This window comes from Streptomyces sp. NPDC086023, assembly GCF_044540325.1.
GTDB lineage: Bacteria > Actinomycetota > Actinomycetes > Streptomycetales > Streptomycetaceae > Streptomyces.
Map to the genome: position 1 here is coordinate 515,442 of NZ_JBITRX010000003.1, position 55,492 is coordinate 570,933.

Here is a 55,492-nt window from a genome sequence, read left to right on the forward strand (position 1 = left end):
GCCGGGGCGGCCCGCCCGCCGGGGGGGGGGGGCCGGGGGGCCCCCCGGGGGGGGGGGGGGCCCCCCCCCCCCCGGGGGGGGGCCCCCCCGCCCTTCGCCGTCGCGTGCCCGAACCGGATCCGGTCAGGACTGCGCCTCCGGCGGGTGGATCGAGGCCCCGGTGTTGTTCCACGACGGGACGATGCTCCCGGCGACCGTGACGGACGCGGTGTCCGGCCGGGCCGGGGACTGCCCCGACGCCTGGGCCGTCCAGAGCCCCACTCCGGTGGCGAGGGCCGCCGCGGCGCAGAGGGAAACCGCCGCCGGCACGGTCTTCGAGCGGCGGATGGACGTGAATCGGTGGTTCATGGAGGACCTTCCGTCCCAGGTGCGGGGGATACGCGGGGAACTCTGCCAGGCGCTCGGTCGGCCCCGCTCTACAAACGATCGACGACCGCTCCACGGCCGCGGTCCGTGCACGTCGAACCGCCGTCCATCGGCCGTCCATTGCGCTCCGCCTAGCGTTCTCGGTGTCCGGAGCGATCGCCCCGGACGACACAACACACCCTCCCGAAAGGGGAATTCACATGAACCGCAACCACGCCGTCGGTCTCCGTCCGCGCCTCGACAAGGTCGTCAAGAAGGGCTGACGCCCGGCTGACCGGAGCGGCCGCCGCAGCCACCCGGCTGCGGCGGCCGCCCCGCCCCCTCCAAGGAAGGTGGCCCATGCCCCCCGGCACCACAGCGCCGATGTCCCTGATCCCCGCGATCGACGAGCGGCTCCGTACCACCAGCCTCTGCCTGGCCGTCGCCTCCGGCTCGCGCGACGACCCGGCCGACCGGGGCGGCGCGGCCCACCTGCTCGAACACCTCGTGATGTCCGTGCCCATGGCGGGCGGAGCCTCGTTCAGCGAGCGCGTCGAGCGGCTCGGGGGGCGCACCAACGCCGAGACGGGCCTGGAGCAGACGCTCTACTACGCCCAGGTCCACGCCGACGACGCCGACGAGGTCGCGGGCCTGCTGCTGCGCGCCTTCACCGCACCGGACTTCACCGCCGCCGCGCTCGACGACGAGCGCGAGGTGGTCTTCCAGGAGCTCGCCGCGGCCGCGGCCGACCCGGCCGACGTCGTCCAGGACGCCGTCCTCGGCGCCCTGTTCCCCGGCCACCCCCTCGGCCGGCCCGTCGGCGGCGACCCCGGGCAACTGCGCGCGGTCACCCTGGCCGACGTACGGGCCGCCCACACCGCCCTCGTGAGCGCACCCAGCACCCTGGTCGTCGTCGGCCCGCGCCTGCCCCGGGTGCTGGCCGGCCTGCCGCGCGGCACCCGACCCGCACCGAAGGCCCCGGCCCTGCCCGCGCCGGAGCCCGGGCCCGGCGCGGTCGCCGCCTGGCCACTGGACGCGGACTACTGCTGGGTGTGCCTGGGCGCCCGCTCGCCAGAGGCGGGTTCGGCCCTGCGGCCCGTCTACACCGTCCTGGCACAGCTGCTCGGCTCCAGCCCCTCGTCCCTGCTCTACCGGGCCCTGCGCGGCGAGCGCCAGCTGTCGTACTCCTTCCAGGCCTGGGACCGCGGCTACCGCGAGGCCGGGGCATGGCGCGTGCTCGTGGGCACCACCCCGCAGCAGGCGGACGAAGTCGTCGGCACCGTACGGGGCCTGCTGGCCGGCCTGGCAGCCGACGGCCCCGCTCCGGAGGACCTCGCGGCCGCGCGCCGCCAGGCGGAGGTGAGCCTGCTGCTCGACACCGAGGAGCCGCTGGAGCACGCCCGCCTGACGGCGGACCGCACCGCCGCGGGCACCCGGCCGTGGTCCCTGGACGCCGAGACCGCGGCGCTGCGGTCCGTGACGGCCGGGCAGATCCGCACCGCCGCGGCGCACGTGGCGGAGCGCCTGCTGGTGACCGTACGACCGGAGGGAACCCGATGACCCGCGACCGTGCCGCCTCCCCGGGCCCCTGCTCCCCGGACCGCCCTGCACCGTCCCCCGACGCCCCGTCCGCCGCCTACCTGGCCGAGGCGGAGGCCGCCGGCCTCCTCCTCCGCCGCGCCGGCCACCGGATCGTGGCGGGGGCCAGTACCGACCCCCTGACCGGGGCCCGCGGCGTACTGGTCGAGTACGCCGACCCCGGTGCCTTCACCGACGGCACGCTGGAATCCGTCCTCGCGGACCTGGAGGCACCCGTCGGACCGGCCGCGCCGAGCACCCCGGTTCCGCGGCCGGCGACCACCGGTCCCGGGGCGCCCGTCCCACCGGTCGCGCCGGACGCCTCCACCGCGGAATCCGGCTCCGCGGTCTCCCGCGTGCAGGTCCGCACCCCCGCCGACACCGTGCTGCCGCCCCCCTGGCGGCGGTCGGTGACGTACATCCGCCGCACCGGCCCTTTGCCGGATGCGCCCCGCCCCGCCGGCCTGCGCATCGTCCTGGCCGACGACGCGCTCCTGCCCGCCGTCCGGGACTGGATGGCCCGTGCCGTCCGCCAGGGCGCCTCCGAACAGGGGCTGCCCGCACCCGACGGGGCGGTGTCGGACGCCGTCGACGCGGTCCTCGGCGAACCGGGCCTCGCCGTGCTCGTCGCGCTGCTCGACGACCGGCCCGTGGGGCACGCCGTCCTGCTCGGCGGCGCCCGCGACGCCGTCACCGGCCGCGCCCGCGCGGAACTGTGGGACGTGCTGGTCGAACCGGCGACGCCCGGCGCGGCGGACTGCCGCGACGCCCTGGTGGCCGCCGCGGCCGACCGGGCGGCCGGACTCCGCCTGCCGCTGCTCGGGCACGTCGTGCACCGCGCAGAGGAGACCGCCTCCCGCGCCCTGACCTCCCTCCTCGCCCGCGGCTGGCACACCGACCACGCCTACTGGACGGCCCCGGCGGACCACCGCCCCGCCGCGGTGGACCACCGGACCACCCCGGCGGTCACGGCGGCCCACCACACCGCCACGGCCGCCCGCCCCTCCCTCCCCACCCCGCCCCCGACCAGCAACGGAACCCCGCGATGACCACCACGAGCCCCGGCGACCGCCTGGACCTGGCCCTCCTCCACGCGCTCCTCGGAGTCCCGGACCACGAGGACGGACGCGAACTGGTCGCCACGGCCCGCGAGGTCGCGGCGACCCTGCCCCAACTGGTCATCTCCGTCGCCGCCCGCGAGGGCACCCCCCTGGGCACCGGCAGCACGGACGAGCTCTCCCGCGCCCGCGCCCGGTCGGCCCGCTACGCACGCTTCCGCGCGGCGGCGGCAGAGGCCGCCCCGCGCGGCCGGGTCGTCAAGGGCCCGTCGCTCGCGGCGCGTTACCCGGCCGGCGTGGTGCGCCCGGTCGGCGACCTCGACGTGGTCCTGCCCGCGCAGGAGGACCTGTGGGCCGCCGCCCGGACCCTGACCGCCGGGCACGGGGCCACCCCGCACGAACTGACCCTCGTCACCGACGGGACGGGCCGCCTCCACGTCCTGCTCACCCTCGCCTGGCCGTCGCCCGACCCCCTGCTGGAGCAGGAACTGCGCGTCGAGCTCAGCACCGCCGCGTTCTACGGCGACCTGGGCGCCCTCCCGCTGCGCGCCCTCCTGCCCGGCCCGCAGCCCCTCGCCGACCTGCTGTCCGTCGTGGAGGAGCGGATCCAGCGGGAGTTCCACGCGAAGGACGCCGTGGACGTCCTCACCCTTCTCGACGCCGGCGAGCTCGACGACACCGAGGCCGTGGCCGACGCCCTGGCCGCGTTCCGCCTCGCTCCCGAGGCCCAGGAGCTGTTCGCGCTGGTGGCCGCGCACGCCCCGCACCCCGCGCTGGACGCCCTGGCGGGCCTGCTCGGCCCGCTGGCCCTGCTGGAGCGGGCCCGCCGCGAGGCCGTCCCGGCCCGCCCGGAGCCGGGCGGCGTCCGGTCCCGCCTCGACGCCGGGTTCCCGGTCTGGGGCATGCTCCTGGACACCGGGGCCGACCGCGCCCCCGCCGACCGGCTGGTCCTGGACGCGGCGCCCTCCGACACGGCCCCCGACGGGACCGCGGACGCCGTCCTCGCCCACACCCCCGTCGGCTCCTTCCTCCTCGTCGCCGGCGAACTCGTCGACCCCGCCCTGCACGCGGCCGCCCTCGCCCGCCTCACCCCGGGGACCGACGCGTGAGCGCCGCGATCGACGTCCGCGGCCTGACCCGTTCGTACCGCCCCCGGCGCGGCGGTCCGCGCGAGGAGGTCACCGCCCTGCGCGGGGTCGACCTCACCGTGGAGGAGGGCGAGGTGCGCGGCCTGCTCGGCCCCAACGGCGCCGGCAAGACGACCCTGTGCAAGATCCTCAGCACCGTCCTCACCCCCACGGGCGGCACCGCCCGCGTCCTCGGCCACGACGTGGCCGCGGAGACGCGCGCCGTCAAGCCCCTGGTCGGCATCGTCTTCGGCGGCGACCGGGGTCTGTACGGGCGGCTCGGCGCCCGCCAGAACCTCCAGCTGTGGGGCGCCCTCTACGGGCTGTACGGCTCGGCACTGCGGCACCGCATCGCCGAACTCCTCGACCGCGTCGGGCTCGCCGACCGCGCCGACGAGCGCGTCGACGGCTTCTCCCGCGGCATGAAGCAGCGGCTGCACCTGGCCCGGGGCCTGATCGGCGACCCGCGGGTGCTGCTCCTCGACGAGCCCACCACCGGCATGGACCCCGCCGCGGCCCTGGACTTCCGCACCCTGGTCGGGGAACTGCGCGCCGAACGCCGCAGCATCCTCATCACCACCCACGACATGGCCGAGGCCGAGGCCGTCTGCGACCGGGTCACCCTCATGGACCACGGCGAGGTCATCGCCACCGACCGGCCCGGCGCACTCGCCGCGCGGCTCAACGCCCACGAGCGCATCGAGGCCCGCGACGTGCCGGGCGAGGCCCTCGACGCGATCCGCCTCCTGCCCGACGTGGTCGACCTCGATCTCGCGGAGGACGGCGCGCTGCGCGTGGACGTCCTGGGCAGCGCCGCCGTCAGCGCGGTCCTGGAGGTCCTGGTCCGGGCCGGGGTCACCGAACTGGGCACCGTGCGCCCCGGGCTGGCCGAGGTGTACCTCCGGCTGATCGGCGGCGGCCGGGGCATGCGGGTGACGCGATGAGCCCGCTGTCCCTGTGGACCGTCTTCCGCCTCCAGCTGCTGATGACCCTGCGCACGCCCGACATCGCGCACGTCTTCGTCACCACACCCCTGTACACCCTGGTCTTCCTCGCCATCCAGGTCCAGGCCGGCCGCTCGGACCTCGCCGGGTACGCCGTCCTCGCGCCGGCCCTGATGGCGCTGTGGTCACTGGCCCTCCAGTGCGCCGGCGAACTCGTCAGCCAGGAGCGCGACCAGGGCACCCTGGAGGCGATGGCGGCCTCGCCCGCCCGCTACCCGCTGGTGGTCAACGTCCGCATCGCCGCCGTGACCCTGCTCAGCGCCCTGTCGTTCGCCGAGGCCTGGCTGGTCGCGTACGGGGTCTTCGGCCTGACCGTACGCATCGAGCACCCGGCCCTGTTCGCGGTCGGGGTGCTCGTCTCCGCCGCGGCCATGGCCGGCACCGCGAGCTGCGTGTCCGCCCTGTTCGTGCTGGCCCCTTCGGCGCGCGTGCTGCAGAACGCCCTCAGCTTCCCGTTCTACCTGCTCGGCGGCGTCCTGGTGCCGGTGTCGTTCCTGCCGGAGTGGCTGCGCCCGCTGTCGGACGTGGTGTTCCTGTCCTGGAGCGCCCGGCTGCTGCGCGCCGCGCTCGACCCGGCCGACCCGGTCGAGCCGCTCGCCGCCCTCGCCGCCGTCGCGGTCCTGGGCCTCGCCGGCGGGCTGACCGGCACGTACCTGATCGGCCGGATGCTCCGCCGGGTGCGGACCACCGGCACCCTCGCCCAGAGTTGAGGAGGCAGACCACCATGCAACCCCAGGCGACCACGGCCCCGACCATGGCCCCGACCACGGCCCCGGCCGCAGCCCTGGCGCGGACCGCCCGCATCGTCGGCCACAGCGCGGCCAACGCCTACGCGGACTTCCGCGCTTCCTACACCTGGACCAGCTGGACCTTCGGCTGGCTCACCCGGATGCTCAGCCAGGTCTGCTTCTTCGGCCTGGTGGGCCACCTGCTCGGCTCCCCGGCCCACACCCGCTACCTGGTGATCGGCAACGCCGTCATGGCCTGTGTCATCGAGGCCATGACCGTGGTCGTGTCCACCGGCTGGGAACGCGGCCACGGCACCCTGCCCCTGCTCGCGGCCGCACCCGGCGAGATGGGCTGGGTGATGGTAGGCCGCAGCCTCCAGTGGCCGGTCAGCGGCTCGGCCACGGCCGCCGTCTCGCTGCTCGCCGTCGGCCCCGCCTTCGGCGTGCACTGGCCGGCCGGCCGGGTGCCGGCCCTGCTGGGGCTGGTGGTGCTGACCGCCGCCACGACGTACTGCCTCGGGCTGTTCGTGGGCGCCTTCGTCCTCGTCGCACCGGAGGCACGGAACATCGTGTTCAACGCCTCCTTCCTGCTGCTGATGGCCGTGTGCGGGGCCGAGGTGCCCGTGGACTTCTGGCCGGGCTGGGTCGGGGCGGCGGCCGCCGCCCTGCCCCCCACCCACGGCCTGGCCGCGATCCGCGCCCTCGCGGACGGTGACCCCGCCGCGGCCGTGGCCGCGCCCGCGCTGTGGGCGCTGCTCACCGGCGCAGGCTGGCTCGCCGCCGCGCTCACCGCCTTCCGGGTGCTCACCGCCCGTGCCCGGGCCACCCACGCCTTCGGCTCCGCCGTCTGACGCCACGGCTCCCGCTCCACCGAACGAGGGACCACCCCATGACCCACGACCGCACCGCCGACCGCGCCGACGGCCCGTACAGCGTCCTGCTGCTCAAGCCGGACGGCTGCCTCCTGCCCGGCCTGCGCGCCCACCTGGACCGGCTCATCCAGCGCCACCGGCTGCGCGTGGTGACCCGCTACCCGGTCGTCCTCGACGCCGCCGACGTCGAGGACGTATGGCCCAAACTCGCCGTCGGGGCCTACCCGGTGGCCCACCAGCTGACCCTGCACTACATGACCGGCGGCACCAGCGAGGTCACCGTCGTCGCGGCGGCCGACTCCGCCGGCGGCGCGGGAGGTGGCGGCGCGGCGGACGTGGTGGCCCGCTGCACGGCCATCCGCACCGAGGTGCGGCGCGAGTTCGGGGACACCGTCTTCGCCAACCGGCTGCACACCCCGACCGAGCCCGAGGAGATCGCCCCCTGCGTCTCCAAGTTCCTGCGCAGCGTGCCCCACGGCCTGCCGCACGTCCGCCACCACGACCCGGGCACGGCCCCCGGCGCCTTCGGCCGGCTGGCCGCCCTGCCCTCCGGCGAGATCCGCGCCGCCGCCCTCGACGTCTGGCGCCGGCAGCGCCGCGACGGCTGGCAGTCCTTCCGGCTGGACACCCCGCCGGGCGAGTACGCCACGTACCTGCTGCCCGGGGACTCCCACTCCATCGACTACGGCATGTCCGTCATCGCAGAGCTGCTGCCGCACCTGACCCTCGACCAGATCATCACCGCCTACATCGAGATGGACGTGCGCGGCGAGAGCCGCCTGTACGGGGGCCCCGCCGAGGAGAGCACGCACCTGGCCGACCGCATCACCGCCGCCGGACTGTTCGCCCGGGCCCGCGCCACGCGGCCGGCCGCCGGCCACGGCCTGCCCACCGGCCGGTCCCGGCCGTCCCCGTCGTCCGAACAGCCCCAGCGGAACCCCCAGACCATCCAGACCCACCAGACCCACCAGACTCCCCGTCCGGCATGAGGAGGCCGACCGCCATGACCCGCCAGCAACTGGTGCTCGACGCGCTCGACGCCGACGACCCGGCACCCCACCTGGACGCCCTCGCCCGCGGCGGCTCCGCGATCGACTGCCCCGACCTCGGCAGCGGCCGCCTCGTCCTGCCCCGGTACGCCGAGGTGCGGCACGTCCTTCGCGACCCCGCCTTCGGCTGCGCGCCCTCCGCCGGCCACTTCCTCGACGACCTGCCCGCCGCACTGCGCCCCGCCCTGGCCCCCGTTGCCTCATGGGCGCTGTACGCCGACGGGGCCGACCACCGCCGGCTGCGCTCCCTGCTTTCCAAGGCCTTCACCCCGCGCCGCGTCGCGGCCCTGGAGGACCGCACCGCCGCCACCGCCCGCGGGCTGCTCGACCGGCTCGCCGCCGAGGGCGGCGGCGACGCGGTCACCGGGCTGGCCTTCCCGCTGCCCGTCCTCACCATCTGCGCCCTGCTCGGTCTGCCGGCCGCCGACCAGGACCTCCTGAAGAGCCTGTCCGACGACCTGATCCGGATCGTCGAACCCGACCCCGGTCCCGAGGACGTCGCCCGCATCGCCGGCGCCTGGCACGCGCTGTGGGACTACTTCACCGCCGTGGTCGCCGAACGCCGCGCCCGCCCCGCCGACGACGTCGTCTCCGGCCTGGTCCGGGCCGAGGAGGAGGGCTCCCGCCTGACCACCGACGAGATCGTCTCCAACTGCGTCTCCCTGCTCCTGGGCGGACACGAGACCACCACCAACCTGATCACCGCGCTGCTCCTCGCCGCCACCGCCCACCCCGCGCCGGCGGCGGCCGCGGCCTGCGACCCCCGCGCCGCCGCGGGCTTCGTCGAGGAGGTGCTGCGGACCGACGGACCGTCGAAGATCACCGCCCGGACGGCCCTGGCCGACACCGAGGTCGCCGGAGTGCCCGTCGAGCGCGGCCGCCGCGTGGTGCTCCTGCTGGCCTCGGCCAACCGGGACCCGCGCGCCTTCGACCGACCCGAGCGCTTCGACCCCGCGCGCGCCGCGCAGCCGCACCTGGCCTTCGGCCACGGCCCGCACGCCTGCTTCGGCGCCGCCCTGGCCCGCCTGCAGGGCCGGATCGTGCTGGAGCAGTACGCCGCCCACCCCGCCGCCCTCGCCGTCCACCCCGACCGGGTGCGGTGGAAGCCCTCCCGCGTCCTGCGGTCCGCCCGCAGCCTGCCGCTGAGCACGGGCCACCGGAGCGCCGCATGATCCTCACCGGACCCCGCATCGAGGAGGAGCACGCGGCCGGCCGCATCGTCATCACGCCCTTCCGCGCCGACGCGGTCAACCCCAACAGCTACAACTACCGCCTCGGCAGCACCGTCAAGAGCTTCGACCGGACCACCCGCAGCTGGCTCGCCTTCGAACTCCCCGAGGAGGGCTACGTGCTGGCCCCCGGCCGCATGTACCTCGGCCACACCGAGGAGGTCATCGGCAGCGACACGTACGCCATGTCGCTGATCGGACGCAGCTCGATGGGCCGCCTCGGGCTGTTCCTGCAGGTCTCCGCCGATCTCGGGCACACCACCTCCTGCCACCGCTGGACGCTGGAGATGGTCGCCACCCGCCCGCTGCGGATCTACCCCGGCATGACCGTCGGCCAGGTGTCCTTCTGGCAGAACCAGGGCCGGGTGCGGCCCACCCCCGCCCTCTACGCCCGCTTCAACGAACCCCACGAGTCCGCGATCGGAGACCGGCTGTGATCCTCACCGGCGACGAGGTGGCGCGGCAGGTCGACCGGGGACGCATCGTCATCTCCCCGTTCGACCCGGCCCGCTGCACCACCAACTCCTACGACCTGGCGCTCGGCCGGCGGGTGCTCGTCTACACCGACGACGTGCTCGACCCGCGCCGGCCCGCCGCCCACGAGGTGCGCGAGATACCCGAAGAGGGCCTCGAACTCGCGCCGGGCGAGTTCGTGCTCGCCGAGACCGCCGAGACCATCGGCAGCGACCACTACGTCCCGCTGATCCACGCCAAGTCCGGCACCGCGCGCATGGGCCTGTTCGTGCACGTCACCGCGGACCTCATCGACATCGGCTTCGTCGGCCACTCCACGCTCCAGCTGTACGCGACCCTGCCGGTGCGCATCCGGCCGGGCATGCTGATCGCCCAGGTCACCTTCTGGCAGCCGGTGGGCGCCATCCGCCTCTACGACGGCAAGTACCAGCTGGCCGACGGCCCCCAGCCGTCCCGCACGTACCTCGACCACCAGGTGGCGGGCCGTGCCTGAGCCGACCACCGCCGCGCCGCCGGCGGTCGCGGGACGTGACGCCGCCCCCGCGCCCTCCTGCCCGCACGCCCCGGCACCGACCGACTCGGCCGACGCGTTCCGCACCGTGCAGGACCGCGCCGAGTGCACCTTCGCCCGCCGTTCCCGGCTCGTCGGCATGCCCGCCCACGACGGACCGGACGCGTACGCCGCCGGCCTGGCCGCCGGACCCGCCCTGCGGGCCTTCACCGACCGCGCGGCCGCCGACCGCCTCGACGGGTTCGTCGTCGAACTGACCGACCCCGCGCACGGGGCCACCCCCGCCGCCGTCGCCGCCACCACCCGCGCCGTGCTGGCGGGCGTGCTCACCGCCGACGGCGACTCCGGCCTGGCCGGGCTGGAGGGCGCGGAGGCGGAGCACTGGTGGTTCCGGGCCTTCGGGACCCGCTGGTTCGCGCTGGTCTTCGCCGCCTCGTACGGGCCCGAGTCACCCCGCCACACCTTCGGCTCCGCGTCCACCTTCGTACTGCTCCAACCGGTGGAGGCCTTCGACCGGCACGCCAGCCCCCGCGGCACCGCCATCGCGGAGAGCGTCCGCGAGGACATCCGCGACCGGTACGCCGCCGGCGGCCGCCCCTACGACGCCGAACTCGCCGCGCAGGACGTGGAGGCGCTGAAGTTCGTGTGGCCGCACGGTTCCGCCGACGCCCCCGTGCGCTGGTGGGAGCGGTCGGCACCGCCCGCTTCCGACGCGGCGGGCGGCACGGCCCCCTCCGCCGCCCGGGCGCCCGTGGCCGCGGAACGCACGGACGCGGCGGCCCCATGCCCCGCCACCCACGCCCACCTCACGGACCTCGCCGCGGCCGCCGCCGCCACGCACGCCGGACCGCAGGCCCGGACCCGGGACCTTCCCGGCCCCGGCGCGTACGAGCGTCCGGCCGCCCGTACGCGGGGCCTCCCTGACCCGGCCGTGGGCACCGGACCCGCCGACGCCGCCGCTGCGCACGCCGAACCCCCCGCGGGTGCCGGGGACCTCGGCGCCGACCTGCTCGCCACCGCGACCGCGGCCCTGGGCGGCACCGCGCCGCCCGTCGACCGGGAGACCGCGCGCGGGCTGCTGGCCGGCCTCGCCGGACTGGCCCTCGACGGCCCGCACCGCCGCGTGCCGCTGCACACCGCCCTCCCCGGGACCGCCCTGCCGGCAGCCCTGCGTCCCGCCTCGGCCCACGGCGCACCGGAGGAGGACGTGTTCCGGCTGGCGCTCGCCGCGGCCTGTCCCGGCGCGCCCTGGCCGGACGGGCCCGCGGACCCCGCAGCGCTGGCCGCGGCCGTCCGGGTCCTCGGCGGCCGGGTCGGCTGCCGGGTTCCGACCCTGGCCGCCGTGGCCGCCCGCCACCTGCTTCACCGGCTGCCCACCGCCGACGCGGCAGCCCGCCGCCCCCTCCTGCGCCGCCTGGCCTGGCTCACCGACTCCCGGGCGGCCGGCGCGTCTGACCTGCTGCTGGGCCTCACCGGCGCCGACGACCCGCTCGTACGCCTCCCCGAGGCTGCCCCGGCCCCCGCCCGGGCACCCGGCGCCGGCGCCCCGGACGACGACGAGGAACCGCTGCCCCTGGCCGACTGGCACCGGGAGCCGCCCGCGCCCGGCGAGGAGCGCCGCCTCGGCGGCCGGGTCACGGCCGTGCGCCGCCACCGCGGGACGACCTTCGCCGACCTGACCTGGGCCGGCCGGACCGTCCAGCTGTCCCTCCCGGCCGGTGGACCGGCCCGCATCCGCCCCGGCGACCTGCTGGCCGTACGCGGCCGCGGCGGCCGCTCCCGGACCGGCGCGGCCGTCCTGTCCGTCGACGAGGTCCTGCGGCACCGCCCCACCCGCTCGGCCCGTCCGCTGCGCCCCACCGGCCCCGACCCGGTCGGCGAGCTGCCCGTGGCGGCCCTGCTGCGGCCCCGGCTGACCCGCCTCGGGTTCGCCGAGACGGCCTCGCCCCTCCTCACCGAGGGCTACTTCGGCGGCCGGGCCCGCCCGTTCGCCACCCGCCAGGCCGACCGGGACCGGCCGCTCTACCTGCGGGTCACCACCGAGCTCGACCTCCTGCGCCGCCTCGCCGAGGGCCGCACCCGCGTCTACGAGATCGGGCCCAGCTTCCGCAACGAACCGCTGCGCGGCGCCGCCGCCAAGGAGTTCACGATGCTGGAGGCGTACGCCGCGGACCTGCGCCTGGACGCGATGGCCGAGCTGGTCGCCGACCTGGTCGCGGACGTCCTCGGCGACCCGCGCCGGCCCCGCTGGACCACGTTCGACGAGGCCTTCGCCGAGACGTCCGGGGCGCACCCGGACGACACCGCCGCCCTGCACCGGCTCGCGTCCCGGGCCGGCGGCCCCGACCCGCGGCGGTTCGCCGACCCGCACGCCCTGGCCCTCCGGCTGTGGCGGGGCACCTACCGCCACCGGCTGACCGGTGTCGCGCTCGTGCACGGCATCCCCGGTCCCGCCTCGCCGTTCATCGCGGGGGAGGGGCGGGCCGCACGCCGGGTCTGGCTCTCGGTCGACGGCGTCGAACTCGCCGAGATCAGCGCCAACGAACGCGATCCGGACCGGCTCGCCCGCCGGCTCGCCGCCCAGTTCGCCGACGACCCCCACCCCGTCCACCGCGACTACTCCGAGGTCCTGGAGACCTTCGCGGCCGGCGTCCCGCCGTGCGTCGGCGTCGGACTCGGCCTCACCCGCCTGGCGAGCCTGCGCGCCGCCCCGTACGACCACCACCGGACAGGAGCCCGGCCATGACACCCACCCAGGAGCACCCCCAGCCATGACCACCACCGCCCCCACCCCCTGGCTGGCCGCCAACGAAGCCCTGTGGGACGCCCGCGTGCCGCTGCATGCCGACAGCGACTGGTACGACCTGGCCGGCTTCCGCGCCGGCGGCCTGGCCCTGGACCACATCGAGCGCGCCGGCGTCGGCGACCCCGCCGGCCGCAGCCTGCTGCACCTGCAGTGCCACTTCGGCCTGGGCACGCTGTCCTGGGCCCGGCTGGGCGCCGAGGCCGTCGGCGTCGACTTCTCGGCCGCCGCCGTCGAACGGGCCCGCGCCCTGGCTGCCGAGACCGGCCTGCCCGCCCGGTTCGAGCAGGCCGAGGTCGGCGCCCTCGACCTCGGCCGCACCTTCGACGTCTGCTTCACCTCCTGGGGCGTCCTGATGTGGCTGCCGGACCTGACCGCCTGGGCCCGCACCATCGCCCGCCACCTGCGCCCGGGCGGAGTGTTCTTCCTCGCCGAGGGCCACCCCCACCTGTTCATCTGGGACGACGAGCCCGGCAAGGACGGCTACCGGCCGCGCAACCCGTACTTCCGGCACGGCGCACCCGTCGTCGACGAGGAGGCCGGCACGTACGTGGACACCTCCGCGACGCTGGGCCTGCCCCAGTACCGGTGGAACCACCCCCTCTCCGAGGTGGTCTCCGCCCTGGCCGGCGCAGGGCTGCGCATCACCGGCATGGACGAGCACCCGGTCCTGCCCTGGCAGCCGCTGCCCTGGCTGGTACCGGCCGACCGGCCGGGCTTCTACCGGATCCCCGGCGACCCCTTCCCGCTCAGCTTCACCGTCACCGCCACCAAGGACTGAACCGGAGCGGCCCCGGCGCCGATCCGCCCCGCCTCCCTGCAGGACGTACGAAAGGACCACCACGTGACCACCCCCCTCCGCGCCCTCCCCACCTGGCCCCTGGCCAGGGTCCCGCGCACCCCCGCCGACGTGCGGGACGCGAGCTACACCGACTTCGTCGCCATGGTCAACCAGACCAACGTGCCGCCGGGTTCCTACGCCACCCTCAACGCCTGGGCCACCTTCGGCCGGGTGGACGCCTCCTCCTCGGTCCTGGAGGTGGCCTGCACCACCGGGTTTTCCTCCCGTGAACTCGCCCGGCTCACCGGCTGCTCCGCCACCGGCTTCGACCTCAGCGACGACTCGGTGCGCATCGCCCGCTACAACCACCAGGACGTCGACCCCGGCCTGCGCCTGGAGTACTTCACCGCCGACGGCGCCACCGCCGAACCCCGCGGCCGCTTCACGCACGTGGTCGTCGGCGCCGCCCTCGGGTTCTTCCCCGAGCCCGCCGCCATGGCCCGCCGGCTCGGCGGCTTCCTCACCGACGGCGGTCTGCTGCTGGCCTCCCCGTTCTGGGCCGACGAGCCGCTGCCGGCCGAGGCGGAGGACCTGCGCCGCGACGTCTTCGGCATCACCAGCCCGATGGAGGGCTACCACGAGGCGATGTCCCTCTACCGCGGCTTCGACGTGCTCCACGAGACCCGCCACGTCCCCGTCCTGGAGACCGAGGACGACATCGCCCACTACTGCGCCTCCACCGTCGACCGGGCGTGCGCCCAGTCCGGCGTCACCGACCCGGCGGTCCGCGCGGCGATGACCGAGCGCCTCACCGACGTCCGCCGGGCCTCCAACCGGCTGCGCCGCCACCTGCGCTACTCCGTGCTCGTGCTGCGCTACGACCGCACCACCTACCCCGCCCGCTTCGTCGAGCTCTTCTGACGCCCCGCCGGACCGGCTTCGGCCGACCAGCGGACCCCACAGGAACGGACCACCCCACCATGGCCATCGCCCACGACGCCTCCCGCGTGCGCGCCCGTGACCTCATCGGCCTCGAACGGCACGAGGTGCCGGCCGTGCACGACCTCCTCGACTACCTCCGCTACGACGACCACGGCCGGCTCCGCGTGCACGGCCACGACGCACACGACCTGCTCACCCGCGCCGGCGCGCCGCTGATCTGGTACCTCGGCGACCGCGTCCGCGCCAACTACCAGGCCGTCGACGGGGCCTACCGCGCGCGGTTCCCCCGACACCGCACCTTCGCCGCGGTCAAGGCCTGCTACGTCAAGGAGTGCCTCACGGTCCTGAGCGAGGCCGGCGCCGGCGCGGAGGTGATGAGCGCGCTGGAGCTCCAGATCGCCCTCCAGACCGGCTTCGCGCCCGCCGACATCGTCAGCAACGGCGTCGGCCGCAGCCCCCGGTACGCCGACGCCACCGTGGCCGCGGGCGTCGGACTCACCGTCCTCGACTGCCTGGAGGACCTGGCCACCCTCGCCGCCGCGTGCCGCCGCCACGGCGCCCGGGCCCGCGTCGGACTGCGGGTGACACCCCCCGTCGACCACGAGGGCATCTACATCACCCCCTCCTCCAAGCTCGGCGTCGACTGGGAGGGCGGGGAGTTCCTGCGGCTGGCGCGCGCCGCCCTCGACACCCCCGAGGTCGACGTCGTGGCCCTGCACGCCCACCAGGTCACGCACTGCTCCCAGCCCGCCAAGTACCGGGCCGTCCTCGCCGGAGTCGCGGACGTCGCCCGGGCCGTCGAGCGCGAACTGGGCCTGCGCTTCGAGGTCGTCGACATCGGCGGCGGCCTGGAGACCCGCTTCCTCCTGCACCGCTCGGGCCTGGGCCCCGAGGACTTCGCCGCCGTCGCGAAGGAGGAACTGGACCGCATCGGCTACCCGTTCGTCCTGCACATCGAACCGGGCCGCTTCCTCACCGCCGACGCGGCCGTGGGCCTGACCCGGGTGACCGCCGAGAAGCACAACGGCGACCACCGGTACCTGATCACCGAGATCGGCTCGAACGTGCTGATCGACATGGCCGAGGTCACCTACCACCCCCTGCCGACCGTGCTGCCCGCCCCGGACGCACCCTGGGCCGGGTTCGACGTCGGCGACTCCACCTGCGCCCCGGCGCTGGTCTGCCGGAGCGCGACACTGCCCGACACGCCGGACAACCGCACACTGCTCCTCCTCAACTGCGGCGCGTACTCCACGGTGTTCACCCAGCTGTGGGCCTTCCGGCTGCCCCGCTACCTCTTCAGCGACGGGGACGAACCGGTGCGCACGCTCTTCGACGACGAGGCGCAGAGCGCGATGTACCGGGCCCTCTACGGCTACGAGATCCGTCCGTGAGCCCCGCCGGGGCCGGGAGCGCCCCGGTGGTCTGGGTCAACGGGCCGTTCGGCTGCGGCAAGACCACCGTCACGCGCCACCTGGCGACCCTGCTGCCCGGCGCCCTCGTGGTGGACCCGGAGGACGTCGGGCACATGCTCTGGCGCCGGCTGCCGCCCGGGCTCAGGGAGGAGGAGTTCGAACTGGAGCCGCTCTGGGCCCCCCTCACCCGCCTGCTGGTCGAGCGGTGCGCCCGCACCTACGGCCGGACCGTGGTCGTCCCGATGACGGTCTCCCGGCTGCCGGTGTTCGAGCAGCTCGTCGGCGGCCTGCGCCGCGACGGTCTGGACGTGCGCCACTTCACCCTGCTCGCCGACCCGGAGACCATCCGGGAGCGCCTGCGGCGGCGCATGGCCGAACGGCGGGAACCACCGGACGAATGGGGCGAGCTGAGCTGGGAGGGCCGCCAGCTGACGCGCTGCCTGGAGACGCTGACCGGCCCGGAGTTCGGGACCCACGTGTGGACCGCCGACAGACCCCCCGAGGACGTGGCCCGCGAGCTGGCGGCCCACCTGTGACCACGCGACGTCGGCCGGGCGCCGGGTCACGGACGACCTTCCCGACCGGGCCCCCTCAAACGGATTAGGTATCCGATTGTGTTACCGTCTCACCAAGCGGATGAACTATCCGGATGTCTGCTCGGGTGGAGGAGCGCATGGGGAAGACAGCAGTCGTGACGGCCGGGACGGCCGGCATCGGTCTGGAGACGGCGCTGGGGCTGGCCGCTGCCGGTTTCTCGGTCACCGTGGTCGGACGCAACGCACAGCGGGGCGCCCTCGCGGTCGAGCGCATCAACGCGGCGAGCCCGGCCCGACAGGCCCGGTTCCTGCCGGCCGACCTCGCCTCGCTGGAGGAGGTACGCGCGCTCGCCGACCGCATCGCCTCCGACTGCGCCGCCGCAGGCGAACCGCTGACGGTGCTGGTCAACAATGTCGGGGCCATGTTCCCGGCCCGTCAGGCCGTGGAGGGGGTCGAGGCGTCGTTCGTCGTCAACCACCTCTCGCCGTACCTGCTGACGGAACTCCTGCTGCCCACGCTGACGGCCGCGGCGCCGAGCAGGATCGTGAACGTCACCTCGGGCGCGGTCACCGTCGCCAAGCGGGTGTTCGACGCCGTGGAGCCGCCCGGCGGCTACTACGGCTTCCACTGGTACGGGCGCGCCAAGCTGGCCAACCTCGCCTACACCCTGGACCTGGCCAAGCGACTCGACGGGACCGGCATCTCGGTCTTCGCGGCCGACCCCGGAGGAGCCGCGACCGACATGACCGACGGCACCCTGACCGACCCCAAGATCGTCTCACCCGCCCTGCGCCTGCTGTGGCCGCTGGTGCGCCGCACGTTCGCCCGCTCCACCTCAGGCCCGGCGTCCGTGGCCGCCCGGCCCTCGATCACCGCTGCCACCGACGCCACCCTCGCGGGCCGCACCGGCGTCGTCATCGGTTCCCAGGCGCACCCCGTCACGCCGTTCCGCGCGGCGGCCGATCCCCGCGTCGCCGAAGCCGTCCGCCGGCTCAGCGAACGCCACGCACCTCTCACCACCGCCTGACCCTCTGGCGGTCCGGGCGGTCCGGGCGCGGATGGCCCGCCGATGGGGATGGGCCATCCGATTAATATGCCCCTCATGACGACACCCCTGCGCAAGGACGCGGCCCGCAACTGGGACCGGATCGTCGCCATCGCCCGCGCCCTGGTCGACCAGGGGGTCCCACTGCAGCTCAACGACGTCGCACGCCGCGCCGGCCTGGGAGTGGGCACCGTATACCGGCATTTCGCCTCTCCCGAGGCGCTGCTGGAGACCGTCGCCACCCCCTGCCTGGAATCCCTCGCCGCACACGGTGAACAGGCGCTGGCCGACACCGACCCGTGGCGTGCGTTCGAAGGCTTCCTGCTGCGTGTCGCCGAAGCACAGGTCACCGACGCCTCGCTCGCGCCGGTGACCGCCACCGACACCGACGCACTCCCGCGGACCTCGGAACTCAAGGAATCGCTCCGGTCGGCCGGCGACACGCTCTGGAACCGGGCCCGCCAGGCCGGAGCGGTCCGCCCCCAGGTCGCACCGGGCGATCTCCTTCCGCTCATGTGCGGGATCGCCCACGCGGTCGACGTCCGCGGCGGCACGTCCGCCGACCGGATCGACACCGCCCGCCGCTACCTGACGACACTGCTTGGCGGCATGCGCGCCAACCCGGCGACGGCGTGACATTCTCAGCCGCCTGTCACAGCACACTCCCACGGCGGCCGTGCCCCCGGAGGGCAGGGCCACCGGTCAGGAGCGGCAGCTACGCACGCGGAGCGGGGAGTCGGTCGACGTGGCGGCCGACCGGGCCGGCCCGCGGGGGCCGGGGGCCTAGGTTCTGTCGTCAAATGTCACGCCCACATCAGGAGTGATGCGAGGGTGACGGCGGCTTCGTAGGACTGGGCGGTCTTGTCGTAGCGGGTGGCGATGCCGCGCCATTGCTTCAGGCGGTTGAAGCAGCGTTCCACGACGTTGCGGTGCTTGTAGGCCTCGCGGTCGAAGGCCGGCGGTCGGCCGCCTCGGCTGCCGCGTCGGGCCCGGTTGCGGACCTGGTCAAGCCGTTCGGGGATCGTGTGGGTGATGCCCTTGCGGCGGAGCCAGGCGCGGATCGCCTTCGAGCTGTAGCCCTTGTCGCCCAGCACGTGATCGGGCCGGACCCGGGGCCGCCCGGGTCCGATCCGGGGCACCCGGATCGCCTCCATCACGGTGGTGAACCGGGTGCAGTCGTTGGTGTTGCCGCCCGTGACGACGAACGCGAGTGGACGGCCCCGGCCGTCACAGGCCAGGTGGATCTTGCTGGTCAGACCGCCTCTGGACCGGCCGAGGGCCGGGTCGCGGAGCCCCCTTTTCGAGCCCCGGCCGCGTGCTGGTGGGCCCGGACGACGGTGGAGTCGACCGATACCAGCCAGTCGATGTCGCCCGCCGCGTCCGCCTTCGCCTGGGCGGTCCGCAGCATCCGGTCGAATGTTCCGTCCGCCGCCCACCTGCGAAAACGCGTGTGGAGGGTGGCCCACGGACCGTAGCGCTCGGGTACGTCCCGCCAGGCCGACCCGGTCCGGAACTTCCACACGATTCCGTTCAGGACCCTGCGGTCGTCCAGCCGCTTGCGTCCCCGCAATGACTCGGGCAGCAGCGGCCGGACGAACTCCCACTCAGCATCGGACAGTTCATGGCGACGTATCACGACACCATGACCCACCAGCGGTGATCATTTGAAGACACCGCCTAGGGGACGGTGACGAACACGCTGTGCCGGCCGCTCGCTCCGTCGGGGATGGTGCGGGAGCGCTGCTCGGTCTGGACCTCGCCGGTGCCGTCGGTGGCGCGGACGGTGATGGTGTGGCCGCCGGGGGTGGCCCGCCAGGGGTGGGACCACTGGCGCCAGGTGTCGACGCTGTCCTGCGGGGCGAGGTCGGCGTCCTGCCAGGGGCCGTCGTCGATGCGGACCTCGACCCGCGTGATGCCCCGGCGCTGGGCCCAGGCGATGCCGGCGATCGTGACGGTGCCGGCGGCGGGGCGGGCGAACGGGCGCGGGGTGTCAATGCGCGCCTGGGTCTTGACCGGCGCCCGACGCGCCCACTTGCGCTTGACCCAGTAGGGGTCGTAGGCGTCGAAGGTGGTGAGTTCGATGCCGGTGATCCACTTGCAGGCCGACACGTAGCCGTACAGGCCGGGGACGAGCATGCGCACCGGGAAACCGTGCTCGAAGGGGAGGGGCTCGCCGTTCATGCCGACGGCGAGCATCGCGTCGCGGCCGTCCATGAGGTCCTCGACGGGGGAGCCGAGGGTCATGCCGTCGACGGAGCGGGCCACCAGCTGGTCGGCGGTCCCGCCCCGGGAGGGGGGCTTGACCCCGGCCTCGCGCAGGAGGCCGGCCAGCGGCACGCCGAGCCAGCGTGCCGTGCCCAGGTAGGGGCCGCCGACCTCGTTGGACACGCAGGTCAAGGTGATGTCGCGTTCGATGAGCGGACGGGCGAGCAGTTCGTCGAGGGTGTAGGTGCGGGGACGGCTGACGCCTTTGCCGTGAACGCGCAGACGCCAGGTCCCCGCATCGATCCTGGGAACGACGAGGGCGGTGTCGACGCGGTAGAAGTCGCCGTTCGGCGTGGTGAAGGAGCTGATGCCGGGCACCTTCAGCTGCACACCGGCCGGAACGGCGGGAGCCGGGGAAGCCGGGCGCGGCAGGACCAGCGCCTCACGGGAGGCAACCGCGCCCCGCCCCTGCCTGCCGGACAGGTGGCGACCCAGTGCGGCCGCAGCGGCGGCCGCGAGCGCGGTCACGCCCGCCGTCGCCAGGAAGCCGCGCCTGCTCCACCCGGCCTGTGCCGCCTCGGGAGCCAGAGTGGCCGGGGGCGCAGCTTTGGCGGCCAGCACGTGCAGGGTGAGCGCGCCGGCGACCGCTCCGGCGAGCGAGGGGACGGCGTCGCCCAGCCCTGTGGAGTCGGGACGGCTCCAGGCGGCGACGGCCCCGACGATCCCGAAGAGCAGCACTCCCGCAGCACCGGCTCGACGGTGGCGCAGGCTGACGACACCCAGAGCGGTGGCGATCACCACGAGGATCGCGAGGATCCCGATTTGCAGCACGGTCTTGTCGTCTTCTCCGAAGGTGCGGATCGCGAAGTCCTTCACCGCGGCCGGCGTACGGTCGATCACGGCCCCGCCCACGACCGTCACCGGCCCGGCGGCAGGGCGTACGAGGCCGGCGGCCAGCTCTGCCACGGCAAGGGAAGTGAAAGCGGCCAGAAGTCCGGCCAGGGCGCCCGGCGCGTTCCGGCGGAGGGGGGTGCGGAAGCTGCTCACGTCGCGGATTCGGCAGCCCCGGCCCGGCGGATTGGTCGGACCCGCGAATGGGTGAACAGCTCCTCTGTCGGCGCCAGTTCGGGAGGAGGCCGCACGCAGCAGGACCGGCCGCCGCCGGTCCGCGATGCGGAGCCACGTGAACGGGCCACTGGAACTGCCTCGACAAGTGGTAGCGCCGTCAGATCTGTGGGGTTCCGCCGCGACGGAACCCCGCCCCAGCCCTCCACCCGGTCCACCCTCTACCGGGGCCCGCGGTCGTGAGGCCGCATCGACCCGCGAGGAACCACCATGGACACCGCGCTCGCCTGCCCTGGCCGTCCGGCAACGGTCCACATGCAGTTGCCGTCGGGACCGCAAGCGCCACGCCACGCCCGGCAGGCCGCCGCGCGGCTGCTCGCCTCGCGAGCCGAGTTCTGCCCCCGCGGTGTTGCCGAGGACGTGCAGCTCGTCGTCTCCGAACTCGTGACCAACGCCGTGCTGCACGCGAACGTTCCGCCAGGAGGACGGGGACTGAAGATCGTCCAGGCCCTCGCAGCGGACCTGCACGTCAGCTCCTCGGCCTCCGGCAAGCAGATCGTCGCGGCCCTCATCCGGCCGTGAGCGCCGGCCGTCAGACGGAGGCTGTGGGTGGCCCAGCCGACAGCCACCCACAGCCGACCCGTCAAGGCCCGCACAGAGTCGCAGCCAAGGCGCCCGACGGAGCGCCCGGCGCGTCACCGTCCGAGCTGCCCCGTCGGTCAGGCGTTGATGCAGGTGTTCCCGAAGGACGGGTTGAGCAGGCCGATGAGGCCGAGGGTGTTGCCGCACGCGTTGATCGGGATGTGGATGGGCACCTGGATCAGGTTGCCCGAGCCCACACCAGGCGAGTACGCGGCCACGCCCTGGCCACCCGCGTCCGCGGCCGCCACCGAAGCACTGCCCACCAGCACCGCGCCGGCCGCCAGCGCCACCGCGAGACCTCGTCGCACACGAACCATCTGAACTACCTCCCGTGAGGGTGTCCTGGCCACGCGGAAGGCCCACGCGGCCGGTGAGGGAACCGGAGAGCGCCTCCGACCCTTCACACGCCGCATTCGCCACCGCGCTCCCGCCGGCTTGGCCACGACCTCCGGCTTCCCCCCAACGGAGTAATCGCAGCTGCCCCGGAAGGACGAGCGCCGCGCCTCCGCGAGCCCGTCTGCTGAACGATCCGACTGCAAGCCTTTTCAAGCATAAAAACCAGCGCTGAGCTGCTAAAAGTTGCACAAGAAGGGATCTTGGCTGAAAATCTTTGCAGAAACCTGCATGAATGCCTCTGCGTGCCGAGGATGCCGGACATGGCACACCACACGACTCGCCTCTCGCGTCCCCTCGTCCTCGCCACCATGACCGCCGCAAGTCTCCTGATGCCCCTGGCCGCCACCCCGGCCGCCGGGGCGGCCACCGGCTCGCCGGCTCCCGAGTGCGTGGAGTACTTCCAGAGCTGGCGCTACACCGACGTCCACAACGGCTGCGGCGACCCGGTCTCCGTCACGGTCGAGTACACGAACGGCCAGTGGGCCCCGTGCCGCGTGATCGAACCCGGCGGCTGGGCGACCTTCTCCGGCTACGGGACGGGAGGCAACTACGTCACGGGGCTGCGGACGTGCGATCCCGCCGCCACCGCCGACGCGTCCTGAGCCCACGTCCCGCGCGAAGAGGGTCAGCGGGCGAGGGAGACGGCGAAGGGCTCGAAGCCGTGTCGGCGCAGGATGTGGGGCACGACCAGGACCATGGCCTCGGTGGCGCGGGCCGTGGTGATGTCGCCGAGGTTCTCGATCCACGCGGGCTGCCAGCCCAGGTCGCCGAGCAGGCCGGAGACGGTCTTCTTCGCGTCTTCGTCGTTGCCCGAGAGGTAGGCGGTCGGTGGCGTGGCCAGGGTTTCGGGAGCGGTCATCACCGTGAACAGCATGGTGTTGAGGGTCTTGACCACTCGGGTGTCGGGGAGGGCGTCCTGGAGCTTCTCGGCGAGGCTGCCGCCGGGAAGGCACAGCTCGCCTGGCAGGCCGTCAGCGGCCTCGCGGGTGGCATTGGAGACGTCGATGAGGATCTTGCCGGCGAGCTCCGCTCGCAGGCGGGCCAAGCGGTCGAGTGCGCTGTCGCCGGGCGTCGCGTTGATCACGATCTCCGCCGTGCGGGCCGTGGTGCGCTGGTCGGCGAAGGAGACGCGGGGGCCCGTGCCTTCGGGGGGCGCTGGTGTGCCTTCCGCCGGGCTCCGGCGGCCGAGGATGACGTCGTGTCCGGCCTGGGAGAGCTTGCCGGCCAGGTTGGTGCCGACGCGCCCGGCGCCCAGGATGCCGATCTGTGCCATGCGGTGATGCTCCTTGCGGTGTCGGGATGGGGAGGGGCGGAGATGTCAGGTCAGGCGATCGGCGAGAGGACCTCAAGGGCAGCTCCGTGGATGCCGGGGGCGGCCGCCAGGAAGTCGCGGCTTCCGGTGTGCCAGGGTTCGCCCTTCAGGTCTGTGACGGCGCCTCCTGCCTCGGAGACCAGCAGGGCGCCGGCAACCAGACCGGAGCGGACGTCGGAGAACTGCCAGAACGCGTCCATGCGTCCGGCGGCGACGTGGATGAGCTGCATCGTGGCGGGAACGGACACGCGCACGACCAGACCGTTGACGAGCATGGCGGTGACGGAGTCACCGATCCGCCGGAAGGTGCTCTCGTCCTCGCCGGGCTTGGCCTGGCCGGTGCCGGCGAGGACGGCGCCGAGGTCGGTCTTGGCGGACGCCTTCAGGGGCCGCCCGTTGAGATGGGCACCGCCGCCGGCGACGGCGGTGTAGGTGTCGCCGGTCAGCGGCAGGCGGACGACGGTGAGTACGGGCTGGTTGTCGCGGACCAGAGTGGCGGTGACCGCCCAGTCCTCCATGCCGTGAACGTGGTTGATGTTGCCCTCCGCCGGGTCGACGACCCACCATTCCCCAGGCGGGAGCGCGCCGCCGGCCAGCTCGTCCTCAGCCCAATGCGACCCCGGCCGGGACCGCAGCAGCGGTTCCCGCAGCACGTCCAGCACCGCGTCGTCGTTCGCGTGGATCTCACCGACGACCTCGTCCAGACTCACGCCCCGGGCGTGCGGGGTGTGGCGGTCGCGCAGCGTGGCGCCGGCGGCCTTCACGGCGGCGGTCACGTCGGACAGGAGCGTCGTACCGGCGTGGAAAGGCGTGGCTGTGCTCATGGTGGGCCTCCTGGGATCGGTCGAGGGGGGCTTTCCCCGCCCCGCATTTCGAAGGTAGGCCGCGCGATAGTTAACAACAAGTGCATTCTTGTCACTTGTAGGCTTACTCTCATGCAACTGGACCTGAACCTGCTCACGGCCCTGGACGCCCTCCTGGAAGAGGGCAGTGTCGCCGGCGCGGCAGCACGCCTCCACGTCACCGCACCGGCGATGAGCCGCTCCCTGGGCCGCATCCGCAAGGCCACCGGCGACCAGATCCTGGTCCGCACCGGCCGGAGCATGGTCCCCACCACTCGCGCGCTGGCCATGCGCGCCCAGGTCCACGCCCTCGTGCAACAGGCCCACCAACTTCTCTCCGCCCAGCAGGAACTCGACCTGCCGGCTCTGGACCGGGTGTTCACCGTGCGCTGGCACGACGCCCTGACGGCAGCCTGCGGCACGGCCCTGATCACCGCCGTCCACCGGCAGGCCCCCGGCGTCCGGCTGCGGCTGTCCGCCGAACCCGGGAGTGACGACGCCGAGCTACGCCGGGGTGAGGTCGACCTCGAATCGAGCTCCAGCCCTCCGACGCTCCCAGACATCCGCCACCGTCTCGTCGGCAGTGACCGGCTGGTCGTCGCCGTCCGCCCGGGCCACCCGCTCACCGAAGGCCCGCTGAGCCTGAAGCGCTACGCAGCCGCCGAACACCTCACCGTCTCGCGCCGCGGAAGCCTGCGTGACCCGATCGACGACGCCCTGACCACGCACGGCCTCGAACGACGCGTCGTCGCCGCCGGACCCACCGCGGCATTCGCCCTGCAACTCGCCCTCGGCACCGACCTGGTGGTGACCCTCCCCGACGCGGTCACCCGCACGGCCCGGGAACAACTCGGCCTCGCCACACTGCCGCCGCCACTCCCGCTGCCGGACGTCCCCCTGTACCTGCTGTGGCACCAGCGCTACGACAACGACCGCGCCCACACCTGGCTGCGAGACCTCGCCACCGAAACCGTCCGGGCACTGTTCACACCGGCGCCCCTGCACGCAGCTCAGAGAGGGCTGCCGCCTGCTCCGTAGCGGGCTCTGCACGTCCTGCGAGCGCACCCACTCGATGGCGTCGGCAGCAGCCGCCATCGGCATCCAGACGTGCGTGGCCCCGGGGCGTCGTGGGCGGCGTCGCCCACCCCCGGTCCGTCACCGGCAACCTCATCGCCCGGGCCTTCGCCACCCGTCAGGGCACCCGGCGGCGGATCCACCAGGCGCACATCCCGGCGAGGGCGAGGGCCAGGGCCAGCACGATCAGCAGCCCGGCGTAGTAGAGGGTCTGGTCCGAGCGGGAGATCTGGTCCACCAGGCCGGCGCCGGAGGTCCGGTAGAGGTCGGACAGACGCGGCCCGGTGACTGCGAGGGCGGCGGCCAGGACCGTGACCGCGGACAACACCACGGCGGCCTGGGTACGGAACTGACGCCAGGTCAGCCAGATCATCGCAGCACCTCCAGTGCGGGTCGGGTGCCACGTACGGCATCGGCCGGCCGGGTCATGTAGGCCAGGACGATGTCTTCCAGGCCGAGCCGCCCGACGGTCCAGGACGGGTCGTGGACCGCGGTGTCGGTGCGCACCACGAGAGTGGTCTGCCGGTCGGTGTGGCTGGCGGTGAGGATGTGCTGACCTGCCGGGAGCCGGTCCGTGTCTCGGCGCGGCCCGGTGAGCCGGTGGTGACAGCCGATCAGCTCGTCGATGTCGCCGGCCACCTGCACCTGGGAGTCGACGAGTACGACGACGTAGTCGCAGGTCCGCTCCACGTCGGAGACCAGGTGGGAGGAGAGCACGACGCTCAGCTCGTGCTCGGCAACAGCCTCCATCAGATCCTGCATGAACTCGCGTCGGGCCAGCGGGTCCAGGGCCGCGACCGGCTCGTCCAGGATCAGCAGCTCAGGGCGCTTGGCGATGCCCAGGGTGAGAGCGAGCTGAGCGCGCTGGCCCCCGGAGAGCCTGCCGGCCCGCTGCTTGGGGTCCAGACCGAGGCGACGGATCCGGTCGCGCGCCACGGCCTGGTCCCACGTCGGGTTGAGGCGCCTGCCGAACTCCAGGTGGTCGGCCACGCTGAGCTGCGCGTAGACCGGGGTGTCCTGCGCCACGACCCCGACCTTGGCCAGCTGCTCCACCCCCGCGGCAGGACGACCACCGCACACCTCGATGGCCCCGACCGTCGGAGCCAGCATGCCCGAGGCCAGCTTCAACAAGGTCGACTTCCCCGCACCGTTGGGGCCGACCAGGCCCACCACGCGGCCGGCGGGGATCTCCAGATCGCAGTTCTGCAGCGCCCAGCGCTGCTTGTACCTCTTGCCCAGTCCCTGGGCCCGCAAGACCGCACTCACGCTACGGCGTCTGGCGGGGCTGGACGACGAGAGCATCGAGGCGCTGTTCGTGAGCACGTTTCGTGGCGCCGCCGGAGCCGGCAGACGGCGGTGAATCCGAACACGGTGCTCAAGGCGTACCGGGAGTTGGAACACGACGGCCTGGTGGCCGCGCGTCCCGGTGTCGGGACGTTCGTGACCAGGACGCTGACCGATGGCACGCTCGCTGCGCAGGGGCCGCTGCGCAAGAAGCTGCAGCGCTGGCTGACCAAGGCTGCCACTTCCTTGACCGTCGGCAGGCGATCGCCTTCGTTGAGCAGGCCCAAGCGCAGGGCGTGCCGCACCTGCTGAACCAACTGCTGATAGGGGGACCGTCACCGCGGCACGCCGAGCACCACCCTGTACGCCTGGCAGGATGGCGCTGTTGTGACAGGCGGTCGGCGACAGGGCCTGCGACGTGCGGGGACGGCCGGGACGCCGCAGCGGATGTGCAGGAGGGGCAACGGGTGAGAGATCTCGAAGTGATCCGGTTCGCGGACCGCGTCCGGAGCGTGTCGGTGGTGCTGGAGAGCGCGGCGGGGGGTGGTCCCCACGAGGGTTGGCACGAGGCCGAGATCGTCATCGAGACCGGCTTCGTCGGTGCACGCCTGCCGGTCCACTTCACCGACGCCGACCTTGGTGATCTCGCCGCCTTCGTCGCCGCGCGCGCCGCAGCCGAGCAGGAAGGCGCCCTGCCGGATGGATCGGTCACCGACTGGCCCGCAGCAGGCCGCAGCGCATACCTGCGCCTGCGCGCGGCCGACCCCTTCGTCGTGGAAATCCGCGACCCCGTACAGAGCGGGGTGACCGTGAGTGTGCCGCTGCAGTTGCGCGACGACTGGGCCACCCGCACCGCCTCCCGACTCGACCGGCTGAGAACCGAGCTCACCGAAGACCGCTGACCGATCGGTTCGTGCCGGAGCCCGGGCAGGTCTGCCGGCGGGGCACGGCTCCCGCCGTCCGCAGCGGGGCGGACGTTGGCATCGTCGGCCAGGGAGTGACCGGGAGGTCAATGCAACTGGATGCGCGGCTGCTCGGCAAGGGCGACCGCGCGGCGCCCGGGTGGGCCCCCAGGGCGGGTGGCGCGCGGTCGCCGGAGTGTCCTGCGCAATGCTGGTCGTGTGGATGACGGCGGGGATCGGCGTGGCCGAGGCCCGTGCCCAGGTGCCGGAGTGCCAGGGCTTTGTGGCCGACATCGTTGCCACGCCGGGGACGCCGACCTACGGAACGCCGGCGAGGGACATCATCGTGGGCACGGCCGGTCGTGACGTCATCCACGGCCTGGACGGCGATGACCTGATCTGCGGTCTGGGCGGGAACGACCTGGTCGAGGGCGGGCCGGGCAGCGATTTCGTCGCCGGCGACGGGCCGGCGCAGAGCACCGCGGCCGGGAACGACACCCTCTTGGGCGGCCCTGGCAACGACCTGCTGATCGGCGATGCGTCAAGCATCGACCAGAGCGTCACCGGTGGTGGGAACGACACCCTGCGCGGTGGTGCCGGAGACGACATCCTCGTCGGTGACAGCCGCGCCGCCTTCCTGGAGCCGTCCGAAACCGCCTCTGGAGGAGGGAACGACCGGCTTTACGGCGAAGCGGGAAGAGACCAGCTCATCGGGGACAGCGAGACCGGCTTCGGCGGCGCGGCCGGCGGCGGGGGCGCTGACCACCTCGACGGGGGAACGGAGCCGGATTTCCTCGTCGGAGACAGCCGTGGGCGATTCTCCGGCGGTTCCTCCGGCGGCGGTGGCGATCGCCTCCACGGGGGCGAGGGGAGAGACCAGCTGATCGGCGACAGCAGCAGCGGCGCCGTCGGGACGGCCACGGGCGGCGGAGCCGACCACCTCGACGGGGCCGCGGACAACGACGTCCTGGTCGGCGATTCGAGCACGTTGAGCGGCACCGCTTCGGGCGGCGGCAACGACCGCCTCGTCGGCGGCGAAGGCAACGACCAGCTGGTCGGGGACTCAAGGGCGCAGGCTGCCGGCGGTGACACTCGGGGAGCCGGGAACGACGTACTGCTCGGAGGCCCCGGCAGCGCGGACTTCCTCACCGGGGACAGCGAATACATCGCCCACGCCCCCGGCGCCGGCGGCAACGACCTGCTGGACCTGGGCGCCGACGGAGGAGAGGCCGCGATCGGCGACCACAATGCGCGCTTCGCCGATACCGGGACGACATTCGGTTCGGGCAACGACACGATCATCGGCGGAAGCGGAAACGAGATCCTCATCAGTGACAGTTCGGTCGGGGTCGATGCCCAGCCTCCGACGACGGCCGGTCATGACGTTCTGGACGGCCGAGGGGGCGACGACCAGTTGTTCGGCGCCGGAACCGATACCGCCGTCCGATGCGAGGCCACTTCGAACATCCCCTAGAGGCAGAGGCACACGAAGGCCCCACCTGCACAAGCGCCGGCGCCCTCAGGCGGGAACCCGCGTACGTGGACCGCCTGCCCACCCTGGCCGGTCTCCGGCGCCGGTGCTTCCGTACCACAACGCAGCCCCGGTGGCCGGGTCAGCCCCGGTCGGGGAGGGTGAAGTCGTACGGATTGGGGGCAGGGTCCGGAGTGATTTCGGGGTCCCCGCACACGCATACGAGGTGCAGGTGGAAATGCAGGGGACCGATGTCGCCCGTCGGGGGACGGCCGGTCTCGAGGTCGACCACGAGTCCTGCCATCCGGTCGAACCGTGTGCTGCGGCGGAGCTCCTGAGGATCCCAGGCCTATGCGCCGTCATCCTCGGGCCAGGCCGTGTGCACGCTGATCGTCCAGGCGTCGCCGGTCACGGCGATCTCCAGGGCCTGGCCGGGGACGGGGAAGTGGTCCCCGTCGGCGCCGTCAGTCCCCGCCAGGGTGATCTTCGACCCAAGGGTCTCGGTGAGCTGCTCGACTCGGATCACCCACGGCCCGAAGAATTCCACGGCAATGCTCCCTCCTGAGGCCGGTCACACCTCAAGACCGGTGCGCCGGGTGAATCGGCTGCTGAAGCCGTCGAGACGGTTGTCGTCCGTGATCACTGCGAGTGCTCTGCGCCAGGCACCCAGCCGGCCGTTCCCGGGGTCGTTCCTGTCACCGAAGAGCCGTTCGACGTCGGCGCGCCCCGAGTCGTTGCGCTGACCCCAGTGCAGGACACCGCCCATGTTGGGGTTGAGCGCGAGTCGCACCGCATGGTCGATGAGTTCCTGCGTACCGGTCACGTCTCGCAGACCGGCGACCTCGATCGAGCACGTGGTTTCGTGCTGCTGCATGCCGAGCAGCGCATCGCTGCGCCCCGTGAAGCGCAGCGACACCCAGCCCACGCACGCCTTACCGCGGAACTCCTGATTCACTTCGAACGCGATGAGGGCGTCCACGAACGCGATCAGCCGGTCGTCCGACGCGTCGAAGAAGACCTCGACAGAGTCGACGTTCACTCCGCAGCTGCGGTCCAGGTAGTTCCAACGGTCCAGCACCGCGTAGCTGCGGGCCCCGAATTCCAGGTCGCCCTGCATCTCCGCGAACACCTTGTACGAGATCAGCTGCCAGGCGAACAGCCCGGCGGCCCGCTTCGCCGGGTCCGACTCGGAGGGGTCGAGCAGCGCGTTCCTGATGCCGTCCAGGTGTTCTCCGAGACGGTCGTCGGAGTCGAACGCGTCCAGCAGCGCTTTGAGTACGAGCAGGGCAAGCGCCAGCGCCGGCAGCAGGGCCAGCAGCCCGCCTCCGCCGAAGCCCGCGACGGCGGCCACGCCCGCGGCGACGACCGCACCGCCGGACTCGACGAGCTCCTCGATCTCCCGGTAGGCCTCCTCCAGCACACCCTTCAGGAAGCTGCCGTTCGAGCAGGCCCGGTCGAGGAAGCCGGGTCCCTCGGCCCGGTACGGATGGTCCTCGTCGGGGGTGTAGGGGAACGAGCGCCCGACGAGTTGGTACACCGGTGCCTGATTGCGCTGCTCCTCCACCGGGTTGTTCACCCGCGCGCCGACCCGTTGCGCGCGGCCTTCGGGCGCCGTGTCGAGGTCCATCCGCCAGCGCTTGGTGACGCCGACCAGGTTGCGGCCGAAGTTCAGGTGGGGAGTCAGGCTGACCGAGATCTGCAGAAACCCCTGCGGGGCACTGGTGTGCCCGGGGGCGGTGTCCGTGAAGAGCGGGCCCTGCCGCTTTCCGATCTGCTGCCGGACGTCCTGCCACAGGTGCAGCCGCCGACGCTCCCACAGCGCATACTGCGGCTCGGCGCGCAACACGACGGAATAGATGACGCCGAACCGGCCGGCCGACACGAGGACGGCGTTGAGCATGCGGTTGTCGGTTTCACGGATGACGGTGAAGTTGCCGGGTCCGCCGAGTTCCGGACGGTCGTACCGAGCAGTCAGCAGCGCGTCGTCGGTCAGCTGGGCTGCCCAGCGCTCGTCGACGCGCTCGATCCAGTAGTGCCGGCCGCCGTCGGCGACCAGATGGATGGCCATGACGGAGTCGGTGAGGGGGCCCTGGTCGAAGTCCCCGCCGTGGGTCCCGGTGCTGAAGGCCCCGACGACCGTCTGCCCCCCGGCACCCCCCAGCGTCGCGAACCCCCACGGGCCGGCGAAATGATCCACTCCGTGGTGCTGCTTCATGAACCCGCCCAGCGTGGACGGGTCCGTACAGGGATCCGTCTCGTCCAGTTCGGCGTACAGCTGGCAGATCCGCTTGCCGGCCTCCACGTGGCACAACGTGCCCATGCCGATGAAATCCGCACTCTTCATCCGCTCGATGAGGTCGGGATGTAGACACCCGGGCACCACGTCGTGCAACGTCCGGCCCAGTACCTGCCGAACGCCCCGCGGGTCGTGGGTCTCGATGAAGGTGTCGTCACTGATGGCGGCGCCGGAGAGCGCCCAGTGACTCCCCGCCGCCTTGTACCGGACGCCTGGCGGACGGTTCTTGCACAGCTCCACGAGTTCCGCGAGCGACTTCGGATAGACGATCTCCGTGACGGAGCTGAAGAGAGCGGTCCGGGGGTCGTCGTGTCTGCGCGTCCACGGCTTGTCGTGGTCCCTGTCGATCGCCATGTGAACCTCGCGGCTGTACTGGATTCGACGTCGATGCCGACCGTAGCGGGGGCAGCGGCCGTTCCCCCGCCGCCCACGCCGCGTCCGGCACCGCACGGGTGTCGAATGAACCGGTCCGTCGTCTGCCGCACCGGCGTGGCGGCACCGGCCGCGAGGTGCCGGGCCTCGGCTTGAGGCCCGCCGCGCGGAGTTGGTGCGCAGTACCAGCGGGCCCAGCGCCGTTACAGGCCGATGCCCGTTGGTGGGACGACCAAGGCGAGCTGGTCCGGATCGTGACCGACCTCGGGCACCGCGTCCTGATCGACCTCGAATCCTTCGGAGGCCCGCACTTCGTCGACCGAGGGACCCGCCATGAAGTGGTGGGCGTGCCGGCCGAGTACGGATTCCGGGCCGACCGCCCTGGCCCCCGTCACCGCACGCACCAGCTCCAGCGGCGGCCGGCGCTCGGCAAGCCGGTGTGTGTCCTGCTGGGGTCCGGATGCCATACCGGCGAACGCCAGCACCAGCAGCCCCACCGCGAACGCACCCCCGGCCACCCCTCGCCGGGCCCGCCCGCTCATCTCGATCATCCCGCCCCCTCGTTCGGAGGTTCGACCCTAACCCGGCGTAACGGAGCGCACCGCCCTGGCGGCCGACCCGCCGAGCAGAGCCCCGCAGGCTCCGCCGGGCGGCACTCGGGTGTCCGGCGGCACCGACCGCCGCGGGGGCGGGTGCAGACGGTTGGCCGGTCGGTCAGGCGGTCATGGTGAACGTGTCGAGATGTTCGCGGAGGAAGGTGTGCAGTGTCCTGGCGGGCCGACCGAGGATGGTCTCGACGGTGTCGTTGGGAGACTCCGGGCGTGCGATGGCCAGTTGCTGGATCTCCACCACGTGGCCGGCGAGCCAGGGCGGCATGTGCGCGGTGGACAGGAGATGGCCGTGGAACTCGCTCGGTGGCAGGTCGATGTAGCGGACGGGGCGGCAGGTCAGCTCGCCGAGTAGACGGGCGAGCTCGGGGTGGCTGAAGGCCCGTGGGCCGGTCAGGGTGTAGGTGGCGCCGGCAAGGCTGGGGCGCAGGAGGGTCTCGGCGGCGACGTCGGCGATGTCTCGGACGTCGATGTAGTTGCACGGTGCCTCGCGCATGGCCCCGACGAGTACGCCCTCGGCGATCGCTGGGGCGTTCAGGAGGAGCTTCTGCATGAATGCGTAGGGCCGGAGCAGCGTAGCCGTCATTCCGGTTGCCGCAAGGTGCTCCTCGACCCGCCAGTGGCTGCGCGAGATGGCCACCGGTGAGCGGGGCTCGGCTGCCGGGGCGGAGAGTTTGACCACGTGCCGTACCCCGCAGTGGGCCGCGGCGTCTATCACGTTGGTCTCCAACTCGGCCTGCCGCGGGCTGTTGGCCATGGCCAGGAACAGCTGCGTGGATCCCTCGAACGCGTCGCGGAGCGTGTGAGGGTCCGCGGCGTCCGCACGGACGATCTCGACTGGCGTGTTCGTGCCGATGGCGGCGCGCAGATGGTCGGGCGTACGGCTGACGGCGCGGCAGGGGGCTTCGAGTTCGATGAGCCGCCGGAGCAGGGCGCTGCCGGTGGCGCCGGTGGCGCCGATGATGGTGATCACGTTGTGCCTCTCACGGGTGAGGGGTCTGCAGAGTCGGACGGAAAGGGCTGGGTCAGGGCTGTTGCCGGGACGTCGTGCCGCGCCACCGCCAGGTGACGATGGCGGCGGCCAGACCGGCCGACAGCGGCAGGTCGATCCGCAGCCGCTCCAGCCATGCGGCACTGGGCACCGGTGTGTGCGACGGCAGCCAGTCGGTTCCGAACCATCCGGCCAGGCCGGCGATTCCGGCTGCTGTGATGGCGAGCCCGAGGGTGAGTACCGGTCGCGGCGCCGAGGCTGTCCAGCGCCTGGGTCGGCCACGGCGGTGCAGCCACGCGCCGACGACGCAGGCCACCAAGGCCGATGTGGCCCCGATGGAGGTGAAGGCGGCCCTGGTCAATTCGGGCCGGCCGCTGAGGAATCCGCCGAGCCCGGCGGTGAGCGCCGGGGCCAGGTAGGCGGTCGCGACCTCCTTCCACAGGGTGAAAGGACGCGGGGCGAAACCGCTCTGGGCAGTTCTGGGAGGGGGACTCATATGACTCCTCCAAAGCAAATCAGCCGTCCAATCAGTTGATTAGGTGGCTAACTACTAGGGTGTGGGAAAGGGTGCCGCGCCGCCGGGGCAGCCGCCCCCGCGCGGAAGTGGTGCCGAGCTATTCGGCAGTCAATGCGCCGATCCGCTGAGTGATCCGCTCCAGGAGGTCGAGGAACAGCACGCGTTCGTCGGCGGCCAGTCCGCCGACCAGCGCCTCAAGCCGTGCGAAGTGGTCCGCGGCCATGTCGCGCAACCGCCGGCCGCCGCGCGCCGTGAGTACGACCACTGCGCCCCGCCCGTCCTCCGTTGAGGCGCGGCGAGCCACCAGGCCCTCTCGCTCCAGGCCAACGACCAGGCCGGTCACTGTGGCGCGCGAGACGCCAAGGCTCTTCGCGAGCTGCGACGGCGACTTCTCCCCGTCACTGTCCTCGAGATCCACCAGGAGGCGGTAGCGTCCGGTCGACAGCCCGGAACGCGCAAAGTGCACTTCGGACGCCCGGTCCAGGCGCGCCCCGGCAACCATCAGGCGCACTGCGACAAGCACCGCCTGAGGGTCGGCCTCAAGCCCGTACCGCGCGATCTGCCTCCGCGCCTGTTCGAGCGTGGGCGCAGCGCCGGGGTTCGCATCCTCGTCACTCATGGCAAGTAATATGGCGGCTAACTACCTTCCGGTCAAGTCGCCGAGAGCCGCGCAGCCGAGGACCCGGACCGATCCGCAGAAGTCACCGCACCCCATCGGTACCATGCGTGGTCCGCGACGGCGCATCGGCTGCACACCCGCCGGTCTCGTTGAGCCGGCGGGTGTGGTTTTGTCGTGGCAGCCGAGAGGGCCAGGCGTCGTTGCCTGCCCCGGCACGGGTGGGAACCGATGACGCAGGAAAGGAGCCCCGCCGAAACCGAGCTACGCGCTCCGGGTCGGGAGCCAGGCGTCGATGACCTCGGCGACAAGGGCGGCGCCGCGGCTGTTCTGATGGATGTGGTCGGTCGTGAGCACGAGCCCCCGGCGCCGCGAGATCGCGTCGAGGCTGCGACGCAGCAAGGCGCGTTGGAGGAGGACGCCGACGCTCGCCGCGGGCGTCGGGTCCCGGTAGGGGACCGGCGACGGGTCCGCCCGGCGTAGTTCCTCGGCCTGGCGTTCGTGGAGCGGGAGGTAGGCCGCCTTGTTGGTGGAGGCGACCTCGGCGATCATGCGGCTGTACGCCTGTGATGCCCGCGCCGCGGCTCCGTCGAGTCGTTGGCCGAGGACCGGGAGGGACAGCAGGGCGATCGTCGCGTCCGTCTGTGCTCGCAGCCGTTCGACGACGGTTCCCAGGCACTGCTGGAACCAGTCGGCCGACGGGCGCTCGGGGAGTTGTTTGCGCTTCATGGCTCGCTCGACGGGGTAGCCGGCGAGGCTCGCTCGGGCGTCGTTGGTCCCGATCAGCACGGTGATCACGTCGGGTGCGTCCGCGACGACGGCGTCGAGGCGCCGTGCGAGGTTGTGGGCGAAGTCGCCGTTGACGCCGAAGCGGGTGAGCCGTACGGCGCCGGGAGGTCGGCGTCTTTCGAGAAGGTCCAGGTAGTCGACGCTGAGTTGGCCGCGGGTGAGGCTGTCGCCGAGGCACGCGACACGGGTCGTCACGGTGTTCCCGGACCGGACGTGCCGGCGTGCTCGGTCGGGCGCGTGTCGGTCCGGGGACGGTGGTCGGTGCCGAGGCCGGCGGTGATGGTCAGGATGGACGCCGGTCCCGCCATGTCGACCGCGTGCCATGTCCCGGCCGGGTTGACGGTGGCCTCGCCCGGCCCGAGCACGACCTGTTCGGGCACTCCGTCCACGTCGCGGGTGACCGTCACCGACCCGCTGAGGCAGACGACCAGTTCGTCGCCGGCGGGGTGGCGCTCCCAGTGGTCGCCGAGCCCCTCGCCGTCGAAGATCGTCACCATCCGGCCCTCGGCGCCGTCCGCCGCGACCGCGGCGCTGTAGGCATCGAGCACCTCCGGGTCCCAGGCGAAGCCCTCGACGGGTTTCGCTCTCGACCCCAGCCCGAGGTGCACGGGAGTGGTCCGAAGGTCGATGGCGTTGGGTTCGTGATTGACGAGTCTCATGCCGACGATCGTCACAGGGCGGCAACAGCGTGGTCTTGAAGGAAAGGGAACGGAAACCGATGCGATGGGCGGCGGCCGGTCGCCGACTACCCAGTCCCGAGCAGGACTTCGCCACGACGCCATGCTGTCGGCGATCGGCCCGTGAACTCGCTCCACTCCCTGACGAGATGGGCCTGGTCGGCGTAGCCGGAGAGGGTCGCAATATCGGCCCACGGAAGCGGGTCGTGCGTGGTGGCCAGTTCGTGCGCGTGCTCGAAGCGCAGAACCCGGGCGAAGGTCTTCGGCGACAGGCCCACCTCGCCACGGAACCGCTCGGTGAGGTACCGACGGCTCCAGCCCAGTTCCTCTGCGACCCCACCGACCTGGACGCAGCCCCGTGCGGCGACGAGGCGGCGCCAGGCCTCGGCCACCTCGGGACGCATCCGGGACACGGGGTCGCCGCCGACGCCACGACCAACAGCTCGCAGGAGCAACTCGTCCAGTACGGCGAACCGCGCCGCCCATGTCGATGCCGCGCGGAGCCGGTCGACCAGCTCGACGCCAAGCGCTCCCAGAAGCTCTTCGAGTGGGACCAGCCGGTGGGCGAGTGCAGCGGCGGGCATGCCGTAGACGGCCCGAGCCCCCAGCGGTGTCAGCGACACCTGCACGCCTTCCTGGCGTCCGTCGTGGTGAATCGCGACGGACCGGCGCATCAGACCGCCGGCCACACTGCCGAATCGGGTGACCGGTGACCCGTCGCCGACGCCCGCCGCCATCTCCAAAGGGCCGGACAGACTGATCACCGCAGTGAGGACGCGACTCGGCGGGCCGCAGTGCACCCCCGCCGGAAACCCACGAAGATCGAAACCGACATACGAGCCCATGTACCGCCGCAAGGCGGGCGCCGGACGTGCACAGGTCCTGGTGGCCTCATGGTCTTCCACCCTCGCAGTGTACGAACCGGCGCTTGTGCTCATCGTCCGTCCACCTCCCACGTGTTGAACGCGTGAGCAACTCGCCCCGACCCGAAGGTCCCGGGAGCGGGTTCGGGACTTGCGGGTGGCGATACCGTAGGGGAGACACACCAGTTCTGCATTCTGGAGCCCTCGATGAGCGAACAGGCGGCACCCGCCGGCACCGCCCGGCAGCAGCTGGAGCCCGCAGCCGCCGACGGCCTGCGCGCATTCGCGGCCAGAACCCGCGCCAACGCCGACCACCTCGCGGCCGTGCTGGAAGACATCGCCACCAACGGTCTTCCCGCGGTGGAGGACTGCACCCCGTGGGAGGAACTGCGCGAGGCCCACCTGGCCCGCCTGGCCGCCCAGCGCCCGGCCGTCGCCTGATGCCCGCCCCGCACGGCCCCCGCCGCGCCCGCATCGCCTTCTCCGACTCCGCCGCCAAGCAGCTGGAGGGCATCACCACCGAGGCCGGGCTCCATGCACTCGACCGAGCCCTGGTCGTCATCTCCGTGGACCCCGACATCGGCGAACCCATTCCCGGCGACACGACCGGCCCCCGGCTCCGCCAGTACACCGACGAACTCGAAGCCGTCCGCGTCCTGTACTTCACCACCGCCCTGCGCACCGTGGTGGTCGTGGCATACATCGAGGTCTGACGGCCCGGTACGAAGCCGGACCCGCCCGTCAGGCACCAGACCGAGCGGCCGCCCCTGCCCACGCCTACGCGCCCCCGGCGGAGCCACCCCCGTCGCCGAGGGCGGACAGGACCCGGTCAGGGGTCAGGGGCAGCTCGCGCAGGCGCCGGCCGGTCGCCCGGCTCACGGCGTTGCCGATGGCCGCCGCGGCGCCGACGATGCCGATCTCACCGATCCCCTTGCATCCCATCGGGTTGAGGTGCTTGTCGTGCTCGTCGATCCAGTGGGCCTCGATGGCGACGGGGACGTCGGCGTTGACCGGTACGTGGTAGGCGGCCAGGTCGCGTTCCGCGAAGTCGCCGAAGGCCGGGTCCAGGCCGCTGTGTTCGGTCAGGGCCATGCCCAGCCCCATCACCATGCCCCCGATGAACTGCGAGCGGGCCGTGCGCGGGTTGAGGACACGGCCGGCGGCGAAGACCCCGAGCATCCGGCGCACCCGAACCTCGCCGGTGACCGTGTCGGCCTGCACCTCGGCGAAGTGGGCCCCGAACGCGTGGCGCGCGTACGGGGACTTCTGCTTCGCCGACTGCGTGGTGTCCGCGGACGCCACGAGCCCCGTGTCGGGCAGCGGCCCGCGGTGGCGGGCCAGCCGTTCGGTCAGGGCGGTGCACGCGTCGTGCACCGCCCAACCCCAGGACGCCGTCCCGGCGGAGCCGCCGGCCACCGGGCCGGCCGGCAGCGCGCTGTTGCCGAGCGACAGCTTCACGGCGTCGAGCGGAACCCCCAGCGCGTCGGCGGCGATCTGGGAGAGGACCGTACGGGCGCCGGTGCCGATGTCGGTGGCGTTGACCTCGACGAGGTAGCTCCCGTCGGGTCGGGCGTGGGCCCGGGCGCCGGCCGGAGCGATGTACACGGGGTAGGTGGCCGCCGCCATGCCGCTGCCGATGAGGAGCGGCCCCTCCCGCCGGGGCGGCCGGCGCCCGGCCCAGCCGAAGCGGTCGGCGCCCTCGCGCAGACACTCCACGAGGTGGCGGCTGCTGAAGGGGCGGCCGCTGTCGGGCTCGGCGGCCGGGTCGTTGCGTACGCGCAGCTCGACGGGATCCATGCCGAGGGCATCGGCCAGCTCGTCCATGGCCGACTCCAGCGCGTACATGCCGGGCGTCTCGCCGGGGGCGCGCATCCAGGAAGGGGTGGGCACGTCGAGCGCGGCGACGCGGTGCGTGGTGCGGCTGTCCTGGACCGCGTACATCACCCGCGCGGGTACGGCGGCCTGCTCGACGAACTCGCGCACCCGCGAGGTGTGCGTCGTGACCTCGTGGCCGAGGGAGGTGAGCGTGCCGTCGGCGCGGGCGCCGAGCCGGACGCGGTGCAGGGTGGGAGCGCGGTGGCCGACGGTGGCGGCCATGTGCTGCCGGGGCAGGGCCACCGTGACGGGGCGTCCGCAGAGCCGACTGGCCATGACGGCGAGGACGACGTGGGGACGCGGCGTGCCCTTCGAGCCGAAGCCGCCGCCCACGTGCTCGGCCAGCACCGTAACCCGGTCCTCGGGCAGCCGGAACAGCCCGGCCAGGACGGCGCGTACCACCGTGGTGCCCTGGCAGGAGTCGTGGACGGTGAGGTGGCCGCGCTCGGTGTCCCAGTCCGCGGTGGCGGCGTGCGGCTCCATCGCGTGGTTGTGCAGCGGCGGCACCGCGTAGCGGACGTCGATCCGTACGGGCGCGGCGGCGAACGCCGCGTCCGGATCCCCCTGTTCGCGGTGCGCGGGGTAGCCGCCGTTGACCTCCTGCGGGGTGTAGAGGCCGGGGTGATCCTCGTGCAGTACGACGTCGTGCGGCTCCGCCTCGTAGGTCACGCGCACCGCGTCGGCGGCGGCGCGGGCCCCCTCCAGGGTGTCGGCGACGGCCAGCGCCACGTACCAGCCGCGGTGCGGTACCCGCAGGTCCTGGAGCAGCTGGAGGCCGGGATCGTCGGAGGGGCCCAGCCGCGGTGCGTCGTACGGGGTCAGGACGCCCAGGACTCCGGGCAGGGCCAGGGCGGCGGCGGTGTCGACGGCGGTGATCCGGCCGCGGGCGATCGTCGCGGGCACCGGCCAGCCGTAGGCCCGCCGCGGCAGGTGCCGCTCGGCGGCGTACAGCGCGGTGCCGGTCACCTTCTCCCGGCCTTCGCGCCGTGGGACGGGGGAGCCGAGCAGGGCCTCGACGGCGGTGTCGAGCGTGGCGGAGGCGGAACTCATCGTGCGTCCTCTGGTCCTGTCCTGTGGTCTGTGGAACCGGGATGCGTACCGGCCAGCGTGGCGATGCTGTCGCAGGCGAGGTTGCGGGCGAGCGGGATCTTGTACGCGTTGTCGCGCAGCGGCTCCGCCCGGGCGAGCTCGGCGTCGACCGCCGCGCGCACGGCGTCGGGGCGCGGCTCGGCGCCGGTCAGCTGCGCCTCGGCCGTGGTGGCCCGCCAGGGCCGGTGGGCGAGGCCGCCGAAGGCGAGGGCGATCCGGCGCACGAGGCCCGCGCCGGGGTCGAGGTCCAGTACGACGGCGACCGAGGCGAGGGCGAAGGCGTACGACGCGCGTTCGCGGGCCTTGCGGTAGGAGGAGACGGCGCCGGGCGCCGGGGCCGGCAGCAGCACCGCCGTGACGATCTCACCCGGGCGGATGACGGTGTCCTGCTCGGGGCGGTCGCCGGGCAGCCGGTGGAACTCGGCGGCCGCGACCGTGCGGGTGGCGTCCGGTCCCCCGTACAGCTCGACGCCGGCGTCCAGCGCGGCCAGGGCCACGGCCATGTCGGAGGGGTGGGTGGCGATGCAGTACTCGGAGTGGCCGAGGACCGCGTGGTCGCGGTGCACGCCGTCCCGCGCTCCGCACCCGGTGCCCGGCTCGCGCTTGTTGCACGGCTTGGAGAGGTCCTGGAAGTAGGCGCAGCGGGTGCGCTGGAGGAGGTTGCCGCCGGTGGTGGCGACGTTGCGCAGCTGGCCCGAGGCGCCGGCGAGCAGGGCCTGCCCGAGCAGCGGGAAGCGGGAGCGCACCCGGGGGTCGGCGGCCAGGTCGCTGTTGCGGACCGTGGCACCGACGCGCAGGCCCCCGTCGGGGAGGTCGTCGATCCCGTCGAGGGGGAGCCGGGAGATGTCGATCAGGGCGGTGGGGGACTCGACGCCCAGTTTCATCAGGTCCACCAGATTGGTGCCGCCGCCCAGGTAACGGGAACCGGGGTGCGCGGCGTGGGCGTCGACGGCCTCGCGGAGGCTGGTGGCGCATACGTAGACGAAGGGCTTCACGCGATCACGTCCGCACCGGTCCTGGTGGCCGCGGAGTCGGCGGCGGCCTCGGCGACGGCCCGGACGATCGCCGGGTAGGCGCCGCATCGGCACAGGTTGCCGCTGAGGCGTTCCCGGATCTCCTCCGCAGTCAGTGCGGCGGCCCCTGCCCGGGCACCGGCGGAGGTGACGTGCGACGGGTCGCCGGCGGCGGCCTCGCGCAGGGCGCCGACGGCGGAGCAGAGCTGGCCGGGGGTGCAGTAGCCGCACTGGAAGGCGTCCTGTTCGATGAAGGCGCGCTGGAGCGGGTGCAGGGCGCCGTCGGGCGCCGCGAGGCCCTCCGCGGTCGTGACCGCGCACCCGTCGAGGGTGACGGCGAACAGCAGACAGCTGTTGGCGCGCCGGCCGTCCACGAGAACGGTGCACGCACCGCACTGCCCGTGGTCGCACCCCTTTTTGGCACCGGTCAGGTCCAGGTGCTCGCGCAGGGCGTCGAGGAGCGTGACGCGGTGGTCGAGGTCGACGTCGTGACGGGTCCCGTTGACGCGCACGCTGACGCGGGAGCGGGTCTCACGGGCAGCCCCGCCCTCCGGCGTGCCGTGCGCCGGCCGGGGCGGCGGGCGGATGCGTGGGCCACGACGAGCTCCCTGTCGTCCGCTGGGGGAGGGGCGTCCGCCCCCTGCCCAGCCTGTCCCCTCTCACCTCCACCGGCGCCGCACACCTCCGGCACCTTGCCCGGGCCTCCCCCGTACGGCCGACGCGGATCAGACGGGAACCGGAGGAGACGGCATGCGCGGCCTCGGCGCGACCAGCCGCACCGCCGGAGCGGCCAAGAACGCCGTCACACCGCCGCCGGCAACCCTGATCCGTGCGGATGGGCTGGGTCCTTACCGGCCGTCGGGCGACATCCGCATCAGCTGCCCCTGCCTTTGCCCCCGGGCCCGGCAGCTCAAATCTCCCTCAGGAGTGACCGGTTCCTCTACCCGAGTCGATCAAGAGCCTCCTACGGTTGCGCCCACCAGGCCCCGCGTGGGTCTCTCGACCGTCCGGAGCCTTGATGCGTACGACCGTCCTCCTCCCCCTGACCGTCCTGGCGGGTTGCCTCGCCCTGACGTCCTGCACGGCCACCACCCCGAGCACCCGGGCGGATGCACCCGCCACCCCGGTTTCGGCCCCCGCCACCCCGGTTCCCGCGCCTGCCGCCGCGGCCCCCGCCGCCCGCACCACCCCGCGGGACGCGGGGCACCCACCGGCCCGCACCACGCTCACCAAGGCCCCCGCGTCCCACGGCCGCCCCCTCCTGACCGTCGCCCCCACCACCGGCTCCAGGTCCTACACCCTCGACGAGCTGCTCGCCCCGGGCGACCTCGCCGTCCACTTCGCCTGCGAGGGCCAGGGCAGGATCGAGGTCTCCCTCGGCCCCCGCGACGACGGCGCCTTCGGCGAACTGCCCACCGACGGACCGTCCGTGCGACCACGGGACACGGGCGTGGGCATGACCTCCGTCGAGCTCTGCTCACCCGGCCAGGTGACCCCTCGCGGGGACGTCATGGCCCTCTCCGCGCCCGCCCGCCTCACCGGCGTCACGGTCACCGCCACGCCCGGCGTCCACTGGGCCCTCACCCTGTCCCACGGCCCCGCCACGAAGCCTCCCACCACCTGACTGCGCCGGGTTCTCCGCTCACCGCCGCCGACAGAGGAACGTCCGGGAGGAAGGCCCCGGCACTGCCGGCCGTACCAGCCCTGGCCGTGACACTCTCCACCTCTTCCGGTGAGGGCAGGACCGCGAAGGCCATGCCCTGATCACCCGATGGCAGGCCGACACCGGCCCGACCGCACTCGCCGGCCCCGCTGAACGGCGGCGCACTTGCCCGCAGCCTGCATCCCCTGCGCGGGGTGGAGGTGAAGAAGGGGTGAGACGAGGGACGGCGAAGGAGAGATCGTGAACGACACTGCACCGCCCGGTGATCACCGATGACGAGGTGGGCGCCCCGGCACGACGGCGGACGGCCCTCGGGGAGGCTCTGTTCCCACACCTGGACAGCCGAACCGGCGCCGCTGACCGAGTCGTGCACGACGTGCGCGGCACGCGAACGAGCGCCGGCCGACCTGCTGCTCTGCCTGACCTGCGGCCATGTGGGCTGCAGCGACAGCTCTCCCGGCGCTCACGCGACGACGCACTTCGACTCCAGCGGCCACCCGGTGGCCCGCGCCCTGGCCCGTGGCCAGGAGTGGGCCTGGTGCTACGAGGACGAGGTGTACCTGGATCCGCTGCCGGGACGACCCGTGCCGCATTCCGCCCCACGGCCGCCCGAATCCGTCTGGGACTACCCCCGCCCGCCCGCCGTACGGGAGGACGACCGCCTCGTGCGGGTCGAGTGCGCGGGCCAGGTGGTGGCGGAGACCCGTAAGTCGGTCCGGGTACTGGAGACCAGTCATCCGCCGGTGTTCTACATCCCTCCGGCGGACGTCCGTACGGAGCTGCTGATCCCGGCGCTCTCGGGTCGGACGTGGTGCGAGTGGAAGGGCTCGGCCCGGTACTGGGACGTCGTCGTGGAAGACGACGTACGCGCCGGCGCCGCCTGGAGCTATCCCTCTCCCGAACCCGGCTTCACGGCCATCAAGGACTACTTCGCCTTCTACCCAAGCCGCACGGACCGCTGCACGGTCGCCGGAGAGGAGGTCACGGCGCAGGAGGGTGACTTCTACGGCGGCTGGATCACCTCAGAGGTGCTCGGGCCGTTCAAGGGCGGGCCGGGCACCCTGCTGTGGTGAGGCCGAGCCGCTGCTCGGCCTCACATCTCTCGTCACGCCAGAGTGGTGGTCCCCGGTTGGGTGGTGTCGGCCGGGGTGGGTTGGGGCAGGCGCGGCGGCGGGGCAGGGATGTCCTGGCCGCCGGCGCCTGCCGGCGGCGATCCGGAATCGGAAGGAGCCTGCTGATGTCGCACGTCAAGGAGTCGATCGAGGTTGATGTGCCGGTGACGACGGCCTACAACCAGTGGACGCAGTTCGAGTCGTTCCCGCAGTTCATGGAGGGTGTGGAGCGGATCGAGCAGCGGACGGACACGCTGACGCACTGGGTGACGAAGGTCGCGGGCGTGGAGCGGGAGTTCGACGCGGAGATCACCGCGCAGATCCCGGACACGAAGGTCGCCTGGGTGACGGTGGGCGGTGACACGGAGCAGTCCGGTCTGGTCACCTTCCGTCCAATCGACCCCGCGCACACGGAGGTGACGCTGATGATGGACTTCGACCCGGACGGGATGGCGGAGAGCATCGGTGACAAGCTCGGCTTCGTCGACCGGCAGGTCAAGGGCGACCTGAAGCGGTTCAAGCACTTCATCGAGGACCGCGGCACCGAGACGGGTTCCTGGCGCGGCACCGTCTGACCCGGCGCGGCGCGGCCCGGCACGCCCCCGAGGCGCGGCCCGAACTCCTGGACGCCCTCACCAGCTCTCGGAAAACGCCCGCAGCGCACCCACGGGATCGGGGCAGGGGATGCTCCCACCGGACGATGCCGTCCGGCGTGACGGTTCGCCATGTTCAAGCCCCCGGAACCGCTCGGCACCGCCGCACGTAATCGTGAGTACGCCCCGCCGGGCCGGCGCGGCGGCGGCAGCCAGGCGGCCCGGCGGACGATCTGCCGCGCCGTGCGCACCTTCCAGGGCGCCCCCCGCGCTGCTCCGCCGACCGGGGGCTTCCGCTGGGCGCCCCGGCCCCAGCCAGGCGGGGGCACGCCGGCCGGAACGCGACCGAGCCGGGAGCCGCCTGCCCGCAGACCGGTTCCGTTCCCCCGGCCGGCAGCCGGTCCGACGGCGAGGGCTGCCTCTGCGTCGTGCCGTCGCCGGGGGAAGCCGGCCGCGCGAGCCCACAGGGCTGGCCGTACTCTTTGGCCATGATCGAGATTCCTCCGCACACGCCCCGCGAAGCTTTCGAACTGCTCATGGCCGGCAACCAGCGCTTCGTCTCTGGCGCCCCGGAGCACCCCAATCAGGATGCCGCCCGCCGCACCGAGACCGCACCTTCCCAGCAGCCCTTCGCCGTGCTGTTCGGTTGCTCCGACTCCCGCCTGGCCGCCGAGATCATCTTCGACCGGGGCCTGGGTGACCTCTTCGTGGTCCGCACCGCCGGCCATGTCGCCGGGACAGAAGTGCTCGGCTCCATCGAATTCGGTGCGGCCGTCCTCAACGCTCCGCTGGTCGTCGTCCTCGGTCACGACTCGTGCGGCGCGGTTGCCGCCGCCTGCTCCGCTCTGGAGAACGGGCAGACGCCGGGCGGCTTCGTCCGGGACGTCGTCGAACGGGTGACGCCCAGCGTGCTGGCGGGCCGTGCCGCCGGACGCGACAGTGCCGAGGAAATCCTGGCCGAGCACATCGAGCAGACGGTGGACCTGTTGCTGGAACGCTCGCGGGTACTCGCCGACCGGGTGGCCGAAGGGCGCCTCGGCGTAGTGGGCTTGTCCTACCGTCTGGCCGACGGCAGTGCCCAGCTCGTCGTCACACGGGGCCTTGAGCCCGCCCTTCCCCCCGCCTCCTGACCCTCATACGGCAGGGGACCACCTGGGGAAGGTACGCCGGTCCGCCGGGCGGCGGTCGGTCCCGTTCGTGCCGAGACCGGCTCCACGTCTGCCTGGGAAAGGGCAGGCGCGGAGCCGGTGCTCACACCGAGGAACGGGGCCCTGCGGCTCGGCGGAGCCGATTGGCGATGGCCAGCCCCAGCCCGTGCTCCGCCGGAAGTGACGCGATGATGAGGTCGCATCCCTTCTCGTCGAGCTCGCGCAGGAACCCGTACAACCCCTGCGCGTAGGCAGCCGGCGAAGCGGGGACTGCCACCACGGCGTGTGCCTTGACCGGAACATCGGCGAAGGCGGCAGGCAAGAAAACGCCCACCCGATGGCCCAGCTCCGACGCGGTTTCCGCCTCGGCGACGACCTTCTCGGGCTCGACGAGGACGACTCGCGCACGTGGTGCGTAATGGGAGGGGTGCTGGCCCGGTACCCGAACCTCGCTGGTGGAGGGGACCGCGAGCGGATGCCCCAGCACCGCTTCCAGGTCCTCGCGCGTCACCCCGCCGGGCCGCAGGATGGTCGGGGTCTCCCCGGTGACGTCGACGATGGTCGACTCCACACCGACCTGGCAGAGGCCGCCGTCCAGGACGAAATCGACGGCGTCACCGAGCTCGGCGCGCACAGCACTGGCGCTGGTGGGGCTGACGGAGCCGAAGCGGTTCGCAGAAGGGGCCGTGACACCGCCGCCGAAGGCCGTCAGCAGCGCGAGGGCTACGGGGTGGTCGGGCACGCGCACGGCGACCGTCTCCAGTCCACCGGTCGCCTCCAGCGGCACGCGGGGGCCGCGGCGCAGGACCAGCGTCAGCGGTCCCGGCCAGAAGTGATCGGCCAGCACACGGGCCGCCACCGGCACGTCCTGCACCCAGGCGTCCAGTTGCTCGGCGTCGGCAAGGTGGACGATCAGGGGGTGGGAGGGTGGACGGCCCTTGACCTGGAAGATGCGCGAGATGGCGGCGGGGTCTTCGGCGTCGGCCGCCAGACCGTAGACGGTTTCAGTCGGCAGGGCCACCAGCCCGCCGGCGCGCAGCACACCGGCTGCCTTCTCGATGTCCTTGGTACTTGCTCTCACCCTCACAATCCTAGGGGCGTCACCAGGCGACGACGGCCACGATCCGGTCCACGGACACACACAGCGTTGCGTGCCGACGGGAGCGTTGACGGCCGGTGTCGTGCACCTACCCGATCGTGGCCGGCCGGTACACGTGTGCCTCCCGCGGACACTGGCTGGACGTCGACGCCACCGTGGCGGACAAGGGCATCGAGTCCACGACATGGACGCAGGATGGAGTCCGAGGCTGATCCACGTCATGAGCGTGTTGGCAGGCCGACCGCGTTGAACGGCCCTGGGGCTGGTCGCGTGCCAACCAGGGGAAATCGACCACACGCACTTCCAGAAGGACCGGGATCCGGGGTTCCGGGCGGGGTGGGATCCATGCGTCAGGCCTGTGCCCGGCGGGTGCCGGAGCGGAAGGCGGGGCGGGCGCGAAGCCCGGCGGAGGTGCGGCGTCAGGCGCGTTACCGGGCGGGCGCGGAGACCCGGCTGGCCGGGCGGCGGACTGCCCGCCAGTACCCCGGGACCGGGGCGCCGGCCCCGCCCTGCCCACTCGGGCCCCAGGCCCCGAGGCCCTCGCGAAGGTATCGGCCCGGCTGGCCCGGCAGTCTCTGGAGGTGGGGCGCAAGGACCCGTGGCTGGCCACTGCCCTGGCGCAGGGTGGCCGCCCGGCGCGGGCACGGGCCCGAGGTGGTGGCGGCGCTGGACGCGCTGAAGGAGCCGCACCTGCTGATGACCCTGAGGGGGCCGGCGGGCTCGGGCGCGTACCGCCATCTCCACTCGGCCGAGGGCACGCTGCTGGCGGGCTCCTCCGACACCGGCGCGGTCACCGTGTGGGACCCCGCGACCGGACGGCCCCGGCTGTGTGCCCGGCTGTCCGGGCCGGCCACGGGTCTCGCGTTCGCCCCGGGCGGCGGGCTGGTCGCCGCGGGGACGGCGGACGGCACGGTCCTGGTCTGGAGCGTGCGCACCCTGCGGCAGGTGGCCCGCTTGCAGCGGCCCGCCGGTGGCAATCAGGGGATGGTCTTCATCCGCACGCCCTCCGGGGTGCGCTTCGACCGTCGGCCAGGGCGGGAAGTCCTTCGGCAGCTGACGCCAGGCGCACCCGGCCCGCACCACGTAGAAGGTCGCGTCCACGATCCGTCGCCGCGGGTGCTTCTCCCGCTGACCGCCCTTCGGACCCACCGCGCCGGCGGGATCAACGGCTCCACCAGCGCCCACTGCTCGTCCGCCACGTCCGACGGATACCCACCCCCACAAGCACTCACACAGAGCTCGACGACCCCGCCAGCTCCGCGACACCGCAGACCTCAAACGCGGTCTCAGAATGGCGACATCACAGATGCAATCGCAGGAGCCGTTGTCAGCCCAGCTTGTAAATATCGTTGATGTTTGTAGTGCAGTGAAGGGTCACCGTGAAGCTTCCTGCCGACAACGACCAGTTAGTGTATGTGTTCGAGCCAACGCCGGGGGTGATTCCGGTTGCATATCCGGTGGAGTCGGTGTTGACGCCACCCACTGCTTGCATGGCGAAGTCCAAGCCCTTGGTGGCCGTAAACTCGACCCCCGGCGTGATTCGCCAACCCGAACCGCTGTTGTACTGCGTGTCATTCATGTAGGTCGGGTCGCCTTCGGGCGTCTGCGGGCAGTTGACCGCGGGGATGCTGCCGCTCCCCAACGCGCCAATGGCAGAGACGGAGGCCTGCGCGGTGTAGTCCTGGTCATCCGAGCCGTCGAGAGGCTGCAGCACACTGTGCCCGGAGCCTGCGACATGCCCTGTCCCCGTGAGGTTGTCGCGGCCGGCTGTGTTGTTGCTGTTGCCGAACACCGAGACGTTCCCGTCCCCGTTGTTGAACACCGCACTGCCCGAAGGTGTGGTGTCATGACCGTCCGCGGCCGCCACCGGAGACAACGAAACCACACCAGCCATAACAGCAGCCGCCGCCATTACTGCACCAATGCCACGCATGCACTACTCCCCAGTCACCAGACGCCCCGCCGACTCGAGCGCCATAGATGGACAGATCGCGCACGAGATGCTCATAGTTCATCTTTCGGAGGGTTCGCACGCCAACGGGCTAATCTCCGCCTAGTGTTTATAACCCCCGGACTCGCCGGTCCTGGAGGACAACCGCCGCTGGGGCACGGGCGTGATCGGCTCCCGAATGCTCATCATCACCCTCTTCCCGGTCATTTTTTCGCGGGGGCCATCCTGACGGGGACGCTCTCGTACGAAATGCCGCGCGGGGCACGGCGATTCACCCCGTCCGTACACCTCCCCGCACTTGGGATCCTCCTCCTCGGCCTGCTTCTCCTCCTGCCGACAGCCCTTGGCTGGGAGGCCGACGGCCTGGCCCGCCCGGCGGCCTTCCTGTCCTGCGTGACTCCGGGGACCGCGCTGGAGTGGATCTGGCGCTCGTCCTTCTAAGGGCTGTCCCGTAAATGATCTTCTGGCCGTCTCGGGCGTGGTGGGCCGCCGTATGGCCCGCTGGTCTATCCGGCGAGGGCGAGGTTGTGCATCCGGGCGATGCCGAGCATGGCGTGGTGGACGCCGTCGCCTTTGAGGCGGCAGTCGCGGAGGATCTTCCAGGTCTTCATGCGGGCGAAGACGTGCTCGACGCGGGCTCGGATCTGCTTGTGGGACTTGTTGTGGGCCTCCTTCCAGTCCGCGAGTTCGCTCTGGCCGCGCTGGCGGCGGTGCGGGATGACGAGTCCGGTGCCCGGGTATCCGCCGTCGGCGATCGTGAGTGTGTTGCCGACGGCGGCCTTGGCGCCGGATTCCTCTCATGCCTTGCAGTCGTTGCGGTTCCCGGCGAGCGGCCGGCCGACCGCGACGACCAGGCGGGTGTCGGCGTCGATGACGACTTGGTGGTTGGTGGAGTACCGGTAGTTTTTCGACCGCTCGGCGATGGTGTGGTCGCGGGTGGGGACCAGGGTGCCGTCCACGATGAGCACAGTGTCCTTGGCGAACCGTTTGCGGGGCTGGAGCGCGGCATCGGCCCGAGGTGATCGATGATCCGGTCCGCCGCCGACTTCGACACCCCGAACAGCGGGGCCAGCTGCCGCATCGTGAGGTTCGTGCGCCAGTAGGCCGCGACCAGCAGAGCCCGGTCTTCCAGCGTCAGGCTCCATGGACGGCCTTTGCGGACTGCCTCCGCGCCTTGGTGCCGCAGAACCGTCACCAGCTTCCCGAACTGCCGCGGGCTGAGCCCGGTGAACGGGGCTATCCAGTACGGTTCCGACGCCGTGATCACACCAGCCATATCAAGATCATCTCATCCGCGACCAGCGGTTCCTGGGCAGCTCTTGGGCCGCCCATAGAGTGCGACCATGGAAGAAGTCCCCTGGTTCGAGTACGACAAAGACGACCTGAACGTCGCGCAACGCGTGTTCGTAGACGTCCTCGCCGAACGTGCGAGCTCCTGGCTGGTCGACCCTCTCGACACAGTCGTGGTACCTCCGGCAAACGACTCCGGCCGCGAGCTGATCGTCTGGTTGGACATCGTCGATGCGCAACGCAACCAGGGGATCCTGACGGTGGGCGCCCACTTCAGCGGATCTGGCATCCACGCAGACAAACTTCAAAACCAGCACTTCTCGCTGCCCGAGAAGGCGACCGAGTTCACCTTCACAGCTGCCGGAAACGCGACAGAACTGGCAGAACGGACGGGTGCTTGGTTTGAGGCGATCCTTGCGCGTCCCCTGGTCCGCTGCGAATGGCAGCACGGGGGAAGAACGTACGCGGTTCGATACGAGTTCGCCGATACCGGCCGGGGCCTCGTTGAGGGCTTCGAAGAGGCACTCGCACCCCGCCGGCTTCGTGAACGACTCGCCGCAGAAGGCATTGTCCGAGGCCGGGGACGGATCAACCGCGCCGACCTGGGGGAACCAGACCTGACCACACCGATCAGAGGTAGCCACCCCGATCAGTAGTTACGGGACAGCCCTTGGCTGACTCCCGAACGACGCCGTCGGTATCCCGGGCGGCTTCGCGTTCCGGACCGGGCGGCTCTCACCGGCATCATGTACGTCGTGCGGACCGGCGTTGCCTGGCGCGATGTCCCGGCCGCGACCGTGGGCTGCTCCGGAGTCACGGCCTGGCGCCGTCTGCGGGACTGGACCGAGGCCGGGGTCTGGCCACGCCTGCACGCCGCCCTGCTGACCGAGCTGCGCCGCGCGGACGCGTTGGAACTGGACGACTGCGCCGTGGACGGCTCTCATGTCCGGGCCCTCAAAGGAGGGGACCATGTCGGGCCCTCACCCCTCGACCGTGCTCGCCCCGGTTCCAAGCACCATCTGATCGTCGACCGCCGCGGAACCCCGATCGCCGTCACGCTCACTGGCGGCAACCGCCATGACGTCACCCAGCTCGTGCCCCTGCTGGACGCCGTGCCGCCGATCCGGGGCCTGCGGGGGCGTCCCCGCAGCAAGCCCGGCGCCTGTACGCCGACCGGGGCTACGACTTCGACAAGTACCGCCGCCTGTTGTGGAAGCGCGGCATCGAACCCTTGATCGCCCGACGAGACGTCGCCCACGGCTCCGGACTGGGCAAGGGGCGCTGGGTGGTCGAGCGCTCCTTCGCCTGGCTCCACCAGTTCAATCGGCTCCGCACCCGCTACGAACGACGCGCCGATCTCCACCAGGGCCTGCTCGAACTGGCCTGCAGCCCTATATGCCTCCGCCGTCTCCGGACCTCATTCTGAAACGATGTACTGGTCGGCGCCGAGCTGCAGCTGCCGGTGGCGCGGTACTGGACAGCGAGTTGATCACCCGGGACACGGTGGCGGGGCGCCTGGCCGGCCCCGCCCGAGGGGGAGTCGGCCGGGGCCCGGCTGGTACGGCGGAGGGTTCGCCGCCCGCGGTCTAGTGGCGGAAGGTGTCCTTGACATCTTCCTTGGCTTGGCGGGCGTTGCCCTTGGCCTGCTCTGCACGGCCTTCGGCGGTCAGGCGTTCGTTGCCCACCGCGCGCCCCAGCACCTCCTTGGCCTTGCCCTTGGCCTGCTCGGCGATCGCCTTGCGTTTGTCCGTACCCGACATCGGGACCTGATGGTGTGAGTGCCCGGCCGTGGATCGTGGACGATGACCTGTGGGCGCTGATCGAGCCGTTGCTGCCGCCCTGGCCCAAGAAGGCTCCCGGCCTGCGGCCGGTGCCGGACCGGCAGTGCTTGCAGGGCATCTTGTACGTGCTGATCAACGACATCGCCTGGCAACTGCTGCCCCTGGAGTTGGGGTTCGGTTCGGGCCAGACGTGCTGGCGGCGCCTGGACCGATGGCAGCGGGCCGGGGCCTTCGACCGATTGCACCGGATCCTGCTCGCCGAACTGAACGCGGCCGGCGAACTGGACTGGTCCAGAGCATGCGTCGACGGCTCCCACGTCCGCGCGAAAAAGGGGGCGCGCCGACACCGGTCCGTCGCCGGTCGACCGGCGGAAAATGGGCAGCAAGCAGCATCTGATCTGCGACGGACGCGGCACCCCGTTCAAGGTCATCACCACCGCTGCCAACGTCAACGACGTCACCCAGACCCTGGGCCTTGACCCCGGGTTTTGGACACCGGAGACACTTGGATCTTGATGGTCCAGGAGAACGGAGTCCCTGTGGGGATGAAGCACCATCCCGTCGAGTTCAAGGCGGACGCGGTCGCGTTGTACCGGTCGAGGCCGGGAGCGACGATCAAGTCGGTGCCGCTGATCTCGGGGTGAACACCGAGACGCTGGGGAACTGGATCCGGGCCGCCGACGGACGTCGTTCCGGCGCCCATTCCTCGCCGCCGGCCGTCGTCCCGCCGGTGGTGACGCCGTCGAGGCGGAGCTGCCCGCTGCCCGCAAAAGGATCCGTGAGCTGGAGGAAGAACGCGACATCCTTCGCAAGGCGGCCCGGTATTTCGCGACGGAGACGCGCTGGTGAACCGCTTCCAGTTCGTTGAAGACCACCAGCGCCGTCACGGCGTGAAGCGGCTCTGCACCATCCTCGGCCTGGCCCGCTCCAGCTTCTACTACTGGCGCCGCACCGCGGCCGCCAGAGCGGCCAGGCAAGCCCGCGAGGCCGAGCTCGCCGCCCGGATAGGCAAGATCCACCAGGACTCCGACGGCACCTACGGAGCCCCCGAATCACCGCCGAACTCCGCGACGAAGGCGGCCCGGCGGTCAACCACAAGCGCGTCGCGAGAATCATGCGGACCATCGGGCTCGAAGGAGTCCGCCTGCGCCGCCGACACCGCACCACGCTCGCCGACCCGGCCACTGCGAAGGCACCGAACCTGATCCAACGTGACTTCACCGCTGCCCGGTGAACACGAAGTACGTCGGCGACATCACATACCTGCCGGTCAACGGCGCGAAGCCTCTCTACCTGGCCACCGTCATCGACCTCGCCTCACGGCGGCTGGCCGGGTGGGCGATCGCCGATCACATGCGAACCGAGCTCGTCATCGACGCCCTGGCGGCCGCCGAGCAAACCCGCGGCAGTCTTCAGGGAGCGATCATGCACACGGACCACGGGTCGCAGTACGCGAGCAGAGGATTCGCTGAAATCTGCAGGTCAGCCGGGGTCCGGCAGAGCACGGGAGCGGTCGGGTCCAGCGCGGGCAACGCCGCAGCCGAGAGCTTCAACGCCGCCTTCAAGAGAGAGACGCTCAAGGGCCGCAAAAGCTGGCCGAACGAGAACGAGGCGCGACTCGATGCCTTCCGCTGGCTGATCCGATACAACACTCGACGCAGGCACTCCCGCCTCGGCCAACGATCACCGATTGCCTACGAGAATGCCCTCCAACCAGCACCAACTACCCTGACCCAAGCCGCATAGACGTGTTCAGAATCCGGGGTCAGGTCGGTCGCCGCTGATCTGGGGGTCAACTCGGAGACATTGCGGAACTGGGTTCGGGCGGCCGGGGCGGGCCGGCCCCGGGGACGCCGGTCAGAGGCGCCGGCCGAGCCGCCCACGGCGCTGGAAGCGGAGAACGCCGCTCTGCGCAAGGAGGTCCGCGAGCTGGAGGAGGAACGCGAGATCCTGCGGAAGGCGGCGAAGTATTTCGCGGGGGAGACGCGCTGGTGAACCGCTTCCAGTTCGTCGCCGACCACCAGCGCCGCTACGGCGTGAAGCGGCTGTGCACCATCCTGGGCATCGCCCGCTCCAGCTTCTACTACTGGCGCCGCACGGCCACGGACCGGGCTGCCCGGCAGGCGGCCGACGCCCTGCTCGCCGCCCGGATACGGGCCGTGCACCTCGAATCGGACGGCACCTACGGCGTCCCGAGGATCACAGCCGAGCTCCGCGAGGGCGGCGAGAGCGTCAACCACAAGCGCATCGCGCGCGTGATGCGGAGCATCGGCCTGGCGGGCGTGCGGCTGCGTCGCAGGCACCGCACCATGGCCCCGGACTCGGCCGCGGCGAAGGCCCCGGACCTGATCGGCCGCGACTTCACCGCGAGCAAGCCGAACACGAAGTGCGTCGGCGACATCACCTATCTCCCGTTGGACGGTGGCAAGTTCCTGTACCTGGCCACCGTCATCGACCTCGCCTCGCGCCGGCCTGGCCGGCTGGGCGATCGCAGATCACATGCGCACCGAGCTCGTCACCGATGCGCTCGCCGCCGCCGAGCGGACCCGCGGCAGTCTCGCCGGGGCGGTCATGCACACCGGCCACGACGCCCAGTACACCAGCCGGGCGTTCGCCGACGCCTGCCGCCAAGCCGGCGTCCGCCAGTCCATGAGCGCGATCGGCTCCAGCGCGGACAACGCTCTCGCCGAGTCCTTCAACGCGACGTTCAAACGAGAGACGCTCCAGGGTCGAAAGAGCTGGTCCAGTGAGCGCGAGGCCCACCTCGACGCGTTCCGCTGGCTGCACTGCTACAACACCCGACGCCGTCACTCCCGCTTCGGGCAACGCAGCCCGATCGCCTACGAGACAGCGTCCGGAACAACATCAACTACGCTGTCATCAGCCGCATAACCCGTGTCCAGGATTCGGGGTCAAGGCCCATCCACCGTTGACCGTACAGACCCCCAACTGCACGTCCGTCGCGCAGAACCGGGCTCTGTGGTGGGAGACCAGCGTGGCCAACGAGACCTCGTTCACCACCGAGTACGGCCAGAAGCTCGTCCTGGGGCTCGGTTTCGGAGACCTCAAGTCAGGGATCGAGCTGGCGTTCTCACAGACGTACGGGCACTCCACCACGAACACGACCACCTTCAAGCAGCAGGACTCGGTGACGATCCCCGGGAAGTACCGGAGCGTGCTCTACAAGACCCCCACCTACCAGGTGCTGTCCGGCACCGCCACGGCACGGATCCACGACGGCGGCGCCCTGGTGGACCTGCCGTGGACGGTCAAGCAGGCGGTGAGCGACGGCTCCGACGGCCTGACCTGGGACGAGATCCCCCTCACCGCGGCCGAACTGCAGGACACCCGGCTCTGTCCCCTCTCGGACAGCGGAGTGACCAGGGCGCTCTGAGCGTGCCGACCCCCTGACGGAGCCGGGCCGGCCGCTCAGAGTCACCTACCGGTAGGGGGCCGGCGGGCCCGGCTCCGTCCCGTCATGACCGCCCATCCCCGCGCAGCTCTCGAGCGTACGCGCCATGCGGGGCGGTTCCAGTGGTACGTGATCCAGCGCCGAAGCCGCCGGCACCGGCCCGTGCACGAGGCCTCGCAGCGCTGCTCGGCCGCGTCCACGGGCCGGTGCCGGCGGGTTCGTCACCGCTCGGACCCCTCGGCCACGGCCCGCAGGGCCGCGCGCTGCGTCAGCCAGCCGACCTCCTGACCCCTTCGGCGTCGAGGACCGGCAGCACCCGGGCGTCCTCGCCGGAGAAGAGCGCCAAAGCCCTGCCGAGCGGGTCGTCGGCACCCAGCGTCGGAGGGAAGAACGCGGCCTTCCCGACGGGTTCCCGCGCGCCGACGCCCGAATCGAGGGCCGACGCGACGGCCAGCGCGTCGACCACCCCCCGGTACGCGTCGGTCGGGTCCGCCACAGGCAGGATCGCCTGCCCCGCCGCGATGAGCGCTGGCACCGCCGCTTCGAGCGGGGTGTCCGGGGGCAGGCCGGCGGGAACCGGCTCCATGATGGCCGAGACCGGCCGGCTCGGGGCCTGCGCGTCCAGGACGATGCCGCGGCGCCGGAGCTTGGCGGTGTAGACGGTGTCACGGCTGAGGAGTCGGCTCACGAAGGTGGCGACGGCCACGGCGGCCATGAGCGGCAGGATGATCCCGTACTCACCCGTCAGCTCGTAGACGATGACCACCGCGGTGATCGGGGCCCGTGCCGATCCGGCGAACACAGCGGCCATCGCGACCACGGCGTACACCGCGGGCGGACCGGTCACCGCGGCGGACGCGTGGTGCCAGGCAAGCCCGTAGGCGCTGCCGAGCATTCCCCCGATGAACAGGCTGGGTGCGAAGACCCCGCCCGAGCCGCCGATCCCGATGGTCAGACTGCAGGCGAGGACCTTCCCGACCAGCAGGACGAGCAGAAAGCCGATGGCGTAGCCGCCCTCGACGCCCTTCTGGAGGACGGGATAGCCC

At 72.6% G+C, this 55,492-nt stretch carries 56 protein-coding genes and 7 pseudogenes (1 of these 63 running past the window's edge); 36 read left to right on the top strand and 27 right to left on the bottom strand.

Annotation, left to right across the window (positions count from 1 at the left end; all coding sequences use genetic code 11):
* Positions 1–123 precede the first annotated feature (123 nt).
* The gene (locus ACIF6F_RS08970) at positions 124–348 is read right to left on the bottom strand and encodes a hypothetical protein (RefSeq protein WP_399943301.1); all 225 of its coding nucleotides are present in this window, start codon (positions 346–348) and stop codon (positions 124–126) included.
* Positions 349–705: 357 nt separating this feature from the next.
* On the opposite strand from ACIF6F_RS08970, the gene ACIF6F_RS08975 reads away from it, so the two are divergent.
* The 17 genes from ACIF6F_RS08975 (at position 706) to ACIF6F_RS09055 (ending at position 18,134) form a co-directional block, all read left to right on the top strand.
* Positions 706–1,905, top strand: coding sequence for a M16 family metallopeptidase (locus ACIF6F_RS08975; RefSeq protein ID WP_399943304.1), 1,200 nt, complete (start codon positions 706–708; stop codon positions 1,903–1,905).
* Positions 1,902–2,972, top strand: a complete 1,071-nt coding sequence (locus tag ACIF6F_RS08980) for a hypothetical protein (protein WP_399943307.1) — start codon at positions 1,902–1,904, stop codon at positions 2,970–2,972. The genes ACIF6F_RS08975 and ACIF6F_RS08980 overlap by 4 nt, the downstream gene beginning before the upstream one ends.
* Entirely contained in the window at positions 2,969–4,090 is a 1,122-nt protein-coding gene (locus ACIF6F_RS08985; RefSeq protein ID WP_399943310.1) for a hypothetical protein, read from the top strand. The genes ACIF6F_RS08980 and ACIF6F_RS08985 overlap by 4 nt, the downstream gene beginning before the upstream one ends.
* Entirely contained in the window at positions 4,087–5,052 is a 966-nt protein-coding gene (locus ACIF6F_RS08990; protein ID WP_399943312.1) for an ABC transporter ATP-binding protein, read from the top strand. The genes ACIF6F_RS08985 and ACIF6F_RS08990 overlap by 4 nt, the downstream gene beginning before the upstream one ends.
* The gene (locus ACIF6F_RS08995; RefSeq protein ID WP_399943314.1) at positions 5,049–5,822 is read left to right on the top strand and encodes an ABC transporter permease; all 774 of its coding nucleotides are present in this window, start codon (positions 5,049–5,051) and stop codon (positions 5,820–5,822) included. Before ACIF6F_RS08990 ends, ACIF6F_RS08995 begins: the two co-directional genes overlap by 4 nt.
* A gap of 14 nt (positions 5,823–5,836) precedes the next feature.
* Entirely contained in the window at positions 5,837–6,691 is an 855-nt protein-coding gene (locus ACIF6F_RS09000) for an ABC transporter permease (RefSeq protein WP_399943317.1), read from the top strand.
* Positions 6,692–6,729: 38 nt separating this feature from the next.
* On the top strand, positions 6,730–7,701 hold the full coding sequence (locus ACIF6F_RS09005; protein WP_399943320.1) for a hypothetical protein: 972 nt from the start codon (positions 6,730–6,732) through the stop codon (positions 7,699–7,701).
* Positions 7,702–7,715: 14 nt separating this feature from the next.
* Positions 7,716–8,933 (top strand): cytochrome P450, encoded by a 1,218-nt coding sequence (locus ACIF6F_RS09010; RefSeq protein WP_399943322.1) that lies wholly within the window; start codon positions 7,716–7,718, stop codon positions 8,931–8,933.
* Positions 8,930–9,427, top strand: a complete 498-nt coding sequence (locus ACIF6F_RS09015) for a dCTP deaminase domain-containing protein (protein ID WP_399943324.1) — start codon at positions 8,930–8,932, stop codon at positions 9,425–9,427. The genes ACIF6F_RS09010 and ACIF6F_RS09015 overlap by 4 nt, the downstream gene beginning before the upstream one ends.
* Entirely contained in the window at positions 9,424–9,957 is a 534-nt protein-coding gene (gene dcd, locus ACIF6F_RS09020; protein WP_030198075.1) for a dCTP deaminase, read from the top strand. Before ACIF6F_RS09015 ends, dcd begins: the two co-directional genes overlap by 4 nt.
* A complete protein-coding gene (locus tag ACIF6F_RS09025) occupies positions 9,950–12,721 on the top strand; it encodes an amino acid--tRNA ligase-related protein (RefSeq protein ID WP_399943326.1) in 2,772 nt (923 codons plus the stop codon). The genes dcd and ACIF6F_RS09025 overlap by 8 nt, the downstream gene beginning before the upstream one ends.
* Positions 12,722–12,746: 25 nt before the next feature.
* Positions 12,747–13,559, top strand: a complete 813-nt coding sequence (locus ACIF6F_RS09030) for a class I SAM-dependent methyltransferase (protein ID WP_399943329.1) — start codon at positions 12,747–12,749, stop codon at positions 13,557–13,559.
* A 63-nt stretch (positions 13,560–13,622) separates the two neighbouring features.
* Positions 13,623–14,480 (top strand): class I SAM-dependent methyltransferase, encoded by an 858-nt coding sequence (locus tag ACIF6F_RS09035; protein WP_399943332.1) that lies wholly within the window; start codon positions 13,623–13,625, stop codon positions 14,478–14,480.
* 59 nt (positions 14,481–14,539) lie between these two features.
* Positions 14,540–15,895 carry a diaminopimelate decarboxylase family protein gene (locus tag ACIF6F_RS09040; RefSeq protein ID WP_399943334.1) on the top strand — a complete coding sequence of 452 codons (1,356 nt, stop codon included), beginning with the start codon at positions 14,540–14,542 and terminating at the stop codon, positions 15,893–15,895.
* Positions 15,892–16,452 carry an AAA family ATPase gene (locus tag ACIF6F_RS09045; protein WP_399943337.1) on the top strand — a complete coding sequence of 187 codons (561 nt, stop codon included), beginning with the start codon at positions 15,892–15,894 and terminating at the stop codon, positions 16,450–16,452. The genes ACIF6F_RS09040 and ACIF6F_RS09045 overlap by 4 nt, the downstream gene beginning before the upstream one ends.
* Positions 16,453–16,589: 137 nt before the next feature.
* Positions 16,590–17,480, top strand: a complete 891-nt coding sequence (locus tag ACIF6F_RS09050; protein WP_399943340.1) for an SDR family NAD(P)-dependent oxidoreductase — start codon at positions 16,590–16,592, stop codon at positions 17,478–17,480.
* Positions 17,481–17,555: 75 nt separating this feature from the next.
* Complete coding sequence (locus ACIF6F_RS09055; RefSeq protein WP_399943343.1) at positions 17,556–18,134, top strand: TetR/AcrR family transcriptional regulator; 579 nt, start codon at positions 17,556–17,558, stop codon at positions 18,132–18,134.
* Positions 18,135–18,301: 167 nt separating this feature from the next.
* Here the strand turns inward: ACIF6F_RS09055 and ACIF6F_RS09060 are convergent.
* Together ACIF6F_RS09060 and ACIF6F_RS09065 are read right to left on the bottom strand one after the other, a co-directional pair.
* Positions 18,302–19,131 (bottom strand): IS5 family transposase gene (locus ACIF6F_RS09060; RefSeq protein ID WP_399943500.1). Its coding sequence is split into 2 segments (ribosomal slippage): positions 18,302–18,792 and positions 18,792–19,131, totalling 831 coding nucleotides; the frame shifts between segments, so codons are not numbered across the junction.
* A gap of 44 nt (positions 19,132–19,175) precedes the next feature.
* On the bottom strand, positions 19,176–20,759 hold the full coding sequence (locus tag ACIF6F_RS09065) for a molybdopterin-dependent oxidoreductase (RefSeq protein WP_399943503.1): 1,584 nt from the start codon (positions 20,757–20,759) through the stop codon (positions 19,176–19,178).
* Between the two features lie 279 nt (positions 20,760–21,038).
* On the opposite strand from ACIF6F_RS09065, the gene ACIF6F_RS09070 reads away from it, so the two are divergent.
* A complete protein-coding gene (locus ACIF6F_RS09070; RefSeq protein ID WP_399943523.1) occupies positions 21,039–21,350 on the top strand; it encodes an ATP-binding protein in 312 nt (103 codons plus the stop codon).
* Positions 21,351–21,487: 137 nt separating this feature from the next.
* Here ACIF6F_RS09070 and ACIF6F_RS09075 read toward each other — a convergent pair whose 3' ends face one another.
* Positions 21,488–21,727, bottom strand: a complete 240-nt coding sequence (locus tag ACIF6F_RS09075) for a chaplin (RefSeq protein WP_399943345.1) — start codon at positions 21,725–21,727, stop codon at positions 21,488–21,490.
* A 339-nt stretch (positions 21,728–22,066) separates the two neighbouring features.
* Between ACIF6F_RS09075 and ACIF6F_RS09080 the strand changes: the two genes are divergently transcribed.
* The gene (locus ACIF6F_RS09080) at positions 22,067–22,408 is read left to right on the top strand and encodes an alpha-amylase (RefSeq protein WP_399943348.1); all 342 of its coding nucleotides are present in this window, start codon (positions 22,067–22,069) and stop codon (positions 22,406–22,408) included.
* Between the two features lie 23 nt (positions 22,409–22,431).
* On the opposite strand, the gene ACIF6F_RS09085 is transcribed toward ACIF6F_RS09080, so the two are convergent.
* Positions 22,432–23,079, bottom strand: coding sequence for an NADPH-dependent F420 reductase (locus tag ACIF6F_RS09085; RefSeq protein WP_399943351.1), 648 nt, complete (start codon positions 23,077–23,079; stop codon positions 22,432–22,434).
* Between the two features lie 50 nt (positions 23,080–23,129).
* Entirely contained in the window at positions 23,130–23,942 is an 813-nt protein-coding gene (locus ACIF6F_RS09090) for an inositol monophosphatase family protein (protein WP_399943354.1), read from the bottom strand.
* 111 nt (positions 23,943–24,053) lie between these two features.
* Between ACIF6F_RS09090 and ACIF6F_RS09095 the strand changes: the two genes are divergently transcribed.
* Complete coding sequence (locus ACIF6F_RS09095) at positions 24,054–24,998, top strand: LysR substrate-binding domain-containing protein (RefSeq protein WP_399943357.1); 945 nt, start codon at positions 24,054–24,056, stop codon at positions 24,996–24,998.
* A gap of 154 nt (positions 24,999–25,152) precedes the next feature.
* Here the strand turns inward: ACIF6F_RS09095 and ACIF6F_RS09100 are convergent, their stop codons facing one another.
* Positions 25,153–25,407, bottom strand: a complete 255-nt coding sequence (locus tag ACIF6F_RS09100; RefSeq protein WP_399943360.1) for a hypothetical protein — start codon at positions 25,405–25,407, stop codon at positions 25,153–25,155.
* Positions 25,404–26,300 (bottom strand): ABC transporter ATP-binding protein, encoded by an 897-nt coding sequence (locus ACIF6F_RS09105; protein ID WP_399943363.1) that lies wholly within the window; start codon positions 26,298–26,300, stop codon positions 25,404–25,406. The genes ACIF6F_RS09100 and ACIF6F_RS09105 overlap by 4 nt, the downstream gene beginning before the upstream one ends.
* Positions 26,301–26,375: 75 nt before the next feature.
* Here ACIF6F_RS09105 and ACIF6F_RS09110 point away from each other — a divergent pair.
* The 3 genes and pseudogenes from ACIF6F_RS09110 to ACIF6F_RS09120 form a co-directional block, all read left to right on the top strand.
* Positions 26,376–26,630, top strand: a pseudogene (locus ACIF6F_RS09110) (GntR family transcriptional regulator); the annotation flags it as partial.
* A gap of 155 nt (positions 26,631–26,785) precedes the next feature.
* The gene (locus ACIF6F_RS09115) at positions 26,786–27,220 is read left to right on the top strand and encodes a DUF5959 family protein (protein WP_399943366.1); all 435 of its coding nucleotides are present in this window, start codon (positions 26,786–26,788) and stop codon (positions 27,218–27,220) included.
* 208 nt (positions 27,221–27,428) lie between these two features.
* Positions 27,429–28,694: a calcium-binding protein gene (locus tag ACIF6F_RS09120; protein ID WP_399943368.1), complete on the top strand. Its 1,266-nt coding sequence runs from the start codon at positions 27,429–27,431 to the stop codon at positions 28,692–28,694.
* Positions 28,695–28,833: 139 nt separating this feature from the next.
* Here ACIF6F_RS09120 and ACIF6F_RS09125 read toward each other — a convergent pair whose 3' ends face one another.
* The 10 genes from ACIF6F_RS09125 to ACIF6F_RS09170 all read right to left on the bottom strand — a co-directional run bounded on the left by ACIF6F_RS09125 (position 28,834) and on the right by ACIF6F_RS09170 (position 36,462).
* On the bottom strand, positions 28,834–28,995 hold the full coding sequence (locus ACIF6F_RS09125; protein ID WP_399943371.1) for a hypothetical protein: 162 nt from the start codon (positions 28,993–28,995) through the stop codon (positions 28,834–28,836).
* A gap of 45 nt (positions 28,996–29,040) precedes the next feature.
* Positions 29,041–29,238 carry a hypothetical protein gene (locus tag ACIF6F_RS09130; RefSeq protein ID WP_399943373.1) on the bottom strand — a complete coding sequence of 66 codons (198 nt, stop codon included), beginning with the start codon at positions 29,236–29,238 and terminating at the stop codon, positions 29,041–29,043.
* 24 nt (positions 29,239–29,262) lie between these two features.
* Complete coding sequence (locus ACIF6F_RS09135) at positions 29,263–31,341, bottom strand: hypothetical protein (RefSeq protein ID WP_399943375.1); 2,079 nt, start codon at positions 31,339–31,341, stop codon at positions 29,263–29,265.
* Between the two features lie 221 nt (positions 31,342–31,562).
* Entirely contained in the window at positions 31,563–31,910 is a 348-nt protein-coding gene (locus ACIF6F_RS09140; RefSeq protein WP_399943377.1) for a hypothetical protein, read from the bottom strand.
* A gap of 163 nt (positions 31,911–32,073) precedes the next feature.
* Complete coding sequence (locus ACIF6F_RS09145) at positions 32,074–32,940, bottom strand: NmrA family NAD(P)-binding protein (RefSeq protein ID WP_399943379.1); 867 nt, start codon at positions 32,938–32,940, stop codon at positions 32,074–32,076.
* 52 nt (positions 32,941–32,992) lie between these two features.
* Positions 32,993–33,454, bottom strand: coding sequence for a hypothetical protein (locus ACIF6F_RS09150; protein WP_399943381.1), 462 nt, complete (start codon positions 33,452–33,454; stop codon positions 32,993–32,995).
* Between the two features lie 118 nt (positions 33,455–33,572).
* Complete coding sequence (locus ACIF6F_RS09155; RefSeq protein ID WP_399943384.1) at positions 33,573–34,094, bottom strand: MarR family winged helix-turn-helix transcriptional regulator; 522 nt, start codon at positions 34,092–34,094, stop codon at positions 33,573–33,575.
* Positions 34,095–34,355: 261 nt separating this feature from the next.
* Positions 34,356–35,075, bottom strand: coding sequence for an SGNH/GDSL hydrolase family protein (locus ACIF6F_RS09160; protein WP_399943386.1), 720 nt, complete (start codon positions 35,073–35,075; stop codon positions 34,356–34,358).
* Entirely contained in the window at positions 35,072–35,539 is a 468-nt protein-coding gene (locus tag ACIF6F_RS09165) for a cupin domain-containing protein (RefSeq protein ID WP_399943389.1), read from the bottom strand. Before ACIF6F_RS09165 ends, ACIF6F_RS09160 begins: the two co-directional genes overlap by 4 nt.
* An 86-nt stretch (positions 35,540–35,625) precedes the next feature.
* Positions 35,626–36,462, bottom strand: coding sequence for a helix-turn-helix domain-containing protein (locus tag ACIF6F_RS09170; protein ID WP_399943392.1), 837 nt, complete (start codon positions 36,460–36,462; stop codon positions 35,626–35,628).
* Positions 36,463–36,627: 165 nt separating this feature from the next.
* Here ACIF6F_RS09170 and ACIF6F_RS09175 point away from each other — a divergent pair, with 165 nt between their 5' ends.
* Complete coding sequence (locus tag ACIF6F_RS09175; RefSeq protein ID WP_399943394.1) at positions 36,628–36,861, top strand: hypothetical protein; 234 nt, start codon at positions 36,628–36,630, stop codon at positions 36,859–36,861.
* On the top strand, positions 36,861–37,133 hold the full coding sequence (locus ACIF6F_RS09180; RefSeq protein ID WP_399943397.1) for a hypothetical protein: 273 nt from the start codon (positions 36,861–36,863) through the stop codon (positions 37,131–37,133). The genes ACIF6F_RS09175 and ACIF6F_RS09180 overlap by 1 nt, the downstream gene beginning before the upstream one ends.
* 64 nt (positions 37,134–37,197) lie before the next feature.
* On the opposite strand, the gene ACIF6F_RS09185 is transcribed toward ACIF6F_RS09180, so the two are convergent.
* Genes ACIF6F_RS09185 through ACIF6F_RS09195 form a run of 3 tightly spaced genes read right to left on the bottom strand, consistent with a single transcriptional unit; the run spans position 37,198 to position 40,984 of the window.
* A complete protein-coding gene (locus ACIF6F_RS09185; RefSeq protein WP_399943399.1) occupies positions 37,198–39,345 on the bottom strand; it encodes a xanthine dehydrogenase family protein molybdopterin-binding subunit in 2,148 nt (715 codons plus the stop codon).
* Entirely contained in the window at positions 39,342–40,379 is a 1,038-nt protein-coding gene (locus tag ACIF6F_RS09190) for an FAD binding domain-containing protein (protein WP_399943402.1), read from the bottom strand. Before ACIF6F_RS09190 ends, ACIF6F_RS09185 begins: the two co-directional genes overlap by 4 nt.
* Positions 40,376–40,984, bottom strand: a complete 609-nt coding sequence (locus tag ACIF6F_RS09195; protein WP_399943506.1) for a 2Fe-2S iron-sulfur cluster-binding protein — start codon at positions 40,982–40,984, stop codon at positions 40,376–40,378. Before ACIF6F_RS09195 ends, ACIF6F_RS09190 begins: the two co-directional genes overlap by 4 nt.
* Before the next feature lie 431 nt (positions 40,985–41,415).
* Between ACIF6F_RS09195 and ACIF6F_RS09200 the strand changes: the two genes are divergently transcribed.
* From ACIF6F_RS09200 to ACIF6F_RS09220, 5 genes and pseudogenes are all read left to right on the top strand, one after another.
* Complete coding sequence (locus ACIF6F_RS09200; RefSeq protein ID WP_399943404.1) at positions 41,416–42,021, top strand: hypothetical protein; 606 nt, start codon at positions 41,416–41,418, stop codon at positions 42,019–42,021.
* A 311-nt stretch (positions 42,022–42,332) separates the two neighbouring features.
* A pseudogene (locus ACIF6F_RS09205) lies at positions 42,333–42,617 on the top strand (UBP-type zinc finger domain-containing protein); the annotation flags it as partial.
* Complete coding sequence (locus ACIF6F_RS09210) at positions 42,615–43,133, top strand: DUF427 domain-containing protein (protein ID WP_399943508.1); 519 nt, start codon at positions 42,615–42,617, stop codon at positions 43,131–43,133. The pseudogene ACIF6F_RS09205 and the gene ACIF6F_RS09210, both read left to right, overlap by 3 nt.
* A gap of 164 nt (positions 43,134–43,297) precedes the next feature.
* The gene (locus tag ACIF6F_RS09215; RefSeq protein WP_399943406.1) at positions 43,298–43,747 is read left to right on the top strand and encodes an SRPBCC family protein; all 450 of its coding nucleotides are present in this window, start codon (positions 43,298–43,300) and stop codon (positions 43,745–43,747) included.
* 506 nt (positions 43,748–44,253) lie between these two features.
* A complete protein-coding gene (locus ACIF6F_RS09220) occupies positions 44,254–44,895 on the top strand; it encodes a carbonic anhydrase (protein WP_399943408.1) in 642 nt (213 codons plus the stop codon).
* Positions 44,896–45,016: 121 nt separating this feature from the next.
* On the opposite strand, the gene ACIF6F_RS09225 is transcribed toward ACIF6F_RS09220, so the two are convergent.
* The 4 genes and pseudogenes from ACIF6F_RS09225 to ACIF6F_RS09240 all read right to left on the bottom strand — a co-directional run bounded on the left by ACIF6F_RS09225 (position 45,017) and on the right by ACIF6F_RS09240 (position 49,239).
* Positions 45,017–45,994: an L-threonylcarbamoyladenylate synthase gene (locus tag ACIF6F_RS09225; protein WP_399943511.1), complete on the bottom strand. Its 978-nt coding sequence runs from the start codon at positions 45,992–45,994 to the stop codon at positions 45,017–45,019.
* 1,038 nt (positions 45,995–47,032) lie between these two features.
* Positions 47,033–47,244: pseudogene (locus tag ACIF6F_RS09230) on the bottom strand (transposase); the annotation flags it as partial.
* A gap of 95 nt (positions 47,245–47,339) precedes the next feature.
* Complete coding sequence (locus tag ACIF6F_RS09235) at positions 47,340–47,945, bottom strand: hypothetical protein (protein WP_399943409.1); 606 nt, start codon at positions 47,943–47,945, stop codon at positions 47,340–47,342.
* A 524-nt stretch (positions 47,946–48,469) separates the two neighbouring features.
* Positions 48,470–49,239, bottom strand: a pseudogene (locus ACIF6F_RS09240) (transposase).
* Between the two features lie 67 nt (positions 49,240–49,306).
* Here ACIF6F_RS09240 and ACIF6F_RS09245 point away from each other — a divergent pair.
* The gene (locus tag ACIF6F_RS09245) at positions 49,307–49,909 is read left to right on the top strand and encodes a hypothetical protein (RefSeq protein WP_399943411.1); all 603 of its coding nucleotides are present in this window, start codon (positions 49,307–49,309) and stop codon (positions 49,907–49,909) included.
* Between the two features lie 18 nt (positions 49,910–49,927).
* A protein-coding gene (locus ACIF6F_RS09250; RefSeq protein WP_399943514.1) for an IS5 family transposase occupies positions 49,928–50,679 on the top strand; the annotation gives its coding sequence in 2 pieces (ribosomal slippage) (positions 49,928–50,414 and positions 50,414–50,679; 753 coding nt in all).
* 160 nt (positions 50,680–50,839) lie between these two features.
* Here ACIF6F_RS09250 and ACIF6F_RS09255 read toward each other — a convergent pair.
* A complete protein-coding gene (locus ACIF6F_RS09255) occupies positions 50,840–51,013 on the bottom strand; it encodes a CsbD family protein (protein WP_399943413.1) in 174 nt (57 codons plus the stop codon).
* A 32-nt stretch (positions 51,014–51,045) separates the two neighbouring features.
* Here ACIF6F_RS09255 and ACIF6F_RS09260 point away from each other — a divergent pair.
* The 4 genes and pseudogenes from ACIF6F_RS09260 to ACIF6F_RS09275 form a co-directional block, all read left to right on the top strand.
* A pseudogene (locus ACIF6F_RS09260) lies at positions 51,046–51,511 on the top strand (IS5 family transposase); the annotation flags it as partial.
* A 62-nt stretch (positions 51,512–51,573) separates the two neighbouring features.
* A pseudogene (locus tag ACIF6F_RS09265) lies at positions 51,574–52,780 on the top strand (IS3 family transposase).
* Positions 52,781–52,807: 27 nt separating this feature from the next.
* Positions 52,808–53,926 (top strand): annotated as a pseudogene (locus ACIF6F_RS09270) (IS3 family transposase); the annotation flags it as partial.
* Positions 53,927–53,963: 37 nt separating this feature from the next.
* Positions 53,964–54,428 carry a hypothetical protein gene (locus tag ACIF6F_RS09275; protein WP_399943415.1) on the top strand — a complete coding sequence of 155 codons (465 nt, stop codon included), beginning with the start codon at positions 53,964–53,966 and terminating at the stop codon, positions 54,426–54,428.
* A 286-nt stretch (positions 54,429–54,714) separates the two neighbouring features.
* On the opposite strand, the gene ACIF6F_RS09280 is transcribed toward ACIF6F_RS09275, so the two are convergent.
* Positions 54,715–55,492, bottom strand: partial view of a chloride channel protein gene (locus ACIF6F_RS09280; protein WP_399943416.1) — the end only. 938 nt of this gene lie beyond the right edge of the window; the window shows 778 of its 1,716 coding nt (coding positions 939–1,716); its start codon lies off the right edge, out of view; it ends in the stop codon at positions 54,715–54,717.

Bases quoted from the DNA above. Each gene is read 5' to 3' on its own strand.
- ACIF6F_RS09150 (WP_399943381.1), bottom strand. From the start codon at position 33,454: ATGAGTCCCCCTCCCAGAACTGCCCAGAGCGGTTTCGCCCCGCGTCCT.
- ACIF6F_RS09005 (WP_399943320.1), top strand. From the start codon at position 6,730: ATGACCCACGACCGCACCGCCGACCGCGCCGACGGCCCGTACAGCGTC.
- ACIF6F_RS09165 (WP_399943389.1), bottom strand. From the start codon at position 35,539: ATGAGACTCGTCAATCACGAACCCAACGCCATCGACCTTCGGACCACT.
- ACIF6F_RS09220 (WP_399943408.1), top strand. From the start codon at position 44,254: ATGATCGAGATTCCTCCGCACACGCCCCGCGAAGCTTTCGAACTGCTC.
- ACIF6F_RS09155 (WP_399943384.1), bottom strand. From the start codon at position 34,094: ATGAGTGACGAGGATGCGAACCCCGGCGCTGCGCCCACGCTCGAACAG.
- ACIF6F_RS09175 (WP_399943394.1), top strand. From the start codon at position 36,628: ATGAGCGAACAGGCGGCACCCGCCGGCACCGCCCGGCAGCAGCTGGAG.
- ACIF6F_RS09235 (WP_399943409.1), bottom strand. From the start codon at position 47,945: ATGCGTGGCATTGGTGCAGTAATGGCGGCGGCTGCTGTTATGGCTGGT.
- ACIF6F_RS09120 (WP_399943368.1), top strand. From the start codon at position 27,429: ATGCTGGTCGTGTGGATGACGGCGGGGATCGGCGTGGCCGAGGCCCGT.
- ACIF6F_RS09125 (WP_399943371.1), bottom strand. From the start codon at position 28,995: ATGGCAGGACTCGTGGTCGACCTCGAGACCGGCCGTCCCCCGACGGGC.
- ACIF6F_RS09245 (WP_399943411.1), top strand. From the start codon at position 49,307: ATGGAAGAAGTCCCCTGGTTCGAGTACGACAAAGACGACCTGAACGTC.
- ACIF6F_RS09185 (WP_399943399.1), bottom strand. From the start codon at position 39,345: ATGAGTTCCGCCTCCGCCACGCTCGACACCGCCGTCGAGGCCCTGCTC.
- ACIF6F_RS09040 (WP_399943334.1), top strand. From the start codon at position 14,540: ATGGCCATCGCCCACGACGCCTCCCGCGTGCGCGCCCGTGACCTCATC.
- ACIF6F_RS09050 (WP_399943340.1), top strand. From the start codon at position 16,590: ATGGGGAAGACAGCAGTCGTGACGGCCGGGACGGCCGGCATCGGTCTG.
- ACIF6F_RS09015 (WP_399943324.1), top strand. From the start codon at position 8,930: ATGATCCTCACCGGACCCCGCATCGAGGAGGAGCACGCGGCCGGCCGC.
- ACIF6F_RS09030 (WP_399943329.1), top strand. From the start codon at position 12,747: ATGACCACCACCGCCCCCACCCCCTGGCTGGCCGCCAACGAAGCCCTG.
- ACIF6F_RS09200 (WP_399943404.1), top strand. From the start codon at position 41,416: ATGCGTACGACCGTCCTCCTCCCCCTGACCGTCCTGGCGGGTTGCCTC.
- ACIF6F_RS09100 (WP_399943360.1), bottom strand. From the start codon at position 25,407: ATGATCTGGCTGACCTGGCGTCAGTTCCGTACCCAGGCCGCCGTGGTG.
- ACIF6F_RS09215 (WP_399943406.1), top strand. From the start codon at position 43,298: ATGTCGCACGTCAAGGAGTCGATCGAGGTTGATGTGCCGGTGACGACG.
- ACIF6F_RS08975 (WP_399943304.1), top strand. From the start codon at position 706: ATGCCCCCCGGCACCACAGCGCCGATGTCCCTGATCCCCGCGATCGAC.
- ACIF6F_RS09055 (WP_399943343.1), top strand. From the start codon at position 17,556: ATGACGACACCCCTGCGCAAGGACGCGGCCCGCAACTGGGACCGGATC.
- ACIF6F_RS09075 (WP_399943345.1), bottom strand. From the start codon at position 21,727: ATGGTTCGTGTGCGACGAGGTCTCGCGGTGGCGCTGGCGGCCGGCGCG.
- ACIF6F_RS09000 (WP_399943317.1), top strand. From the start codon at position 5,837: ATGCAACCCCAGGCGACCACGGCCCCGACCATGGCCCCGACCACGGCC.
- ACIF6F_RS09095 (WP_399943357.1), top strand. From the start codon at position 24,054: ATGCAACTGGACCTGAACCTGCTCACGGCCCTGGACGCCCTCCTGGAA.
- ACIF6F_RS09090 (WP_399943354.1), bottom strand. From the start codon at position 23,942: ATGAGCACAGCCACGCCTTTCCACGCCGGTACGACGCTCCTGTCCGAC.
- ACIF6F_RS09010 (WP_399943322.1), top strand. From the start codon at position 7,716: ATGACCCGCCAGCAACTGGTGCTCGACGCGCTCGACGCCGACGACCCG.
- ACIF6F_RS08995 (WP_399943314.1), top strand. From the start codon at position 5,049: ATGAGCCCGCTGTCCCTGTGGACCGTCTTCCGCCTCCAGCTGCTGATG.
- ACIF6F_RS09140 (WP_399943377.1), bottom strand. From the start codon at position 31,910: ATGATCGAGATGAGCGGGCGGGCCCGGCGAGGGGTGGCCGGGGGTGCG.
- ACIF6F_RS09255 (WP_399943413.1), bottom strand. From the start codon at position 51,013: ATGTCGGGTACGGACAAACGCAAGGCGATCGCCGAGCAGGCCAAGGGC.
- ACIF6F_RS08970 (WP_399943301.1), bottom strand. From the start codon at position 348: ATGAACCACCGATTCACGTCCATCCGCCGCTCGAAGACCGTGCCGGCG.
- ACIF6F_RS09180 (WP_399943397.1), top strand. From the start codon at position 36,861: ATGCCCGCCCCGCACGGCCCCCGCCGCGCCCGCATCGCCTTCTCCGAC.
- ACIF6F_RS08980 (WP_399943307.1), top strand. From the start codon at position 1,902: ATGACCCGCGACCGTGCCGCCTCCCCGGGCCCCTGCTCCCCGGACCGC.
- ACIF6F_RS09070 (WP_399943523.1), top strand. From the start codon at position 21,039: ATGGACACCGCGCTCGCCTGCCCTGGCCGTCCGGCAACGGTCCACATG.
- ACIF6F_RS09080 (WP_399943348.1), top strand. From the start codon at position 22,067: ATGGCACACCACACGACTCGCCTCTCGCGTCCCCTCGTCCTCGCCACC.
- ACIF6F_RS09135 (WP_399943375.1), bottom strand. From the start codon at position 31,341: ATGGCGATCGACAGGGACCACGACAAGCCGTGGACGCGCAGACACGAC.
- ACIF6F_RS09085 (WP_399943351.1), bottom strand. From the start codon at position 23,079: ATGGCACAGATCGGCATCCTGGGCGCCGGGCGCGTCGGCACCAACCTG.
- ACIF6F_RS08985 (WP_399943310.1), top strand. From the start codon at position 2,969: ATGACCACCACGAGCCCCGGCGACCGCCTGGACCTGGCCCTCCTCCAC.